General features: G+C 62.4%; 39 protein-coding genes, 5 tRNA genes and 3 pseudogenes (2 of these 47 running past the window's edge). 16 read left to right on the plus strand and 31 right to left on the minus strand.

Annotation, left to right across the window (positions count from 1 at the left end):
* On the plus strand, positions 1 to 11 hold the end of the coding sequence (locus K3F44_RS12560) for a nucleoside triphosphate pyrophosphatase (RefSeq protein ID WP_220632352.1). Its footprint begins 568 nt before the window's first position; the window shows 11 of its 579 coding nt (coding positions 569-579); the start codon falls outside the window, past its left edge; it ends in the stop codon at positions 9 to 11.
* Between the two features lie 38 nt (positions 12 to 49).
* Here the strand turns inward: K3F44_RS12560 and sppA are convergent, their stop codons facing one another.
* The 3 genes from sppA to rluC are packed head-to-tail and all read right to left on the minus strand — an operon-like array spanning position 50 to position 2,685.
* On the minus strand, positions 50 to 1,039 hold the full coding sequence (sppA, locus tag K3F44_RS12565; protein WP_101321493.1) for a signal peptide peptidase SppA: 990 nt from the start codon (positions 1,037 to 1,039) through the stop codon (positions 50 to 52).
* A 6-nt stretch (positions 1,040 to 1,045) separates the two neighbouring features.
* Positions 1,046 to 1,723, minus strand: a complete 678-nt coding sequence (locus tag K3F44_RS12570) for an HAD family hydrolase (protein WP_150570145.1) — start codon at positions 1,721 to 1,723, stop codon at positions 1,046 to 1,048.
* Positions 1,720 to 2,685, minus strand: a complete 966-nt coding sequence (gene rluC, locus K3F44_RS12575) for a 23S rRNA pseudouridine(955/2504/2580) synthase RluC (RefSeq protein WP_220632353.1) — start codon at positions 2,683 to 2,685, stop codon at positions 1,720 to 1,722. Before rluC ends, K3F44_RS12570 begins: the two co-directional genes overlap by 4 nt.
* Before the next feature lie 783 nt (positions 2,686 to 3,468).
* On the opposite strand from rluC, the gene rne reads away from it, so the two are divergent.
* A complete protein-coding gene (gene rne, locus K3F44_RS12580) occupies positions 3,469 to 6,756 on the plus strand; it encodes a ribonuclease E (protein ID WP_220632354.1) in 3,288 nt (1,095 codons plus the stop codon).
* Between the two features lie 99 nt (positions 6,757 to 6,855).
* On the opposite strand, the gene murB is transcribed toward rne, so the two are convergent.
* The 8 genes from murB to K3F44_RS12620 form a co-directional block, all read right to left on the minus strand.
* Positions 6,856 to 7,875 (minus strand): UDP-N-acetylmuramate dehydrogenase, encoded by a 1,020-nt coding sequence (murB, locus tag K3F44_RS12585; RefSeq protein ID WP_150572939.1) that lies wholly within the window; start codon positions 7,873 to 7,875, stop codon positions 6,856 to 6,858.
* Positions 7,872 to 8,336, minus strand: a complete 465-nt coding sequence (locus K3F44_RS12590; RefSeq protein ID WP_101321504.1) for a low molecular weight protein-tyrosine-phosphatase — start codon at positions 8,334 to 8,336, stop codon at positions 7,872 to 7,874. The genes murB and K3F44_RS12590 overlap by 4 nt, the downstream gene beginning before the upstream one ends.
* On the minus strand, positions 8,336 to 9,100 hold the full coding sequence (kdsB, locus tag K3F44_RS12595) for a 3-deoxy-manno-octulosonate cytidylyltransferase (protein ID WP_101321506.1): 765 nt from the start codon (positions 9,098 to 9,100) through the stop codon (positions 8,336 to 8,338). The genes K3F44_RS12590 and kdsB overlap by 1 nt, the downstream gene beginning before the upstream one ends.
* On the minus strand, positions 9,097 to 9,282 hold the full coding sequence (locus K3F44_RS12600) for a Trm112 family protein (RefSeq protein ID WP_028633616.1): 186 nt from the start codon (positions 9,280 to 9,282) through the stop codon (positions 9,097 to 9,099). The genes kdsB and K3F44_RS12600 overlap by 4 nt, the downstream gene beginning before the upstream one ends.
* Positions 9,283 to 9,325: 43 nt before the next feature.
* Positions 9,326 to 10,333 carry a tetraacyldisaccharide 4'-kinase gene (lpxK, locus tag K3F44_RS12605; protein ID WP_220632355.1) on the minus strand — a complete coding sequence of 336 codons (1,008 nt, stop codon included), beginning with the start codon at positions 10,331 to 10,333 and terminating at the stop codon, positions 9,326 to 9,328.
* Positions 10,333 to 10,767, minus strand: a complete 435-nt coding sequence (locus K3F44_RS12610; protein WP_060481531.1) for a biopolymer transporter ExbD — start codon at positions 10,765 to 10,767, stop codon at positions 10,333 to 10,335. Before K3F44_RS12610 ends, lpxK begins: the two co-directional genes overlap by 1 nt.
* On the minus strand, positions 10,764 to 11,399 hold the full coding sequence (locus tag K3F44_RS12615) for a MotA/TolQ/ExbB proton channel family protein (protein ID WP_060481604.1): 636 nt from the start codon (positions 11,397 to 11,399) through the stop codon (positions 10,764 to 10,766). Before K3F44_RS12615 ends, K3F44_RS12610 begins: the two co-directional genes overlap by 4 nt.
* A gap of 90 nt (positions 11,400 to 11,489) precedes the next feature.
* Complete coding sequence (locus tag K3F44_RS12620) at positions 11,490 to 13,700, minus strand: DNA internalization-related competence protein ComEC/Rec2 (RefSeq protein WP_220632356.1); 2,211 nt, start codon at positions 13,698 to 13,700, stop codon at positions 11,490 to 11,492.
* Positions 13,701 to 13,842: 142 nt separating this feature from the next.
* Here K3F44_RS12620 and K3F44_RS12625 point away from each other — a divergent pair, with 142 nt between their 5' ends.
* A complete protein-coding gene (locus K3F44_RS12625; protein ID WP_150570139.1) occupies positions 13,843 to 14,469 on the plus strand; it encodes a DUF2062 domain-containing protein in 627 nt (208 codons plus the stop codon).
* Here K3F44_RS12625 and K3F44_RS12630 read toward each other — a convergent pair.
* The 3 genes from K3F44_RS12630 to K3F44_RS12640 form a co-directional block, all read right to left on the minus strand.
* Positions 14,353 to 15,132: an ABC transporter permease gene (locus tag K3F44_RS12630; RefSeq protein WP_103438136.1), complete on the minus strand. Its 780-nt coding sequence runs from the start codon at positions 15,130 to 15,132 to the stop codon at positions 14,353 to 14,355. The two genes, K3F44_RS12625 and K3F44_RS12630, sit on opposite strands and share 117 nt — an antisense overlap.
* Positions 15,129 to 16,061 carry an ABC transporter ATP-binding protein gene (locus tag K3F44_RS12635; RefSeq protein WP_150570138.1) on the minus strand — a complete coding sequence of 311 codons (933 nt, stop codon included), beginning with the start codon at positions 16,059 to 16,061 and terminating at the stop codon, positions 15,129 to 15,131. The genes K3F44_RS12630 and K3F44_RS12635 overlap by 4 nt, the downstream gene beginning before the upstream one ends.
* 145 nt (positions 16,062 to 16,206) lie before the next feature.
* Entirely contained in the window at positions 16,207 to 16,830 is a 624-nt protein-coding gene (locus K3F44_RS12640; protein ID WP_220632357.1) for a glutathione S-transferase, read from the minus strand.
* A 168-nt stretch (positions 16,831 to 16,998) separates the two neighbouring features.
* Between K3F44_RS12640 and K3F44_RS12645 the strand changes: the two genes are divergently transcribed.
* Complete coding sequence (locus tag K3F44_RS12645; protein ID WP_220632358.1) at positions 16,999 to 19,446, plus strand: acyl-CoA dehydrogenase; 2,448 nt, start codon at positions 16,999 to 17,001, stop codon at positions 19,444 to 19,446.
* A gap of 53 nt (positions 19,447 to 19,499) precedes the next feature.
* Here the strand turns inward: K3F44_RS12645 and K3F44_RS12650 are convergent, their stop codons facing one another.
* Positions 19,500 to 21,029 (minus strand): hypothetical protein, encoded by a 1,530-nt coding sequence (locus K3F44_RS12650; RefSeq protein WP_220632359.1) that lies wholly within the window; start codon positions 21,027 to 21,029, stop codon positions 19,500 to 19,502.
* Positions 21,030 to 21,245: 216 nt separating this feature from the next.
* On the opposite strand from K3F44_RS12650, the gene K3F44_RS12655 reads away from it, so the two are divergent.
* The 3 genes from K3F44_RS12655 to K3F44_RS12665 all read left to right on the plus strand — a co-directional run bounded on the left by K3F44_RS12655 (position 21,246) and on the right by K3F44_RS12665 (position 23,215).
* Complete coding sequence (locus K3F44_RS12655; protein ID WP_150573109.1) at positions 21,246 to 21,656, plus strand: PA2817 family protein; 411 nt, start codon at positions 21,246 to 21,248, stop codon at positions 21,654 to 21,656.
* Positions 21,657 to 21,884: 228 nt separating this feature from the next.
* Positions 21,885 to 22,424, plus strand: coding sequence for a fimbrial protein (locus K3F44_RS12660; RefSeq protein WP_150573108.1), 540 nt, complete (start codon positions 21,885 to 21,887; stop codon positions 22,422 to 22,424).
* 56 nt (positions 22,425 to 22,480) lie between these two features.
* Complete coding sequence (locus K3F44_RS12665) at positions 22,481 to 23,215, plus strand: molecular chaperone (RefSeq protein ID WP_220632360.1); 735 nt, start codon at positions 22,481 to 22,483, stop codon at positions 23,213 to 23,215.
* Between the two features lie 145 nt (positions 23,216 to 23,360).
* Here K3F44_RS12665 and K3F44_RS12670 read toward each other — a convergent pair whose 3' ends face one another.
* From K3F44_RS12670 to K3F44_RS12685, 4 genes are all read right to left on the minus strand, one after another.
* Positions 23,361 to 27,077 carry an RHS repeat domain-containing protein gene (locus tag K3F44_RS12670; RefSeq protein WP_220632361.1) on the minus strand — a complete coding sequence of 1,239 codons (3,717 nt, stop codon included), beginning with the start codon at positions 27,075 to 27,077 and terminating at the stop codon, positions 23,361 to 23,363.
* A 58-nt stretch (positions 27,078 to 27,135) separates the two neighbouring features.
* Positions 27,136 to 29,958: a hypothetical protein gene (locus tag K3F44_RS12675; RefSeq protein WP_220632362.1), complete on the minus strand. Its 2,823-nt coding sequence runs from the start codon at positions 29,956 to 29,958 to the stop codon at positions 27,136 to 27,138.
* Positions 29,959 to 29,960: 2 nt separating this feature from the next.
* Positions 29,961 to 32,372, minus strand: a complete 2,412-nt coding sequence (locus tag K3F44_RS12680; RefSeq protein WP_259406992.1) for a hypothetical protein — start codon at positions 32,370 to 32,372, stop codon at positions 29,961 to 29,963.
* 211 nt (positions 32,373 to 32,583) lie between these two features.
* Complete coding sequence (locus tag K3F44_RS12685) at positions 32,584 to 34,380, minus strand: hypothetical protein (RefSeq protein ID WP_220632364.1); 1,797 nt, start codon at positions 34,378 to 34,380, stop codon at positions 32,584 to 32,586.
* A 322-nt stretch (positions 34,381 to 34,702) separates the two neighbouring features.
* Here K3F44_RS12685 and K3F44_RS12690 point away from each other — a divergent pair, with 322 nt between their 5' ends.
* The 4 genes from K3F44_RS12690 (at position 34,703) to K3F44_RS12705 (ending at position 44,183) form a co-directional block, all read left to right on the plus strand.
* Positions 34,703 to 35,140: a hypothetical protein gene (locus K3F44_RS12690; RefSeq protein WP_220632365.1), complete on the plus strand. Its 438-nt coding sequence runs from the start codon at positions 34,703 to 34,705 to the stop codon at positions 35,138 to 35,140.
* A 27-nt stretch (positions 35,141 to 35,167) separates the two neighbouring features.
* On the plus strand, positions 35,168 to 40,279 hold the full coding sequence (locus tag K3F44_RS12695) for an RHS repeat domain-containing protein (protein ID WP_220632366.1): 5,112 nt from the start codon (positions 35,168 to 35,170) through the stop codon (positions 40,277 to 40,279).
* Positions 40,280 to 40,527: 248 nt separating this feature from the next.
* Positions 40,528 to 43,107: a fimbria/pilus outer membrane usher protein gene (locus K3F44_RS12700; protein WP_220632367.1), complete on the plus strand. Its 2,580-nt coding sequence runs from the start codon at positions 40,528 to 40,530 to the stop codon at positions 43,105 to 43,107.
* Positions 43,104 to 44,183, plus strand: a complete 1,080-nt coding sequence (locus K3F44_RS12705; protein ID WP_220632368.1) for a fimbrial protein — start codon at positions 43,104 to 43,106, stop codon at positions 44,181 to 44,183. The genes K3F44_RS12700 and K3F44_RS12705 overlap by 4 nt, the downstream gene beginning before the upstream one ends.
* Before the next feature lie 106 nt (positions 44,184 to 44,289).
* Here the strand turns inward: K3F44_RS12705 and K3F44_RS12710 are convergent.
* The 5 genes from K3F44_RS12710 to K3F44_RS12730 all read right to left on the minus strand — a co-directional run bounded on the left by K3F44_RS12710 (position 44,290) and on the right by K3F44_RS12730 (position 44,841).
* Positions 44,290 to 44,365 (minus strand) — tRNA-Gly (locus K3F44_RS12710).
* 86 nt (positions 44,366 to 44,451) lie between these two features.
* Positions 44,452 to 44,527: transfer RNA gene (locus K3F44_RS12715), tRNA-Gly, on the minus strand.
* Between the two features lie 3 nt (positions 44,528 to 44,530).
* Positions 44,531 to 44,606 (minus strand) — tRNA-Glu (locus K3F44_RS12720).
* 81 nt (positions 44,607 to 44,687) lie between these two features.
* Positions 44,688 to 44,763, minus strand: a tRNA-Gly gene (locus K3F44_RS12725).
* A gap of 2 nt (positions 44,764 to 44,765) precedes the next feature.
* A tRNA-Glu gene (locus K3F44_RS12730) sits at positions 44,766 to 44,841 on the minus strand.
* A gap of 369 nt (positions 44,842 to 45,210) precedes the next feature.
* Here K3F44_RS12730 and K3F44_RS12735 point away from each other — a divergent pair.
* Positions 45,211 to 45,978, plus strand: a complete 768-nt coding sequence (locus K3F44_RS12735; protein ID WP_150570126.1) for a hypothetical protein — start codon at positions 45,211 to 45,213, stop codon at positions 45,976 to 45,978.
* Positions 45,979 to 46,038: 60 nt separating this feature from the next.
* Here the strand turns inward: K3F44_RS12735 and K3F44_RS12740 are convergent, their stop codons facing one another.
* Positions 46,039 to 46,521 carry a GAF domain-containing protein gene (locus K3F44_RS12740; protein WP_150570125.1) on the minus strand — a complete coding sequence of 161 codons (483 nt, stop codon included), beginning with the start codon at positions 46,519 to 46,521 and terminating at the stop codon, positions 46,039 to 46,041.
* A gap of 1 nt (position 46,522) precedes the next feature.
* Positions 46,523 to 47,410, minus strand: coding sequence for an ATP-binding protein (locus K3F44_RS12745; protein ID WP_101321545.1), 888 nt, complete (start codon positions 47,408 to 47,410; stop codon positions 46,523 to 46,525).
* 77 nt (positions 47,411 to 47,487) lie between these two features.
* On the opposite strand from K3F44_RS12745, the pseudogene K3F44_RS12750 reads away from it, so the two are divergent.
* Positions 47,488 to 49,844: pseudogene (locus tag K3F44_RS12750) on the plus strand (response regulator).
* Here K3F44_RS12750 and K3F44_RS12755 read toward each other — a convergent pair.
* Positions 49,834 to 50,322: a glutathione peroxidase gene (locus K3F44_RS12755; protein WP_101321549.1), complete on the minus strand. Its 489-nt coding sequence runs from the start codon at positions 50,320 to 50,322 to the stop codon at positions 49,834 to 49,836. The pseudogene K3F44_RS12750 and the gene K3F44_RS12755 sit on opposite strands and share 11 nt — an antisense overlap.
* A 13-nt stretch (positions 50,323 to 50,335) precedes the next feature.
* Positions 50,336 to 50,731 carry a peptide-methionine (R)-S-oxide reductase MsrB gene (msrB, locus tag K3F44_RS12760; protein ID WP_101321551.1) on the minus strand — a complete coding sequence of 132 codons (396 nt, stop codon included), beginning with the start codon at positions 50,729 to 50,731 and terminating at the stop codon, positions 50,336 to 50,338.
* A gap of 169 nt (positions 50,732 to 50,900) precedes the next feature.
* Here msrB and K3F44_RS12765 point away from each other — a divergent pair, with 169 nt between their 5' ends.
* Complete coding sequence (locus K3F44_RS12765) at positions 50,901 to 52,112, plus strand: pyridoxal phosphate-dependent aminotransferase (protein ID WP_101321553.1); 1,212 nt, start codon at positions 50,901 to 50,903, stop codon at positions 52,110 to 52,112.
* Positions 52,113 to 52,330: 218 nt separating this feature from the next.
* Positions 52,331 to 53,218 carry a protease HtpX gene (htpX, locus tag K3F44_RS12770; protein WP_101321555.1) on the plus strand — a complete coding sequence of 296 codons (888 nt, stop codon included), beginning with the start codon at positions 52,331 to 52,333 and terminating at the stop codon, positions 53,216 to 53,218.
* A 57-nt stretch (positions 53,219 to 53,275) separates the two neighbouring features.
* On the opposite strand, the pseudogene K3F44_RS12775 reads toward htpX, so the two are convergent.
* Positions 53,276 to 53,949, minus strand: a pseudogene (locus tag K3F44_RS12775) (thiopurine S-methyltransferase).
* A gap of 102 nt (positions 53,950 to 54,051) precedes the next feature.
* On the opposite strand from K3F44_RS12775, the gene K3F44_RS12780 reads away from it, so the two are divergent.
* Complete coding sequence (locus K3F44_RS12780; RefSeq protein ID WP_220632369.1) at positions 54,052 to 54,819, plus strand: class III extradiol ring-cleavage dioxygenase; 768 nt, start codon at positions 54,052 to 54,054, stop codon at positions 54,817 to 54,819.
* A gap of 65 nt (positions 54,820 to 54,884) precedes the next feature.
* Here the strand turns inward: K3F44_RS12780 and K3F44_RS12785 are convergent.
* Positions 54,885 to 56,613 (minus strand): annotated as a pseudogene (locus tag K3F44_RS12785) (DEAD/DEAH box helicase).
* A gap of 343 nt (positions 56,614 to 56,956) precedes the next feature.
* On the minus strand, positions 56,957 to 57,671 hold the 3' portion of the coding sequence (locus K3F44_RS12790) for a spermidine synthase (protein ID WP_188036499.1). 41 nt of this gene lie beyond the right edge of the window; 715 of the gene's 756 nt are visible here — the last part of the coding sequence; its start codon lies beyond the right edge, outside the window; it ends in the stop codon at positions 56,957 to 56,959.

Genomic DNA, 57,671 nt, shown 5'->3' on the forward strand with positions numbered 1-57,671 from the left:
AGCTACCCTGAAGGGAAACTGCTGGCCTGCACGCGCAAGCCAGCAGCGCTTAGCGCAGGGTCGGTCCCTGGAAGCCCATCCACATTGCCAGGTGCTCAGCTACGCTGGCGCCGATGCGTTTGGAGAAACGGTCGAACGGCGACTCCTGCACAGTGAAATCGACCAGATCCTTCTCGCCAACGATATCTCTGGCGACATAGCTGGCACTGCCCAGACCATCTACCAGGCCTAGCGCCTTGGCCTGCTCACCGGACCAGATCAGGCCACTGAACAGCTCGGGGTGCTCTTTGTCCTTGAGCCGATCACCACGCCCCTGTTTGACCATGGCAATGAACTGCTGGTGAGTGGTGTTGAGCACGCCCTGCCAGAACTCGGTTTCTTCAGGTTTTTGCGGCGAGAACGGATCGAGGAATGCCTTGTGCTCACCGGCCGTATAGGTGCGCCGCTCGATGCCCAGCTTGTCCATGGCACCGACAAAGCCATAGCCCGCAGCGGTAACGCCGATCGAGCCGACCAGGCTGGCCTTGTCGGCATAGATCTCATCGGCAGCACTGGCGATGTAATAGGCACCCGAGGCACCGAGGTCGGTGATCACTGCGTAGAGCTTGATCTGCGGGTACTCGGCGCGCAGGCGGCGAATCTCGTCATAGACGTAACCGGACTGCACCGGGCTGCCGCCTGGGCTGTTGATACGCATCACCACTGCCTTGGTATTGGCATCCTTGAATGCCTCGCGCAGGCTCTTGATCAGGTTGTCGGCACTGGCCGCCTCCTGATCAGCAATAACCCCACGCACCTCGACCAGTGCGGTATGGCTGCCACTGCGCGAAGCAGCGCCGTCCATACTCATCAGCGGCGAGAACAGGAACAGGATGCCGAACAGGTAAAGGAACGTCAGCAGCTTGAAGAAGATCCCCCAGCGTCGCGCTCGACGCTGCTCCTGCACACCAGCAAGGAGGGTTTTCTCCAGCAGCTTCCAGCTCTTGCGATCCTCACTCTCGACCACTTCGGTCTCGGGCGCTTTCCACTCGTCAGCCATGCTCACCTACCTTGGAATTGATAATTGCGCCGAACCTGCCAACCACTCGCGCAACTGGGAAAAGTGATCGATGCACACCTGCGGCCCGAACTCTGCCAGCGCCTGCAGCGACATGGCCCCGTAACCGACAGCCACCGAGTGCATGCCGGCGTTGTTGGCCATTTGCAGGTCGAACGCAGAATCTCCGACCATCAGCGCCTGGCCGGGTTCGGCGCGGCAGTGGGCAAGAATTTCTTCAAGCATCAATGGGTGCGGCTTGCCGCGGGTTTCGTCAGCCGCCCGAGTGATATCGAAAAAGTCTTCCCAGCCATTGGCCTTGAGCACCCGATCGAGCCCGCGACGGGCCTTGCCAGTAGCTACTGCCAGGCGATAGCCCTGGGCGCGAAACGCATCCAGCGACTCGACCACACCGTCAAACAACGGTGACGGCTGCTGGTCGAGCGCCATGTACACATCAGCATAGTGCTGACGGAAGCGTTCGACCTGCAGCGGCTCAAGGTGCGGATACAGGGTCCAGATCGCCTCGCCCAGGGCCAGGCCGATAATGCCCTTGATTGCATCCTCGGCACTGGGCGCCTCACCGGCGCGCTCAGCGGCCTCATTCATCGCCAGAACGATGCGCCCGACAGAGTCAGCCAGGGTGCCATCCCAGTCAAAAATCAGCAGCTCGTAGGGTTTGCTCATGTGAAGTCAGGCCGCGCCAGGCGCTCTACAGTCTTGGCCCACATTTCGTCGACCGGCGCTTCTACCTTGAGCTCGCCGCCATCGGGCAGCGGCACGGTCAGGGCATAGGCATGCAGGAACAGGCGCTTGCCGCCGAGATCACGAATCTCGCGGGAGAATTCTTCATCGCCGTATTTGTTGTCGCCGGCAATCATGTGCCCGGCATGCAGGGCGTGCACGCGGATCTGATGGGTGCGACCGGTGATCGGACGCGCTTCGATCATGGTGGCGAAGTCGCCGAAACGGCGCAGCACCTTGAACAGGGTCAGCGCCTCCTTGCCCTCATCGTTGACCTCGACCATACGCTCGCCAGAACGCAGGTTGCTCTTCTGCAATGGCGCATTGACCTGTTTCTTCGCGGTTGGCCAGTTGCCACGCACCAGCGCCATGTAGCGCTTGTCGACGCCATCACCGCGCAGGGCAGCGTGCAGATGGCGCAACATGCTGCGCTTCTTGGCGATCATCAGCAGGCCGGAAGTGTCGCGGTCGAGCCGGTGCACCAGCTCCAGTTCCTTGGCATCCGGACGCAACTGGCGAAACGCTTCGATCACGCCAAAGCTCAGGCCGCTGCCGCCATGTACGGCAATGCCGGCCGGTTTGTTGAGCACGATGAGCGCCTTGTCTTCATAGACAATGGCCGCCTCCAGGCGCTGCAACAGCGATTGCGCCACCGGCACCGGCTCGTCACGCTCGGGCAGACGCACCGGTGGCACGCGCACGATGTCGCCGGCCTGGATCTTGTATTCAGGCTTGACCCGACCCTTGTTGACCCGCACTTCACCCTTGCGCAGGATGCGATAGACCAAGGTGCGAGGCACGCCCTTGAGCGCCGTGATCAGGAAATTGTCGATTCGTTGGCCGGCAAGCTCCGGCGCGACTTCGATCAGCTGGACGCCGGAAGTCGGAGGGGTATTGGTAGTCATGGCGCCGATAATAACAATTTTTTAGGGAATTGAAGCACTTAATCATTGCTGCTATAGTCGCGAACGCCGCCAAAAGCGGTGGGCCAGCGGTATACGGCGCTTTGCCAGCCCCTGACCAACGCAATTCTCGAGGACGCGAGGCCGTCCTACGGGGCTTTCGCCAGTTTATCGAAATACCTGGAAGCGCCACTCGCGCCGGGTAGAGAAGACCGAAAAAAATCATAAGTGCGGTAGTTCACCTGCTTAACTGGCTTTTTTCGCCGTGTCTCTGCACCGCCATCGTCACTTCCTCCTGCACCCGGCGAATGCTTCGGAAATACCTGCCTTGGACATGAATGGCGCCAGCTTCCCTTATGAAGATGGCGAAAAATGCAACCCGTTGCGGATTCAGCGCGCGGCAGCACCCGAATTATCAGGGATACGTGCAGGGTGGAGATGCACAGCCCTCGGACCGTGTAGCACCGCGTCCGGCCACCGCCCCACTGTAATGGGCGGCGAGCGGATAAGGTCCTTACAGATGCCACGTAGGCGTCCACGGCTGACGGTTGATTCCTCCTCCTGACTGAGTGCACCAGGCCTGCCAGGTTGATCCCGATACCACAGGCCCACAGCACCGCAGCAACAGGACGCGTCGTCGCGACAACGGCAGGCTGGGCAACCGGCTGGTGCCGAACGTCGCCGACACGGGGGTGGTTCGCCACCCTTTGCGCACCTTGACACCGACCATGAGAAGTCGTGTGTGCCGAACGCCGTTTCCGGCAGCCCGGAAACCGACGGTACAACATGAAAAGAATGCTGATTAACGCAACTCAACCCGAAGAGTTGCGTGTAGCCCTGGTGGATGGCCAACGCCTCTACGACCTGGATATCGAATCCGGCGCCCGTGAGCAGAAAAAGGCCAACATCTACAAAGGCAAGATCACCCGGATCGAGCCCAGCCTCGAAGCCGCCTTCGTCGACTTCGGCTCCGACCGTCACGGCTTCCTGCCGCTGAAGGAAATCTCCCGCGAGTACTTCAAGAAGGCCCCAGAAGGCCGCGTCAACATCAAGGAAGTACTCACCGAAGGCCAGGAAGTCATCGTCCAGGTCGAGAAGGAAGAGCGCGGCAACAAAGGCGCCGCCCTGACCACCTTCATCAGCCTGGCTGGCCGTTACCTGGTGCTGATGCCAAACAACCCACGTGCTGGCGGCATCTCCCGCCGTATCGAAGGCGAAGAGCGCAACGAGCTGCGTGAAGCCCTCAACGGGCTGACCGTACCGGGCGACATGGGCCTGATCGTGCGCACTGCCGGCCTTGGCCGCAGCAGCGAAGAAATGCAGTGGGACCTCGACTACCTGCTGCAGCTGTGGACCGCCATCAAGGAAGCCTCGCTGGACCGCACCGCGCCGTTCCTGATCTACCAGGAAAGCAACGTCATCATCCGTGCCATCCGCGACTACCTGCGCCAGGACATCGGCGAAGTCCTGATCGACAGCATCGAGGCCCAGGAAGAAGCTCTGACCTTCATCCGCCAGGTGATGCCGCAGTACGCCAGCAAGGTCAAGCTGTACGAAGACAGCGTGCCACTGTTCAACCGCTTCCAGATCGAAAGCCAGATCGAGACCGCCTTCCAGCGCGTCGTCGAGCTGCCGTCTGGCGGTTCGATCGTGATCGACCCAACCGAGGCGCTGGTGTCGATCGACATCAACTCGGCGCGTGCCACCAAAGGCAGCGACATCGAAGAAACCGCCCTGCAGACCAACCTGGAAGCGGCTGAAGAAATTGCCCGCCAACTGCGTCTGCGTGATATCGGCGGCCTGATCGTCATCGACTTCATCGACATGACCCCGGCGAAAAACCAGCGCGCGGTCGAAGAGCGTGTGCGTGAATGCCTCGAGGCCGACCGTGCTCGCGTCCAGGTTGGCCGCATCTCGCGCTTCGGCCTGCTGGAAATGTCGCGCCAACGCCTGCGTCCATCGCTGGGTGAAAGCAGCGGCATCGTCTGCCCACGCTGCTCGGGCACCGGCATCATCCGTGACGTCGAGTCGCTGTCGCTGGCGATCCTGCGCCTGATCGAAGAAGAAGCCCTGAAAGACCGCACTGCCGAAGTGCGCGCTCAGGTGCCAATCCCGGTTGCCGCGTTCCTGCTCAACGAGAAACGCAACTCGATCACCAAGATCGAGATGCGCACCCGTGCTCGCATCATCATTCTGCCGAATGACCACCTGGAAACCCCGCACTTCGAAGTCCAGCGCCTGCGCGACGACAACCCGGAAGTGCTGACCAACCAGTCCAGCTACGAAATCGCCACCACCGAAACCGAGGAAGCGCCGCAGCAGGCCGCGACCCGCACCCTGGTTCGCCAGGAAGCTGCGGTCAAGACTGCTCCACCGCGTACCAGCGCTCCGGTACCGGCTGCTGTAGAAGAGGCTGCTCCGGTTGCCGCTGCGCCAGCACCAAGCATGCCTGAGCCAAGCCTGTTCAAAGGCCTGGTCAAATCGCTGGTGAGCCTGTTTGCCGCCAAGGAAGAACCTGTCGCTGCACCGGCTGCCACCGAGAAGCCTGTTACCGAGCGCCCACAGCGCAACGAAGAGCGCCGCAACGGTCGTCAGCAGAGTCGCAACCGTAACGGTCGTCGCGACGAAGAGCGCAAGCCGCGCGAAGAGCGTGCACCGCGTGAAGAACGCGCTCCACGTGAAGAGCGTGCACCGCGTGAAGAACGCGCACCGCGTGAAGAGCGTGCGCCGCGTGAAGAACGCGCTCCACGTGAGGAGCGTGCTCCACGTGAAGATCGCCCACGTCGCGGCAACCGTGACGAGCGCCCTGTGCGTGAGCTGCGTGAGCCACTTGACGCTACCCCTGCATCGACTGAAGAACGCGCACCACGCGAAGAACGTGCACCACGTGAAGAACGCGCCCCTCGCGAAGAACGTGCTCCACGTGAAGAACGCGCCCCTCGCGAAGAACGCGCTCCACGTGAAGAGCGCGCCCCTCGCGAAGAACGTGCTCCACGTGAAGAACGCGCCCCTCGCGAAGAACGTGCTCCACGTGAAGAACGCGCCCCTCGCGAAGAGCGTGCTCCACGTGAAGAACGCGCCCCTCGTGAAGAACGTGTGCCGCAGGAAGAGCGTCAACTGCGCCCAGCCGCCCAGGCTGACGAGCAGGCCGCAGAGATCGCCGATGAGCAACTGCCGAACGACGAACTGCAGCAGGAAGAACAAGAAGGCACTGATGGCGAACGCCCACGTCGTCGCTCGCGCGGCCAGCGTCGTCGCAGCAACCGTCGTGAACGTCAGCGCAATGCCAATGGCGATCTGATCGATGGCGACGAAGAAAGCAGCGAAGGCAACGAAAACGGTGAAGAGCAGCAACCACGTCAGGCGACTGATCTGGGTGCCGACCTCGCCGCTGGCCTGGCCGTAACTGCCGCTGTTGCCACTAGCAACATCAGCGCTGCAGCCGAAGCACAAGCCAATCAGCAGGCTGAAATCGCTTCTACCCAAACGCCTGAAGCGGCTACCGGTGAAGTTATCGCCCTGCCAGCCGAGCCTGCACAGCAAGCTGATGACGTTGCGATCGCCCCTGTGGTCGAGCAGCCTGTCAGCGAGCCGGTTGCAGTGGTAGAGCCGAGCATCGAGCCGGTTGTCGAGGTTGCGCCGCAGCCCGTAGTCGAAGCACCTGCCGTTGAAGCAACCCCGGTTGCTGCAGCAGAAGTGGAAACTGCAGCGCCAGTTGCTGAAGCGCCACTGGTCGAGGCACCAGCCGCCGAAGCCCCTGTGGTTGAAGCTCCAGTGGTTGAAGCCGCCGTGGTCGAGTCGGGTGAAGCCGAGAAGCCAGTGCACGTTGCCGAGGCCCCAGCGGCCGCGCCAGTCGAAGCACCGGTGGTCGAGCAGGCTGCACCAGTTGAAGCCAAGCCCGAGGTTGTCGAGGCAGCGCCTGTAGCGGCTGAACCGGCGCCTGTAATGCTGGCCAACGGTCGCGCACCGAACGACCCACGTGAAGTGCGTCGCCGCAAGCGTGAAGCCGAGGCCGCTGCTGCCGCAGCTCAGGCCCAGGCATCGACCGATGAGCACAAGCCTCATCACGGTTGATAGCCACGGCTGAATGAAAAAGCCCCGCCAGTGCGAACTGGCGGGGCTTTTTTTTGCGTTGCATTCAGCGCTGCACTGGCATATCCATGTGCCACCTACTCAGTACAGATTCGGCTCCATCTCCAGCTCCACGCCAAACCTGGCGAAGATATCAGCCTGAATTTTCTGCGCCAGCGCATGCAACTGCGCCCCCGAGGCCTGGCCATAATTGACCAGTACCAACGACTGCAACCGATGCACGCCGGCATCGCCATCGCGATAGCCCTTCCACCCTGCCTGCTCGATCAACCAGCCCGCCGCCAGCTTCAGCTGGCCATCGGCCTGGGGATAAGCCACCACACCCGGATAGCGAGCGCGAAGCTGCTCGCCGAGCACGGCGCTGACCAGCGGATTCTTGAAGAAGCTGCCAGCATTACCCAGTTCGAGCGGGTCAGGCAGTTTCTCGCGACGAATGCTGCAGATCGCATCGCTGATTGCCTGCGCGGTCGGCTCGACGACGCCCTGCTCGTGCAGACGCTGACGCACTGGGCCGTAGTCCAGGTGCGCATGCAAGCTGCGACTCAGGGCAAAGCGCACGCGCAGGATCAACCAGCGGCCGGGATTGCGCTTGAACAGGCTGTCGCGGTAACCAAACCCGCACTCCTCAAGGGAAAAATCCTTGAGCTCGCCTGTTTCACGGTCGAGTGCGGTCAAGCCGGCAAACACGTCTTTGATCTCGACGCCATACGCGCCGACGTTCTGCATCGGCGCGGCACCGACGGTGCCGGGAATCAGGCTGAGGTTTTCCAACCCGCTGCAACCCTGCGCCAGGCTCCACTGCACAAACTCATGCCAGGGTTCACCGGCTTCGGCCTCGACCACCACACGATCGCCCTCCTCACTCAGCAGCCGCCGGCCACGGCTGGCCATATGCAGCACCAGCGCGTCGATGTCACCGGTCAACAGCAGGTTGCTGCCACCGCCTATGACCAGCACCGGGAGCTCAAGACGGGCCGCTTCGAGCAATGCCGCCCGCACCTCGGCGTCGCTGTGCGCCTGGGCGAAATAGCGGGCCTTGACGTCAATACCAAAGGTGTTGAAAGGCTTGAGCGATACCTGCTGTTGCCAGGTGGCAGTCATAGCCGCCCCCTGATTTCATTGACCAACTGCTCGCACGCCAGCTCGATCAGGTCCAACACCTGCTCGAAACCGGCCGCGCCGCCGTAATACGGGTCGGGGACTTCATCCAACGCGCCGTCATAGCGACGCAGGAACAGATCCAGCTCGCCCTTGGACGCCGGCGGGCGTATGGCCTTGAGGTCGGCGAGGTTGCTGGCATCCATGGCCAGTACCAGATCGTACTCGGCAAAATGGCCGGCCTTGACCTGCTGGGCACGTTGCGCCGACAGGTCATAGCCGCGCGCCAGCGCTGCCTTGCAGGTGCGCGCGTCCGGCGCCTTGCCCACGTGCCAGTCGCCCGTACCGGCCGATGCCACTTCTACCTGGTCGGCCAGCCCGGCGCGTTGCAACTGATGGCGCAACACCCCTTCTGCGGTGGGCGAGCGGCAAATATTGCCCAGGCACACAAACAGGACGCGCATCAGGCCTCCAACAAGCGCCGAACGCGCTCCAGGTCTTCTGGGGTATCAACGCCCACGGCGGGAGCCTCGAGCGCATCTTCAACGTGAATACGCACGCCATGCCACAGCGCTCGCAGCTGTTCCAGTGCTTCGGTCTGCTCGAGCCAGCACGGGCCCCAGCTGACGAAGTCCTGAAGAAAACCAACTCGGTAGGCATACATGCCGATATGGCGGCGATAAGGCACTGCCGGCGGCAACTGCTCGCGGTTCACGGCAAACGCATCGCGGGCCCACGGCAACGGTGCACGGCTGAAGCTCAGGGCCAGGCCATTCTTGTCGCTGACTACCTTGACCGCGTTGGGATTGAACACCGTCTGCGGCTCATGGATCGGCTCAGCCAGGGTGGCGATGCCGGCTTCTGGGTGCGCAGCAAGGTTGGCCGCGACCTGGTCGATGATTACCGGCGGGATCAATGGCTCGTCGCCCTGCACGTTGACGACGATGGCATCACTGGCCAAACCCAGCTGGGCGGCAACTTCTGCCAGGCGATCAGTGCCCGACTCATGGTCAGCGCGGGTCAGCAATACCTCGGCACCAAATGCCTGACAGGCGGCAACGATGCTGGCGTCATCGGTGGCGATCACCACCCGGCTGGCGCTGCTTTTGCGCGCCTGTTCCCAGACGTGCTGGACCATCGGCTTGCCAGCGATCAACAGCAGCGGCTTGCCCGGCAGGCGCGTGGAGCGCAGCCGGGCGGGGATGACCACAGTGAAGTCCAGGCTCATTTGTCCAGACGCTCGTCGTCGGTCAAGGTGCGTGCTTCGCTTTCCAGCATGACCGGGATGCCATCGCGCACCGGGTAGGCCAGGCCTGCGCCTTTGCTGATCAGCTCGGTCTTGTCGGCGCTGAGCTTGAGCGGGCCTTTGGTGATCGGGCAAGCCAGGATATCAAGCAGTTTGGTGTCCATGAGTGCGTCCTTGGGGCCAAGCGGCCGGAAAAATTGAACAGGGTCAGGGCTGCTGCGCAGGCAGCAGACGCTCAAGCTGGGCGTCGAACCAGGTACTGAAGGCCGGCGACGGTTGCGCCTCGACTGTCAGGTACCACCAGTCGTCAGCGGCAAAGGCACGGCATTTCACCGCATCTTTTTCGGTCATCACCAGCGGCAGCGTCGGGCTGAACGTCAGCGCTTCGGCGCTGAACTGCGCATGGTCGGCAAACGGGTGCGGCACCGGCTGCCAGTTTAGCTGCAGCAGGGTGTTGAAGAAACGTTGTGGATTACCGATGCCAGCCACCGCATGCACGGCCTGGCCAGGGCTGAAATGGTCAAGCCCACGGTGTGCGTCACTGCGCAGGTTGACCAGCGCCGAAGGCTTGAGTTGAAAGGCGAAGCCGTCTTCGCGGTCGCTGCTGGCACCGTTGTAGAGCAGCGCGTCGACCTCGTCGAGGCGCTCGACCGGCTCGCGCAGTGGCCCTGCGGGCAGGCATCGGCGATTGCCCAAGCCCCGTGCGGCATCGATCAGCACCAGCTCAAGGTCACGCGCCAGGCGGTAATGCTGCATGCCGTCGTCGCAGAGGATCAGGTCGAGGGGTTCGCTGGCAAGCAGCCCGCGTACGGCCGCCGAACGGTCGGGATCGATCATCAGCGGCACACCGGTGCGCTGAACGATCAACAACGGCTCGTCGCCGGCCTGCTCGGCGCTGTGCTCCGCCGCCACCCGCCAGGGCAGCGAAGGCGGCTTGGCACCGTAACCGCGGCTGACCACACCGACGCGCAAGCCCCGCTTGCGGCAGTGTTCGATCAGCCAGAGGATCATCGGCGTCTTGCCGGTGCCGCCAACGGTAATGTTGCCGACCACAATGACCGGCACCGGCGCGCGGTAAGCGGCGCTTGCACCACTGATGAAGCGCGCACGCTTGCGCAGCACGACGCGACGGTACAACAGCTCCAGCGGCCGCAAAAAGGCCAGCGCTGGGTGGCCGTTGTACCAGGCAGCGAGCAAGCGCTCGGTGAAAGCCATCAGGGCGTCCCCGCTGCGGCCTCGACCGTGGTCATGCGCAGCTGGCTGAAACCAAGCTTGCCCGCCGCGTCCATGGCCGTCACCACCGACTGATGCGGGGTCTTGCCATCTGCGCTGATCGACAACGGCAGCTTGGTATCACCGCCAGATTCCTGCTGCAGCGCTTCGACCAGAGTGGCCAGGTCGCTTTTCGGCAGCAGGTGGTTGTTCACCGAGTACACCCCGTCGGCACTGATGGTGATATCCACCCGCTTGCCCTCGTCGGCCTCGGCCGGCGCGCCTGTAGAGGCCTCCGGCAGTTCGACCCGCAGCTGGTTTTCGCGGGTGAAGGTGGTGGTGACGACGAAGAACAGCAGCAGCACGAACACCACGTCGATCAACGACGCCAGGTTGATGTCGACGTTCTCCCGCGCACGGTTGCGCCGAAACTTCACGCCTTGACTCCCGCCACTTCCACTTCGCGATCACCTTGCACGACTTCGACCAGCTTGATCGCCTCTTGCTCCATACCGACCACCAACTCGTCGATGCGGCGCAGCAGGAAGCGGTGGAAGAACACCGCCGGGATACCGACCATCAGGCCTGCAGCCGTGGTCACCAGGGCTTTGGAGATGCCACCGGCGAGCACCGAAGCGTTGGCGGTCATCTGCGACCCCATGAACGCGCTGAAGATGTCGATCATGCCCAGCACGGTACCGAGCAGACCCAGCAGCGGTGCCATCGCAGCGATGGTGCCGAGCGTGCTGATATAGCGTTCGAGCTCGTGAATAACCCGCGAGGCGGCTTCTTCAATGCACTCTTTCATGATTTCGCGGCCATGGCGCGAATTGGCCAGGCCGGCAGCGAGGATCTCGCCCAGCGGCGAGTCAGCGCGCAGGCTCTTGAGCTTGTCACTGGTGAGCTGCTTGTCCTTGATCCACATCCACACCTGACCCAGCAGGTGCGGCGGGGTTACGCGACTGGCACGCAGGGTCCACAGGCGTTCGACGACGATAGCCATGGCGACGATGGAGCTCAGAATGATCGGCAGCATCATCCAACCACCGGACTTTACCAATTCCCACACAGTAATCATCCCCTCGAAAAAGGCCGCCACTCTACCATAGGATCGCCCTCGGCTGAGTTGCCGGAGGTCGCAACAATGCGCGTGCCGGGGTCATTCTTTGTCACGCCAGAACCTGCGCTGGGCACGCTGCCCGGCAACCTGGGATTGAGCGCCCAGGCGCAAGCTCAAGGCGCCCTCTATGGCGGTGTCGTGAATCGCCAGCCCATGGCGCTGGTAGCGTTCCAGCACCTGCGCATGCGGATGGCCGAAACCGTTGTGCGCACCGCGGGAAATCAATACGCCGCGCGGCCTGGTGGCAGCAATGAACGCCTCGGTGGAGGAGCTGCGACTGCCGTGGTGCGGCGACTGCAGCCAGTCGATGCGTTTGCCTTCATGCGCCGCCAGCCAGGCGCGTTCGGCGCTGGCTTCAATGTCGCCGGCCAACAACAGACGCTCGCCCTGCGCCTCGACCAGCAATACGCAGGAGCGGTCATTGCTTGAGCGCGCCTGCGGCCAATGCCAGAGTGAAAAGTCGACCCCGTCCCACTGCCAGCCCTGCCCCGTCTCGCAGCTTTGTGCCTGGAAGGCCTGCTCCGACTCACCGGCCACAACGCGCCCGACCGACAGGCCGCGCTGCACGGCCGCTGCGCCGCCGGCATGGTCGGCATGGGCATGGCTGATCAGCAGCACATCCAGTCGATCGACGCCCAGTTTACGCAAAGTAGGCAGCACTACACTTTCGCCCAGATCGCTCTCGCCGCGCGCTGGGCCAGCATCGTAGAGCAGGCTGTGGTTGCGCGTGCGCAAAAGGATCGCCAGGCCTTGGCCGACGTCCAGCTGCAGCACCTCGACCTGCCCCTGCGGCAACGAGTTGCCAGGCACCCACAGCGCCAGCAGCATCAGCGCGCCCAGGCCACGCATGGGTACGCCACGGGGCAGCAACACGATCAACGCGCCACTGAGCACCAACAACCAGGCCAGTAGCGGCAACTGCCGGGCAATCCATGCCGGCTGCCACTGAGCCACCACCGTCAGCACGTCGAACAACCCAGCCAGCGCTGCGCCAGCCAGCCATAGCAGCAGTTCGCCAAACCCCGCCAGCGGCAGCAACAAGGTGCCCAGCAACGCCAACGGCAGCACCACGAAGCTGATCCAGGGCACCGCGAGCAGATTAGCCAACGGCGCGCTCAGACTGATCGGTAGGCCCAGCGCCAGCATCGCCGGCAACAAGCCGATGGCGATCACCCACTGCGCACGCGTCCACGCTTGCCAAGGCCGCCAACCGCCTAGGCGCTGGGCAAAGCAGCAGATCAGCACTGTCACCGCGCCGAACGACAACCAGAATCCGGGCAGCAAACTGGCCAACGGCTCAACCAGCAGCACACCACACAGCGCCATCAACAGTGGTACAAAGGCGCTCACTTGGCGAAAGCGCAGGCGCCAGAGCAGCACCACCGCCAGCATCAGACAGGCCCGCTGCACAGGCACGCCAAACCCGGCCAGCCAGCCGTAGCCCAGCGCGGCCGTCATGGCCAGCCCGCACGCCCACGGCAGCCATGGCCAGCGCCGCGGCCAGCCTCCGTAACGTAACAGCCCCGCCACCAAGCCGTAGACCAACCCTGCGACCAACCCAATGTGTTGGCCCGAGATGACCAACAAGTGCACCGTGCCGGTCGCCTGCAGCGTTTGCCAGTCTTGCCTGGCCAGCCCCGAGCCATCGCCCAGTACCAGCGCCGCCAACGTCGCTTCGCGGCCCCAGGCATCCACTGCCAGCAGGCGCTGGCGCAAATTGTCGCGCCAGCCGCCGGCCACCGGCTCTAGCAACGCTCCCGCCTTGACCGTGCCAGTGGCGCCGATGCGCCGGGCCAACAGCGTCGCCTCGCGGTCCGGCCCATGTGGATTGAGCAGGCCGCGCGGGCGTTTCAGGGTCACGGCCAGGCGCCAGCGCTCTCCGGCACGAATCTCTGGGCCGTCGAACCAGCTCAGTTGCAGGCGCCCGGGCAATTCGGCGCGGCGCGAAGCGGGTTCATCCAGCTCGAAGCGCACACCGTGGGCCGATACCGCTGGCAGGCCGACCACGCGCCCCTCAAGCCATAGCGTGCGGCCATCAAGTGAATGCGCCAGACGATCATCCAGCGCCTGCTGCGCCGACCAGCACGCCCAGCAAAAGCCCAGCAGCAAGCAGCCCAGCGGCCAGACTCGCGTAGCCAGGCAGCCAAGCGCAGCCAGCAGCATCACCACCAGCCAGCCGACCGTCGGCAGAACGGGTAGAAAGCCCAGGCACAACAGCCCGAGCGCAAGCGCCAACATCCCTGTGCGCATAAGGTAGAGCTCCGCAAGCAAGACAGCCTGCAGAGGAATAGCGTATTTAAGGGTCAGTCTTGCTCAACAATTGTCACAAACTCTGAACAAGCCATTCCGGGAATCAAGGCATACTTGCCCGATCACTGCCCCGGGAGCCCCCATGCCGCGCCGCCTGTTCAAACGGTACATGCCGGATCCGACCAGCATTCGGGAACACAAGTCCTTACGCTTTTTCGGCAAGCTGCTGCACGACCCCAACCTCTGGCACCTGAACCGCCATTCAGTGGCACGGGCCATGGGCGTGGGCCTGTTTGCCGCATTGATCCCGATGCCGATGCAGATGCTGCTGGCCGCCAGCCTGGCGATCCCGCTGCGGGGCAACCTGCCGATCGCGGTCAGCCTGGTCTGGCTGACGAACCCGCTGACCATGCCGCCGGTGTTCTTCGTCACCTACATGACCGGCGCCTGGCTGTTGCAGACGCCACCACGCAGCCTGCCCGACGACCTCACCTTCGAGTGGATCACCGACCAGCTGGCTACCGTGTGGCAGCCATTTTTGCTCGGCTCAGTGGTGTGCGGCGTGGTGCTGGGCATCGCCGCCTACTTCATCACCATGAGCTACTGGCGCTGGTGGGTCGGCCGCCAGTGGCGCCGCCGCAAGCAACGTACGTCATGCACGCATGCCGCGGCCGCTGACCAGCAGGCGAATGCACAGGGCATACAGCACAGCCGTGGCCACCAGCATGAAGGTGATCGCAGTACCGATACTGATATCCGAAACCCCTAGGATGCCGTAGCGGAACGAGTTGACCATGTGCAGCACCGGGTTCGCCAGCGACACCACCTGCCAGAACGGCGGCAGCAGGCTGATCGAGTAGAACACCCCGCCCAGGTAGGTCAGCGGGGTCAGCACGAAGGTCGGGATGATCGAAATATCATCGAAGTTGCGCGCAAACACTGCGTTGACGAAGCCCAGCAGCGAGAAGATGGTTGCGGTCAACAGCACTACCACCACGGTCACGCCCAGGTGATGCACCTGCAGGTGGGTGAAGAACATCGACAGGATGGTCACGATCACCCCTACCGCCAACCCACGCAGCACGCCGCCGAGCACATAGCCGACGAGAATGGTGTGCGGCGACACCGGCGACACCATCAGCTCCTCGATCGAGCGTTGGAACTTGCTGCCGAAGAAGCTCGAGACCACGTTGCCATAGGAGTTGGTGATCACCGACATCATGATCAGCCCAGGCACGATGTACTCCATGTAGGTGAAGCCACCCATGTCGCCAATCTGCCGACCGATCAGGTTACCGAAGATGACGAAGTACAACACCATGGTGATGGCCGGCGGCAGCAGCGTCTGCGGCCAGATGCGCAGGAAGCGACGCACTTCGCGGTAGACGATGGTATTCAGGGCGACCCAGTTGGTGCGCAGTTCCACACTCATACGGCCACCTTCGACAGGTTTTTCTCTACCAGTGACACGAACAACTCCTCAAGCCGGTTGGTCTTGTTGCGCAGGCTCTGCACCTCGATGTTCTGCAAGGCCAGCTGGCCGAACAGCGCGGTGATGCCGATATCCTTGTCGACCTGCACTTCCAGCGTATGCGGGGTGATCAGCCGGCACGGGTAGCCGTGCAGGGCTGGCACCGTGGTCAGGTCCTGCTTCAAGTCCAGAACAAAAGTCTCGACATGCAGCGTGCCGAGCAGTTTGCGCATGCTGGTGTTTTCGACAATGGTGCCGTGGTCGATGATGCCGATGTTGCGGCACAGCTGTTCGGCCTCTTCCAGATAATGCGTGGTCAGAATGATGGTGATGCCTTTCTCGTTGAGCTCGGTGAGAAAGCTCCACATCGACCGACGCAGCTCGATATCGACGCCCGCGGTTGGCTCGTCGAGGATCAACAGGCGCGGCTCGTGAATCAGTGCACGGGCGATCATCAGCCGACGCTTCATGCCGCCAGACAATGAGCGTGATGGCACGTCGCGCTTGTCCCACAGGCCCAACTGGGTCAGGTACTGCTCGGCGCGTTCCTTGGCCAGCTTGGGCGGGATGCCGTAGTAGCCAGCCTGGGTGACGACGATATCGAACGTCTTTTCAAACTGGTTGAAGTTGAATTCCTGCGGCACCACGCCCAGGCAACGCTTCAGCGCGGCAGGCTCGCGGTCGAGGTCATGGCCAAAGACATTGACGCTGCCGCTGGTCTTGTTGACCAGGGTCGAGAGAATGCCGATGGTGGTGGATTTGCCGGCGCCGTTGGGGCCGAGCAAGGCGAAGAAGTCACCTTCGGCGACATCCAGATCAATACCCTTGAGGGCCTGGAAGCCGTTGCCGTAGGTTTTGGTCAGCTGTCGGATGGACAGAGCAGAACTCATAGCGGGTCACGTACCATTCTAGGAGGTTCAGGACACGCCAGATAAGGTCACTGGCGCAGTGAGTGAGGCCCATGGTGCAAGCCAGGGCCACACAAGTACAGTCATGTGCATTGATAGTGACTATCGAAAGCGCACAGGTGTTCGATCAGGTCAGTGCGGTCATTACCGCCGCTTGATAGGCCGGCCGCGCCTTGAGGCGCTCATACCAGGCCTGCAGATGGGGCAAATCAGGGCGCTCGATGGGCATCTCGAACCAGGCGTAGGCGAAACAGCCCAGGGGAATGTCACCCATGCCGATCTGCTCGCCGGACAAGTACGGTTGCCTGGCCAAGGTCTCATCGGCGATCGTCAGCAGGTTGCCACAGGTCTTTAGCGCGGCGTTGATCGCCACCCAGTCGCGTTGCTCCTCGGGCGTGCGCAGGATGCCCCAGAACAGCGGCCGGAACGGCGTGGCCAGGGCTGACGTGGTCCAGTCCATCCATTTGTCCGCCAGGGCGCGCTGGCGTGGATCATCCAGATACCAGCCCTGCTCGCGGCCGTACTGCGCGCAGAGGTAGCGCACGATGGTGTTGGATTCCCACAGGGTCAGGTCGTCGTCCTCGACCATCGGCACCAGGCCATTGGGGTTGCGCGCACGGTAGTGCGGCTCATTGACCAGACCAAAAGCGCCGCCGGCATCGATCGCTTCGAAATCCAGGCCGAGTTCGTGGGCAGCCCACAATACCTTGCGCACGTTGCTCGAGTTCTTGCGACCCCAGATCTTCAGCATGACGACGTCCTTATGAATGCAGAACCTGGAGTCTACTCCAGCGGACACCCAGGAAACATGCCCTGACAACACCCGGCGAACTCTTGGCGCCACGACCGGTCACTGAACAGACGAGGCCGTCTATGCTGCTGGGGTCGGCTCAAGCCCAACTTCCAAGGAGGAAGGATTATGTTGCTGTTGTGGTTGCTGGTCCTGGTGATCGGCACGGCGTACCTCACCCACCGGCGTCTGCCACCGTTGCAGATTCTCGCCATCGTTGCCGCCTATACCCTGCTTATGGGCATTTTCAGCAAGGCACCCGGCTGGCTGCTGGCGCTGATCTGGCTGGTGCTGGCGGCGAAGACCGCACTGCTGGTGCTGCCCGAATGGCGCCGCAAGGTGTTCACCGCGCCAGTGTTCAAATGGTTCCAGCGCACCCTGCCGCCGATGTCGCAGACCGAACGCGAGGCGATCGAGGCCGGCACCGTCTGGTGGGATGGCCAGTTGTTCAGCGGCCGCCCTGACTGGCACACCCTGCTCGACTACCCCGCACCGAAACTCACGGAAGAAGAGCAAGCGTTCATCGACGGCCCCACTGACGAGCTCTGTGCGATGGTCAGTGATTGGCAGATCGGCCAGGACCTGGACCTGCCCCCCGAAGCCTGGGCGTACATCAAACAGCACGGCTTCTTCGCCCTGATCATCCCCAAGGAATACGGCGGCAAGGGCTTCAGCGCCTACGCCCACTCCCAGGTGGCGATGAAGCTGGCGACCCGCAGCGGTGACCTCGCCTCGACCGTGATGGTGCCCAACTCGCTCGGCCCGGCCGAACTGCTGCTGCACTACGGCACCGACGAACAACGCAATCACTACCTGCCGCGCCTGGCCCGCGGCGACGATATCCCGTGCTTCGCCCTCACCGGCCCGCTGGCCGGCTCCGATGCCGGCGCCATGCCTGACACCGGCATCATCTGCAAAGGCCAGTGGCAAGGCGAGGAAGTCCTGGGCCTGCGCCTGAACTGGGAAAAGCGCTACATCACCCTCGGCCCGGTCGCCACCCTGCTCGGCCTGGCCTTCAAGGCCTATGACCCCGAGCACCTGCTGGGCGAGGAAGAGGAACTGGGTATCAGCCTGGCGCTGATCCCCACCGACACCCCCGGCGTGGAGATCGGCCAGCGCCACCTGCCGCTGGGGGCAGCGTTCATGAACGGGCCAAACAGCGGCAAGGACGTGTTCATCCCGCTGGACTTCCTCATCGGCGGCCAATCCATGCTCGGCAAAGGCTGGATGATGCTGATGAACTGCCTGTCGGTCGGCCGCTCGATCTCCCTGCCAGCGGTCGGCACCGGCGCCGCCAAGTACACCAGTCTGGTCACCGGCCAGTACGCCAACATCCGCGAGCAGTTCAACGTACCCCTGGCCGCCTTTGAAGGCATCCAGGAATCGCTGGCGCGCATCGGCGGCAATGCCTGGCTGATGGACAGCGCGCGCCTGCTCACCGCCAAGGCGGTCGACCTCGGCGAGAAGCCCTCGGTGCTCTCGGCGATTCTCAAGTACCACCTGACCGAGCGCGGCCGCGAGTGCATTCAGCACGCCATGGACGTGCACGGCGGCAAGGGCATCATCATGGGCCCGAACAACTACCTGGGCCGTAACTGGCAAGGCGCGCCGATCTTCATCACCGTCGAAGGCGCCAACATTCTTTCGCGTAACTTGATGATCTTCGGCCAAGGCGCCATCCGCTGCCATCCGTTTGTGCTCAAGGAAATGGCTGCGGCCGGGCACGAAGACCGTGAGCAGGGGCTGAGGACGTTCGATGATCTGCTGCTCAAGCACATCTCGTTCGCCGTCAGCAACGCGGCCAGCACCTTTGTCCTGGGCATTGGCCTGGGGCGCTTCGAGCGGGCACCGGGTGACGCCTTGAGCCAGGGCTACTTCCGCGCCTTGAACCGCCAGGCCGCAGCCTTTGCGCTGCTCGCCGATCTGTCGATGATGCTGCTCGGCGGCGCGCTCAAGCGCCGCGAGCGGCTCAGTGCCCGCTTGGGCGACGTGCTGAGCTACCTCTACCTGTCCTCGGCGGCGCTCAAGCGCTACCACGACCTGGGTTCGCCCGAGCACATGCAACCGCTGCTGCGCTGGGCCATGGAAGAAAGCCTCGGCCAGGCGGAAAAAGCCCTGGATCGCCTGCTGGACAACTTCCCCAACCGCTTCATCGGCTGCGCCCTGCGGGTGCTGGTATTCCCCACCGGCCGCTGCCATACCGGACCGAGTGACGAACTGGACGCGCAGGTCGCCGAACTGATCGGTCGCGGCAAAGGCGACCCGGCGCTCGAGGAATTGCTGGCGGGCTGCTACCGGCCCAATGCCGCCGACGACCCGGTGGGTGCACTGCAGCGCGCCAGCGACCTGCTCGATGAGGTCGCCCCGCTGCAACGAACGCTGCACCAGGCCCTCAAGGACGGCACCGTGCGACCCGCGCCCGGCGAGTCGGCCATCGATGCGGCGGTGAACGCAGGCGTACTGCAGCCGCAGGACGGGCAACGCCTGCTCGATGCGCAACAGGCCCGTCGACAGGTGATCGATGTGGACGCGTTCGAACCCGAGCATCTGGCGCTGACCGAGGGCCAGATTCGCTGACGGCGTGCCAGCCCGGGACAGGCGTTCGGTCCCGGGCTGGCGCTACAGGCGCCTCAACCGTTGGTCAGTTCAACGAAGCGAGCGGCGTCCAGCGTCGGTACAGGCAGGACAATCGACGCCCAATAGTGGAACTGCGCCTGATCCTGAGTATCTTCTGCCAATAGCACAGTGAAGGGGGACGGGTCGCTCGGATGTGGCGTAAACACCCCCGCTGTAGACATGCTGCCATTACCACTGATGACGGTCCATCGGACCTGGGCATCAGGCACCTCGACCACACCCCCCCAAGTCTCATAAAACACCTTCAGCTTGACCTTGTTGTAGGCCAACTGCGCCTTGATGTAATGGGACTCTGTGGTGTGCAACGCAACGAAGGTGGACGTTGCACTTTGACCGCCCGCTGTTGCCTTGATGACGTCCGCGCTGATCAGCGTACCGGCGTCGGATCGGCGCGCTACAGGATGCCTGGTTTTATTATTGGCCTCGAGCACGAAGGCTGGCGAGGGTGAATTGGGCGGGTAATAGAACATCTGCCCCTGTTCGTTTACCAAGCGGCCGAGAGCTCGACCCTCAAAGCTCCACTGCACGCTCGGCGCGCCAGGGGGCAAGCTCAGGGCCTGTTTTTCATCACCTGCGCCAACCAACCGAAGCCGAGGCGTAATGGACAGCGGTGGTGCAGCGAGTGCCTGACTGTGGTCTGGACTCGCCACGCTGCTGACGTCATACATGGCCCAATACATCAGCAGTTCAGGTATCAATTGCCCGGCGGTAAATCGCAGGGCAGCCGGCGGCGTGCAGAAGTTGGCAAGCCAGGCCCTATCAACAGGTGGCAGCCCGGTTAATACCTCGGGGAAAAGAATGCTGAGGAACGATAAAACGCCCGCATCCCCTGCACGTGCAGGCGCAGACGCTGGCGTTTCATCAACTGCGGCATGTTCTCCCGATAACGAAGACAACACCAGGTCCATACTGTCGTCGCGTATCGTGTAACTGCCTTTGATGTCGTGCAGCAGCGGACTGACTGGCGGAAGTACCTCATACAAGTTGACCCGAGCCGCTGTTTTATAAAACTCGCTCAGCGCTGCCCAATTGTAATCACCGCCCGAGTTTTCGAACGTCGCCTGACCCGACCACTGCAGCCGAACGACCCGCCCCTCGATCGTCTTGTAACGCAAGTAGCCATTGGCCAGCGGTACCTTGACGGTGAATGTCGTGTCCGCACCCGGCAAGACTTCCAGGATTTCATGAACCCGTCGCTCGGCACGCCCCAATTCCGCGCGAAAGGTAAACTGCGAGTCCTTTACAACGGGCAGGGTCAGGCTGATGTAATGATCGCCGTAGTGCACGCGTGGAACACCCACAGCGAGGGTGCCCACCCGCCACACATTACCCTCGACAATCCGGTCGTACGGTATCTGCTCACTGATGCGCTGCGCATCACGCTGAGCATAAGCCGACCAGGACGCGTTGACGACCTGCTGGTCAAAGACACCGATAAGCAGCGTTGGCGGGTCGACACACAGCGTTTTCAAGGAACTGTCGGGCGTCGTGGGTTGCGCGCGGCGTGGCGTAGTATCAGGCATGGCAAAACTCCTTGTTCTTCAGGTCGCCCATACCAACATTGCGTCACCACACCGCCAACTGACAGTCCTTGCAGTAGACAACCCACTCATTGGCAGAACACCCTGTCTGTCGCCCGCCCACATTGAGACGGGGCGATAGCCGTTGGCGCCCATTCGGGACAGGAGGTCGGCCCTGAGCGTATAATTGCGCATTTTCTACGTACTCGAGTTGTTAACATGGCCCACTCCTATCTGGCACACCACCTGCAGCTTCTGCAGCACCTGCGTACCATCCTGGTGGCGCTCGGCGAAGCCGAACAGGTTCCCGAAGAAAGCCACGCGTTGTTCCTCGAGCGTTTCGACGAACTGCTGGAGCGTCTGCCGACCGATCCACTGGAAAGCCAATACCTCGGCCAGGACCTGATCTGTCAGGTCATCCAGCGCTATCCGCAGATCGCCCACCTGGTGCCCCGTGACCTGCTGTGGTTCTTCGGTGGCGACTGCCTGCACTTCATGCCGGACGACGAGCTCGAGCTGTACCAGCAACTGGAAGAAATCCGCTACGACGCCGAACAGCAAGGCGAAGCGTTCGATTGGCATCAACACAAAGAAATGCTGATGCTGTCCAATCGAGGATCTGCGCACTGAACACTGCGGTCTGCCATATCAGGGGCGGCGCGTCAGGCTGACGTGTGCCCCGCCTCTGCGCCCCTTGCGGCGCCCCCATCTGATAATCCACAGGCGCGGGTTAATTAGCCCTACATCCTGCCTGTCGCGTCCCCTTTAATCTGCTCGTCGCTCACATCCACCTAGCGCCGCTCCATCAGCGAGCCTGCTGGGCCTGCCACACACACGAACAGATTCAAGGAACTACCCATGAAAAAGACGTTACTCATGCTTGCCCTGGGAATGGCGAGCAGCACCGTGTTCGCAGCACCCGAAACCGGCCAGATCAACTTTTACGGTACCGTTTACGGCGGTGGCACCTGCCCCATCGAGGTGGTCAACCCGGGCGGCAGCGTCATCCCCCGTGTATCGATGGGTAACTTCACCACCGGCTACTTTGGCGCGAGCGGCACTGCCACCCCAGACGTGGCATTTGCCTTGCGCGTGACGCCGACCACCACGTGCGTCATCGCTCCCGGTACCAAAACCAAGGTGACCTTCACGCCATTGCACGGCGTGGTCGGCACCAACCTCTACGCCATTCGCGATGGCGGCGCCACGGGACTGGGCATCACGATCAAGGACCGGACCCGCACCAAACTCAACCCCAATGCGGCATCTCCCGATTACGACCTGTACCAGTCGCAGCCTACCGACTTGATGTTCTATGCGGCGTATGAGTCCCACGCCGCCAGGGTTGGCGAAGGCCTGGCCGAAGCGGAAGTTTCGTTCCTGGTGAGCCTGCCCTAACACGCACTCCAGGTGCTGGCACCTGGAGTCGATTTCTTTACGCTCGGTCAAACACCATGCAGCCTTTGCCCCGCTCACTGATTACCCTGAGCAGTTGCCTGCTGCTGCTCAGCGCCAGCATGCCCAGCGCGTATGCCGCACTCACCATAAGCCACACGCGAATCGTCCATGAGAGCGCCAAGCGCAGCTCTTCGGTGATTGTCGCAAACCCTTCGAAAACGTCGTACGCCGCACAGGCCTGGGTCAATACCGAGGCCGACGATGCGACCACTGCCGTCCCCCTGATTGCCTCGCCCAGCCTGTTCCGCATCGACCCTGACAATGAACAGACGGTGCAGATCAACGCCCTGCCCAACGACCTGCCGCAAGACCGTGAATCGCTGTTCTATTTCAACCTGCAGGAAATTTCGCAAGCGACGGACACTGGGCAAAACGTCCTCAACATCGCCCTGCGCACACGCATCAAGCTGTTCTACCGGCCCAGCCACCTCAAAGGCCGCCCGGAAGATCGACTCAAGGACCTGGTCTGGTCGGTACAACGGATCGACGGTAAACCGCACCTGGTGGTCGACAATCCCTCGCCCTACCACTTCACCTTCAACCAGCTGGTCATCAGCGGCGCCGGCGTCCGTGAAACCATCACCGCCCACGACATGGCCTTGCCATTGGCCCGCCAGACCTATGCGTTGAAGCAGGTATCGGTCACCAACGGCCTGCAGGTCAGCTTCACCACGATCAATGACTACAGCGGCATCACTGCCGAACGTTCCAGCCCGGTGGGCGTGCAGTGATTCAGCGTCGTTAGCGGCTGGCCGGTAACCACCCGGCCGCAGCCCACAGCAAAAAAAAGGCCTGTGCATGCACAGGCCTTTGTTCATTCGAGGCAATCCAAGGGCCGCTGTGCCTGCACATGCCAGGTCACACCGCGCCCGTCACTCAAAGCGTTTGTTGCATCGCCAGCCGATCCAACGGGTCGTAGCCGTAAAGGGCGATGGTTGAACGGTCCTCGTCCTTGACGCTGTGCAAGCGCCCCAAGGCATCGTACTGCAGCTCGCGCCCTTCTTCGTCCAGCACGAGGTTGCCATCCAGGTCATAGTCGAGCACGATCCGGCGCGGCGTTTCCTCAAGCCCGCGGACCTCGATACCGGTCAACTGCGCAGGATCGAGCGCATTGTCGAACTGATAGCGGGCGTCAATGGTGCCCCCCTCGAAGCGCGTGCGCAAGCGGGTGATGTTGTCCAGGGCGTCCAGATCGAACCGCTGGATCTGGATTTTCTTGCCGTAGGGGTCCACCGGCACGTACGCGTCTTCACCCTCACACTCGTAATGGGTCAATCGGCCTCGCTCGTCGTAGGTGTACGCCTCCTCGCGAAGCCGTTGCCCGCCCTCGCTGAGCGTCTTGGTGACGATCGCATCGACCGCATCGTAGGTCTGCGCCAATACCTGCTGCGCATCGCCAAAATCAAAGTGGCGAGCGGTCTCACGCTCGAAGTCGTCATAGTCCAGGGTGATTTGCACGCTGCGAACAGCCTCATCGGCGTCACGCGTCTGGGTGGTGATCGACGTGTTGCGGCCCAGTGCGTCATAGCTGAAGGTGCTGGTCAGCGTGCCCAGGCTGGTCTGCTCGAGTTGGCCCAGCGGGTTGTAGCTATAGGACTGGACCTGCCCGAGCACATCGGTGTAACTCAACAGGCGACCGGCCAGGCTGTGAACATAAGCCATCTCGTAGCGGGTGCCCTCCTGCACGCGCGCCTCCGACCGCACCTGGCCGGTGCTGAAATAGGTACGCGAGAGCTCCTCGCCCTGCTCCTTGCAATACAGCAGCCGCGCATTGTGCTTGTCGTAGTCGTATCGCGCCTCGACCCCGGAGCCAATCACCGCCCGCTGCAAGGGTTCCTCACCCAACTGCGGCAGGTACTCATAGCGGATGACCTGGCCACTGGGGGTGACCACCGACTCCGGCTGGCGCATGCCATCGGCGTACTGCAGCACCCGCCGACGGCCACCGGTGATGGTCTCGACCATGCGATCGAGGCCGTCGAACACCTGTTCACCCAGCACACTCTGGGTGGCACCGTCGGCATGCCGCACCTTGATCAGCACCGGCAGGTCTTCATCGCTGTGCTCGGCATACTCGCGCAGCACCTGCGCGCCATCGGCCAGGGTATGCGTGTGCAGGCGGTCGAACTCGTCGTAGGCGAAGGCGGTCTGCGCACCACGGCCGTCGATTTCTCGCGCCGTCCGGCCCAGGCCGTCATAGAAGTACTGGTGCAGGCTCTCGCGCGCATCGTCACAGCGCAGACGTTCGACGCGTACCGGCTTGTCGAACAGATTGTTCCAGATGACGGTCTTGCCAGTGCGCACACGGCCATCCGCCGACTCACGCCACTGGGTGAGGATCGGCCCGTTCGATTCTGGCGTGCCGATCGGATCGACCTGCTCGTGGTTGCGCACGCCGTCGGGGCCGATCACACAGCTGCGCTGGCCCCAACCGTCGTATTCGAAGCGGGTGCGCAGCGGCAGGTCGTCCAACGCCAGCCACTCGTGCTCGATCTCTTCACACAGATTGCCGAGGGCATCGTAGCGGGCACTGTAGCTCAGCCGCGGCGCTTCCTGGGCCAGCCGGGTCGTCGCGTAGTCAGGGTCCTGGCGCATCTGCCGGACCACCCGGTTGAGACCGTCGACGTAGCTCCAGGTAGTGACGCCCTTGACGTCCGTCATGACCTGCACCGCCTGGTTGCCCGTGGCCGACAGGTAGTAGCTGTAGGCGCGCGCGGCCTTGAATGCTTCCTCGTTCGGCGAGACGGTTTCGCGCACTACACGCCTGAGCGGGTCGTACTCGTAGGCAATCTGCACCTGATTGTCGTCATAGTTGAGCAGCGGCTCACCGATCAGCACCGAGTGGTGCAGGGTGGTGACTTTTTGCGTTTTATCGAACCCCGTCCGGGTAGCCACCGTCTCCACCACCGGGTGCCGGTCGACCACGCGCTGGGCGTAGCGGTAGTCGGTACGGGTGCGCTTGCCGCCCAGGGTGCGCATCTCGCTCAGGCGCCGGCCATGCAGCAGCGGATCGGCCAGCGCGGCCGCGTACTCGACTTGGGTGCGGCTGAGGACCGTGCCGTCACTCACTCGCACCAGCACTTCGCTGTCCTGCAACAGCTCGCCCTTGGCCTGAGCATCGAGGGCGGCCAGCGCGATGTAGGTGTAATCGCGGCGCAGGGCCTCGGCCTGGCCCTCACCGTCGGCGGCCGGCAGCTGGACCTGCGACTTGAGCGTGCGCACAAAGCCTTCCGGATCGCGCGGGCAGCCCTGGCTTTGCGTGGCCGGGTAATAGCTGTAGTGGGTTTGCATCCCATTGGCCTGGACCTCGCGGATGAGGTTGCCGTGGGTGTCGTAGTCGGTGGCGGTCACTTCACTGCGGCGAGCCTGGGGGTTGCCTTGCAAGCGCCACTCGGTGGTCACCGTCTGGGGCAACTGGAAATGTTCAGGCTGGTCGGCGAACGGCAGATCGCTGAGCTCGTGATAGGTGGTTGTCGCCGTTTCGATGCAGCCTTGCTGGGTGGTGACCTGGGCGGTGAGCAAGTGGAAACGGTTGAACTCGCGGGTGATCGTGCGCAGCGCGGCGCCGTCCTGGTAGTGACTGGCCGTCGAGCTGTAGACGAAGCGTGAGCCGGTAAACTTGTACAGGTTGTCCAGACCATCGTTATCCCAGCTCACCCCGGTGCCATTGCCGAGGAAGTTGTTGCTGCTGAACGCGTAGTGCGTCTCGACGTCCGGCTGCCCGGCGCCCGGGCTGATGACATGGCGCCGCACGTACGGCACTGTGCGCCCCTGGTCGCCGGGCAAGGCATGGCCGTCATCCTTGTACTCGATCACTTCGCGGGCACCGACCGGGGTCTGCATGGCGGTCAGGCAGCGCAGCTCACCCACCCGACGATAGGTGAAGGCCCAGCATGCCTGGTCAGCGGTCGGCAACACGACCTTGCCCAGCTCATCACCCGAACGTTCGAGGGTGTAGCGCGCAAAGGCTTCAGTGCCGGGATTGAGGTCGATCTTCACCTGCGCATTGCCGCTGTAATCGATCGCCAGCAGGGTGCGCGGGCGTCCGTCGAGCAGCGTGTCATCGGTGATCGTTTCGAGGCAAGGCGCGCCGTTTACCACGCGGTAGCTCAGGCTGATGCCGTGGCCGCTGGCGGCCAGTACGCGCACTGGCAGCGCCACCGAGTAATCCGGTGCCTGCGGTTCAAGCACCTCGATCAGGCCGGACTTGTGGGCGATGCGCAAACGCTCCTGCGCACCCTCGCTGACATTCTCGAAGTGAAAGCTGTCGATCTTGCGTTCAGGGATCACTGCCGTCTGGCCAGGCCCATTGTCGGCCACCTTGAAGCTTTCGCCGGTGTGCAGGCCGAGCATGCCGGTGGTGACGTCGAACTGGGTCAGGTTGAGGCTCCAGCCGACGCCGAAGCCGCTGTCCTGAATGTTCAATGGGTTGTAGCGCAGGCTCAGTGGCAGGTTGGGCCCACTTAGGTGGTTGGCCGGCAGCTCGGGCAGTGCGATGGCCAGGGAATAGAACCCGGTGCGCGGGTCGACACTGCCCTGCACGAAGCTGAGGAAGTTGAAGGCGTTGGAATGAATCAGGGTTTGCGTCGTCATAGGATCGTTTTCGTTCTGATAGCGATGGAAAGTCGCCCCGCGAAGGGGCGACCCACACTTACTGAAGGTCCAGCGTCAGGGTGTTGCGACTGTCTGCTCCGGCACCGAAGGTGACCTTGAGCCGATGCGCAATGCCGAAGTTGTCGATCAGGGTGAACGACAGCGGCGTGTCCAGGACTTTGCGGTAATTGGTGCCTGCGGTGTCATACCAGTAGGCGAGGTTCGGTACCCGATCCAGAGTCAATAGCAGGCTGCCTTCAGCGACGTCTTCCTGGCCCTTGAAGCCATAGTCGAGTTCCTTGAAAGCCACTTGCCGTTCTTGCGCCAACAGCTGCAACTCGGCCTGGTATTCGATACCTGTCGATGTCGGCACTGCGCCCCGGTAGCGGCGCGGTTTGAAGGCGTAGCCGGTGTACGTGCAATACGACTCCTTGAGCAGCTCGCTTTCCCAGCGGATCATCGACGCTTTATCGAAACTAACACTGGTGAATTGCGTGTCCCTTGCGCTGATCACCCAGTAATCGGTGGTGTAGTGCCAGTAGTTGAAGGTATCCAGTGGCTGGCCGTGATCGAAGCCCATGCGACGGGCCACGCGCTTGGGCGCGATCGCGTAGTTGCCAAGGTTCGGTGGCGGTACCACCACCCCTTCGAGCTGCACGACGCCCTTGGTTTCGTCCTTGAGCTCGGAGTAATGCCAGGCATTGGCATGATCCTGGAACTTGGCCTTGAACTTGCGAACCTCTGCCTCCAGGCAATGCACGTACACCGTGACGATGCGTCGGGCATCAGCCGGCGCCAGCTGCGGTGCCGGCGTGGCCTGGGCGCTGCGGTTGGCGGTTGGCAGGTAGTCGAAGCGATTGCGCACCTTGCTCACCGCCCAGTGCTTGCCGTCGCCGGGTTTATCCGGGTCAAGCCCTTCGCGCCCGGGCAGCAGGTAATCGACTTCAGTGCCGTCCTCATGCAGGATCACCAACGTCGACAGCTCCAGGTCGCTGACCGGGTCCCAGGCCGTACCGTCATCGTCCTCGAACGAGTTGGTTTCAAGCAGGATATCGATGCCCACCTGCTGCAACCCATTGGCCAGCACCCGGTTACGGTTGGCGTTGTTGAGCGAAACCTCGAACCTGTTCAGGGTTTTCCAGCGCGCGCGCAGGCTGGCCATTTGTTGCGGGCTGTTACGCTGGTGTTCGATCACCGCAAAGCCGGCGTGCATACCGGCGATGCCGGCGACCACGCTGACCTCGCCCGCGCCGCTCTCAGGCGCCGTGTACTCACCGGTCGCTCGGTCGATTTCGCCGGCACCGAACAGTACCCAGTCATCAGCGGGGAAATCGGCCAGGGCGAACGTCTGAACACCGCTGGCGGGCATCGTGCTCACATGGAAGGGTTCTACGTTCAACACTGGCGTGTAGTTGAGAATCGCCACGGTCGCATAACCGCTGTCCGCGCCACGGGTGACCTTGATCCGCTGCAGCACGACCTGCGCCGCACCGGTCTGATCCTTGGGCACGAACTGCGCCGTACCCAGGTTTGCCGGGTCGGGCTGCAGACTGCCGTGCGCTGCGCCCTCCAGCTCCCAGCGCAGGCCGTCACTCTGCGACGCGCTCAGGCTGACCGGGCCATCGCCCTTGCCCCACAGCACCACCCTCGGCGAGATCGCCAGGGACTCGCTGGACTCGACCAGCAACGCCGTACGCGGCTTGCTGTCTGCGGCATCGGCCACGTGTGCGGTGACCACCACCACTTGCTGATCGCTGACGAAATCTTCGCGCGCAGATGCGGTATAGCGGCCTTGACTGATCGCACCGCACGCACGTGGATGGACGAGGTTGCGCGCCGACCATGCGCTGGCGGGTGTTCCGTTCAGCTTGTAACTGACCTGCCGGGAGGCCGCGACACTGCTCAGGGCGGGTTGCAGATCACTGCTTTGCGCAGTGGCCTCGAGGTCACCGAACAGAATCATGTCGTGCGGCAGGTGCTCTTCGCTCATGCGCACCTGATAAGCCTGGGGTAGCAGCATGCGCGTCAGGGTATTGCTGGCCTTCTGGCCCAACAGCGGCGCACGAAGTCTGTCGACCAGCAGGGCGGCATTGTAGTTGCCGCCACCGGCATCCTTCGCCGGCAGCAGGTACGGCAGCGCCGAAGGGACGTCACCTGCGGCGGCACTACCGCGCAACTGCAGGAGCAGCAGCACGGCACCATCGTCTGCCGGTGACGCGCCGCTGCCAGCGCCTTGCGGTGCTTTCTGCGCGACTACATTGAAATCGGCCACCGAGGTTGCGTCATAGCCGAGCATGTCGAGGGTCATCACCGGCAGTATCCACTCGGGGCGTTGCTCACCGAGTTGCTGCTGGATGAAGTTACCCATTGCGCGCCTGGCGATATCGCTCATCCCCAGGTTGCAGGTGGGCTCAGTGGCAGCCCCCAGGTCCAGGATCAACTGGCTCTGGCCGGACGCTTCCAGCGGGACCACCTGCAGCACCGCCTGCATTTCCAAGTGATAGCCCATGCCCTGCAGCAAGCGATGGCTGCGGCGCAGCCAGTCGGGGGCACCTGGATGCTGGCCGATCGCGTAGCAGGTACCGGCGATCAGCTCCATGCTGACCGTGACCTGCGCCGTTTTCCCGCTGGCATGCTTGAACGACAGCTGAGGCGGGCCGAGCATGAGGTTGTCGAAGACGACCTTCTCGGTGCGGTTTTCCATGAAGTACTCGCCGCTGATCGGCAAGGTGAAATCCTGGGTCGCGAACGCATCGACGAATTGCGATTCAAGCAACTGATTGAAGCGATCACGTCCCAGCGCGAGGATCGCGCCCCAACCATGCAGGGCATCGCCCTTTTTCAGCTCATCGAGCAGGGTTTGTTTAGCGTTGCCAGTCATGATCAGCCCTTCCTTTGAGTGCTGTGCGCGTGCACATGCTCGACCAATTCGGTGTAGGCCTGGTCATATGGCATCGGCAAGATGGTGTAGCTCCAGACAAGGGCCGGAGAAGTCTTGTCAACCGCGGCAACGATGATGTAGTCACCCTCGGCACCTGGCGTGTAGATCCCTGTTTCAGCCAAGGTGCCCTCACCCTTGACCAGGAACCACTGGGTATTTTCAGCTGGCACCTCCACCGAGCCGCCGCCCCAGCTTTGCCCCCACAAGCCCAGTTTGAGCGTATTGCCCGGTTGCGCAGTAACCTTGAGTTCGGCGGTGGTGGAAATCCAGGGCAGGACGACATCCATGGTCTCTGTTTGTGCACCCGCACTCACCTTGACCGTATCCAGCTGCATCAGGGAGTCGATCGTGCCGCTAGCGCCTGGTTGTTTGGTCGGCGCGACATAGATCCGCACCTCCTGGTCCACTGGGATGTCCAGGTCCGAGTCTTCAGCGCCCGGCGTGCGCAAGGTGCCTTTGGCCCCGGGTGCCATCGACCAGGTCAACGGGGCGCCCAGGCTACCGCCGGTCACGACATAGCGGGACGGTTTCGCAGGCGGCTCGCTGGAGAATTGGCCACTGAGCAGGAAGGGGAAGACCGACACGCTGCGGGGAACGACGGTCACCAACGCGCGGCTGAGCTGGTCGCCGACCTTGGCGGTAACGATGACCCGCTTCGACGTACCGGTGATGGTTTCGCTGGCCGGCGCGTTATACACACCGTTGACGATCGTGCCTTTGTCGCCGGTCTCCCCTGGCAGGTGGTCGACAGTCCAGGTCACCGTACCCGAAGGGCGTGGCGTCAGCTGGAAGGTTTGGCTGGTACCCGCAGAGAGCGAGGCATTCAGCGGTTCGACGGCGAATGCGGTGAGCTTGGGTGCCAAGGTGCCCAGCAGTGACAGGTCACCAGGGGCCTGGAGGCTCTCCGGCTCGGCAGCCTGCTCGCTGCGAAACAACAGGCTGTTCAAGCGCAGGACGTCCAGCGAGACCCCGGCGGCATCTACGGCAGCGGTAAAGGTATCGAACTTCTCGACGACCTGAGCCAGGAGTTTGGGGGCAGTATCACGGCGAATGTAATCCTGGAAGGGGCCGATATTCCAGTTGGTATCGTCCACCTGCTTGACGTCCACAGTGGACGTGACCGCGTCACCCTTGAAAATGACACTGCCTTTGCGCGCACCACTGGTCTGCAGTTCCGATACGAACTTTTTGGTGCAGGTAAAGGTAAACTCAGCCTTTCGGCCCTCTGCCACGACCCACGACTCGGCATATTTGAATCGGGATGAGAAGGTGCCGACCGCCACGGCGCGCCACGAGAAAACAATGTTGTTGTCTTCCACACGGAAATTCAGCGCGCTACGGCTCGGCTGCAGATCGAAGGCATCATAGGCCTGCCATGTCACCCAGTTATCGCCATCGAAGTCATCGCGGCCGGCCGGGAACGCGACATTGGCTGAGCCGAACTCAACCCCTACATTGAAACCATTCTCCACCACATAGGTCGGCACGGTTTCGGTAAAGCCAGGCACACTTCTGAGCAACTTCACCAGTACCTGCTGGGTCCAGCTGGCATTGCTCAAGAGCACGTTCATGGTGTACGGCGCATGACCACTGTTCGGCGCAGGCTCGGGCAGCAAGTACGGCATGTCCTGGTCACGGGTTGGAAAATCGCCCCCCTTCGCGCCGTTGAAGGCGACACCGATCACCACTGCGCCCTCTTCTTGCTCAGCCCGATCGGTGCTGGCTACAGATTGCCCGGCGTTGGCCAAGGAATGGGTGCGTACCGCAAACGAGGTGGGGTTGAGCTCACCCTCGACCGGCTTCAGCGTGTTCAGCTCCCACACCCGCTCCTCGATCGGTAGCGCGGCAAAGCTCCGCTGAATAGCGGCGCCGACCTTTTCGTTCAAGTCTTTCCAGCTCGACACTTCGAAGGTGTAGCCCGAACCCTCGGAGAGGTCCAGGGTCACCCGTCCCTGATCGGTGATAGTGCCGTTGTTACTTTGGTTGAGGTTGATATTCATGCGCACGGCCGGTGCACTCAGCGGGTCGAGCCGCGACAGCCCCACCAATTCGATCTGCTCACTGCCGGTCTTTCTGCGCAACTGTTTGAGTTTGCCACCTTGCATAGACATGCTCAAACGGGCCGCCGAACTGCTGATGTTCGAATTGACGAAGGACAGGCTCGGCTTATCCATTGTCAGTTCGGAAACATCGGTCCAGCTGCCGCCTTCGGTTTCCACTCGCACGCTGATCGGTTTCAACCAACGGCTGTTGTCAAAGCGTTCGATATGTTCCTGCGCCAACAGCATGTTGGTTTTGAAACGGTCATACACCAACAGCGCACCCCAGCCTTTGGTGCGGGGTTCACGTTTCAAGTAAGTTAAATAATTTGCGAATGTAAGCTTAGCCATCAGGGTCTTTCTCCTAACCTATCGAGTCGTCATGAACAATTCTGCGAATTGCATGGAATTGCAGGCGATATGAATCGCCAGATAAACCTGGAGTCGATTTGGATTGTTTGCTATCAGTCAGTGTCCTGGAAGGCAGCTTGACAACGTGCCAACCGGGGTTATTGAATGGTATGAACTAGCGGTTCAACGTTAATGTGATACTACGAAACGGCGTGTAATAGTCCCCGCCGTCAAAACTGAGTCGTGGCGAAAGTGTGAAACGTTCGCCCATTACCAGCCCTTGCAGGAATGCCCTGGGCAACTTTGCCTGTACCCCTTTCTCGGCTTGCTCGGCCGTGACCGGAACGCTGTCGAGAATCACCTCCTCGACCTCGCCCGTTGCCGTCAGGCCGCTGGCTACCAGCGTCAGCAGTTGGCCTTCTTTGCCGAACAGCCAGGTCCCCAACGTCAGGTCGGCACCCGCAGCAGGAACCCTCGACAGTGACAGCCCCCCCGCATCAGCCTGGGTACAGTTGATCTGCGGGTAGTTGGCGCTGGGCACCGGCGTGATCCGAAGGTTGTACGGCAGCGAGTCGACATGGCCGTTAGCTCCGATCAACCGGTAGAACACCGGAAAACGCCTGGACTCGTCCCGGTCACCGCGGCCAAAGTTCGCCGGTACATAGTCTTGCGGAATGAGGAAGCGCAGCGGGTTGGCCTCGCTGACCGGCGACTTGGCGACATACTGGCCCAGCGCTGACTGGCCCATCCAGTGAACCTCGGCTCGCTCGCCCGGGGCCAGGGTGTCTGGGGGCACCACCACATAGACTCCGCCTCGGGCCTCGAGAGCGGGTATCCGGCCTGAGCCAGGCGCGTTTTCCGGGATGGCACTTCGGACATCAGCGGCAAGCAAGGTGCGTATCAATGCCACATTGATCAGCAGCTCCCTGGAGCCCAGACTGGCGCCCTCGCGCCCATACTGGTAGGTCAAGCGCACGCTCGCGCCCGCGTTGTGCACCAGGTTTTCGGCAGGCACTCGGAAATACATCGAATCCGCCGTCACGCTGCTGAGGTCTACCCGCGCCGCCTGGATCAGGTCACCCGCCGGGCTACGCCAATGCAGCACTACATGGTCCGCCACGGCCATCCCCGGATAACCTGGCACGCGAAGGGTCAAACCGTTGCGAAAGCGTGCCGGGTCCAACGGCTCGCCCTCGGTGTGGCCCTCGATGGCGGGTGCATCGAGCAGGCCGGGGAGGGTTGCGCTCGAGTCGATCTTCCAGCGCTGCGCAGGCGAGTCCAGGCTGCTACCGTCAGCCAGGGCAATGCGGTAATGGCCTTCTACACATCCGTCTTCGAGGAAACTGAACCAGTTCTTGGGAACGTTGGCGGACAGCGGCTTCTTGTCGAAATGGTCTTTGTCCACCGTCAGCACAGTCGACCAGTCATCGTCCTCGACCCCATCTTCGTCGTAGCCCACCAGCTTCACGGTGATCTTGTCACCGACCTGCATGGCCTGGTAAGGCGCGACCACCAGCGTGATGACCCCATTGGAGGGCAACGCCCGTGGCTGCAGGGTCAGGTCATGCGAGGGCAAGGCATGCAGCACCGACAGGGTTTCCGCCGCGGGCTTTGGACGCAGGCCCAGGTAGCAGATCTTGCGCAGTGATTCCGGCCCTTCGTTGACGCTATAGGAATACACCGCCAGCCCCCCTGCGGCGGCGCGAATATCTTCATTCTTGATAATGACTGGATGACCGCTCACCAGATCATCCGGGCCCACCTGACGTACGGCCCCGACATCGTCGAACGGCTCGCCGCTGATACTGGCGCCTATCCAACGCGGCCGGAGCAAGTCACCATCTTGCATACCGGTATATTTGATATAGGTCAGCAGGTCCTGGTTACCCAACGCATCCAGGTCCAATTCATTCGATTCATTCAAATCAGGAACTGACGGTTCTTCGAGCCCTGCCGTCTGTTGCACACTCATGTTTAGCGACCTCAAATCAGAGACGGAACTTATTTAACCGCCGCATCGCCAGCGGTTGCCGGGCCTCAGTTATAAGCCGGGTTGAATGAGTCGAACAGCTGGCACAACTACTAGGCTGCTCACGGTGAACTCACCAGCCCTCTGGATTCGCCAGCTTGCGGCCAGCCTGCGCGCACCTGTGAATGTTACGAGGTGCGCACCCAGTCAAACTCTCCTAGCCTGCCAATCTTCAAACAGCGCTGCACGGCACCCGCCAATTGTGCTCACACAGGCCCTGCACGCACGTGTGAACCAAACTATTAATTCACGAGGTTAGTGTTTCATGACCCCTAACAACGCACGCTTGCAATCTGCGGTGATCATCGTCAGCGATCCCGATCAAGATTCAAAGATTCTCAATATCCCGGCAGATGCCAACGGTCGAACCTTCACACTAGACCTCACCCGAGGCAATACCCAACTGGGCAGACCGCGCAAGATTCAAATGGACGACTTACCGTCTGCCACACGCATCACACTCGCGTCCAGACAACTGAACAGTGACGGTACACCACAGTGGTGGATGCGTTTGAAAACCACTCACCAGACTTCAAAGTTGGACAGCCACGACGTCGATTACTTCGTTAATGGTTATCTGGCGAACGACTTTATCAAGGAAGGCCTGGGCATCGTCGTCGATGCAAAGACTGAAAATAATATAACCCGCGACACCCTCGGCAAAGTCACCGTCGACACGTCCCCTGTCCCCCCCACCCACTGAGCTGAGTGGTTTCACCTGGAGCACTGTATGTCTCTGCATTCCAATGCCTTCAACTTCATGAGTTTCGTTCAGGGCAGTGTCGACCCACGCACCGGCCAATATGCACTGGGCATCGACCTGCCGGCACTCAACCCCAACGCACTGTGCGGCCCCGATCTGCCCCTGCAGTTGAGCTTCAACCCGATGAACGAACGCAACAGCGGCTTCGGCATCGGCTGGAGCCTTAAACTGACCCGCTTCAGCCTCGCCGATGGCATGCTCGAGCTGCACACCGGCGAAAGCTTCAAGGTCGCCGATAACGGCCCTGGGCAAACCGCGGTCATCGCGGAGCGCAAACTGGAAAGCTTCCAGTTCAGCAACATCAGCGAAGGCGAACACAAGCGCTTGCGCATTGCCCATAAATCGGGCCTTGTCGAAATCCTCGAACCCCAGGGCCCAGGCTTCGACGTGGCCCTGCCGGTGCGGGTACTGGCGCCCTCCGGGCATGGCGTCGACCTGACGTATCAAGTCCTCAACGGCCAACCGCGCCTGGCGTCGATCAGCGACGACAGCCAACGCACCCTGCTGAGCATCGACTACAGCGGCAACGCCCGGGTACTGCTCGACCTGCACCCCGCGACCGACGCCCATGCCCGCTTCACCCTGGGCCTGGAAGGCGACCAGCTGACCCGGATCACCCTGCCCGGCACCGACCAGGCGGGCTGGGACTTCACCTATCGAACCATTGGCGGCTTGTACTACCTGACTCGCTTGGCCAACCCCATCGGTGGCGTCGAGACGGTGGCCTACAAGGAAGACGGTCACGCGCTTCCGGGGGTCGCACGCACGCTGCCCTATGCCGCCGAACACATTCTCCAGCCTGATCCGCTGGATGAATCCACCCACATGAAGAACACCTACACCTTCAGCAGCAATAACTTTCTCGGCTATGGCGCCGGCGTCACCTGGTCCGACCAGGGCGAGGACAACCTCTACAAGTCGACCCAGGCCAACTTCAGCTACGACTCCACCGCCAGCCATTACCTCGATGGCCAGGTACTGCGCACCGTCAAACGCAGCTTCAACCGTTTCCACCTGATGACCGAACAGGTCACTACCCAACAAGGCTGCATTGAAACCGTCACCACCACCTACCATGAACTGCCCAACCTGCAGTTCGCCGACCAGCCGAACTTCTTCCAGTTGCCGCACACGGTGACCAAGACCTGGACCCTGCAGGGCAACTCGCAGGACCGGCGCGCGGAAACCCTGCAAACCCGCTATGACGCGTTTGGCAACCTGATCGAAGAGACCAACGCCAATGGCATACGCACCGTGCGCGAGTACTATCCCAGAACGCAAAGCGACGGCTGCCCGGCGGACCCGGAAGGCTTCGTGCGCAACCTCAAATGCGAGACGGTCTACCCCGCCCCGGTCGACGACGAGACGCTGCCCGCCGCGGCGATCAAACGTAATCGCTATCGCTATACGCTGCTCCCTGGCCTGAGCCGGAACACCCTTCAGACGCGGGCTGAAGGCTGGCTCGCACTTGCGCAGGAGGATACCTTCGAGGTCACCCTCGATCAGGCCAAGGAACACGAAGCGCTGTTGCACAGCAACCGTCGCAGCTACCTGAACCTGCCCGACAAGCCGCATCTGCACGGTCGCCTCGACCAGCATCAGTTCAGCATGAATGGCGTTTCCGCCAGCCGCCGCTGGCGCTACGAGCTGGTCGATGACCCTGCCGGGCAATCGACCTGGCTGCAGACACGCGAGACCTACAGCGCGCCATGTGGCACCCTGGAGACCACTACCCGTTCGGCGCAGTCGATCATCAGCGGCCATCTGGTCGAAGACCAGGACACCCTCGGTGTGGTCACCCGCTACCAGTACGATGTGCTCGATCGCCTGGTCGAGCAGACCACCGCGCCCGATGACCCGACCTACCGGGCCACCCGCCGCTTCGCTTACCCGATCCTGCAAGAAGACCGCCGCACGCGCAGCTGCGAGGAAGTCACCGACGCCAAGGGGGTGCTCACGCGCATCGTCTACGACGGCCAGAACCGCCCGATCAGGGAAGAGCGCGAAGTCGCCATGCCAGGCGACCCGCAACAGCGTCTGAAGTACACCGTGTCGACCATGCGCTACGACTCGGTCGGCCGTCTGGTCGGTGAAGCCTTCCATGACTATCCGACGCAGCCGGCGGATGCCCGGGCGCTGACCCCGGACGTCACCCTGAGCTATAGCTACGGTTACGACGGCTGGGGCCGACGCAGTGAAGTGACCCGTCCAGACGGCGTCAGGGAGCTGACCCACTTCACCCCGTTTGGCGACGGTGGCGACCGTCTCAGCCACTGGTCCGAGAGCCCGGATGCACCCGGGGTCAAGCAACAGCTGCGGGTCAGCCAACTCAATGCGTTCAACAAGCCGGTGTTCGAGTACCGCCAGCTCGAGCAGGGAGACCAGCCAGCGCTCCAGGTGGGGCGTAAGGACTTCGTCTATGACGGGCTCGGCCGCTGCGTTCAGGACACCTTCAGCTTCACTGACAACAGCACCCAGGCAGTACGCCGCGTGACGCAATACACCTATGACGTCTGGGGCCGAATGGTCGAGACCGTGCGTCCGGATGGCAGCGCCCTGATCCGTCACTTCGCCGCGCAGAGCGCCAGTGAACTGACCACCGCCTTGCAGGTGCGCAAAAGTGCCGGCAGCGACGCCGAGACAGTCTGCGAGCGTGCCTTTGACGGCCTGGATCGGCTGGTCAAGGTCAAGGTTGGCCCGCGCCTCGAAGAATACGATTACCGCAGCACCACCCCGCTGGTGGAGAAGCGCACGAGCTACAGCCTCGAGCGCACTGGCAAGGGCCTGCGCAAGCGGGTGATCGGCTACCAGTACCTGCCGCAGTTGACCGTGCAGCCGACCCACGTCAGCGCCCGGATCGAAGTGGAGGGTCAAAGCGCGCCCAGCAGCGAATTGCAGGCCAATTATGCCTACGACGCGGTGAGCGCAGAGATTGCCAGTGCCGCCAATGCCAGCGGTAGCCGCGAATACCACTACTCCGCTCAGGGTCACCTGCGCGCAGAAACCTGGAAAGTCGCCGACCAGCAACAGCATCACAACGCCTACCGGCACTCGCTGCAAGGGCGAATCCAGGCCCGCGAGCACTCCGATGGTCACGACTGCCACTATGCCTATGACAGCCTCGGGCGCGTCACCCGCGTGGACCAGGGCAGCCTGCACTGTACCTTCGGCTACAACAGCGAAGGCTTGCTCGCCTCCACCACCACCCGCGACAGCGACAATGCCGATCGCCAGGTGCAGTGCACGCTGGCCTACGACGCGCTGGGACGCGAGGTTACCCGCACACTGAGCGTCAATGGCAGCGAACAGCAGGTAGTCAACCTGACCTGGCTGGACAACGACCTTCTTGCGAGCCGTACCTTGCACCGCGCTGGCAAACAGGTGCGCAAAGAGACTTTCGAGTACGATGAGCTCGATCGCCTCTTCGAACATTGCTGTGACGGCGAGGCACTGCCGCGCAATGCCAAAGGGCGGCCGATCAGTCTGCAGCAGTTCCGATTCGACGAACGAGACAACCTCACCCGCTGCGTAACCCAATTCGCCGATGGCACCAGCGACCGAGCCGACTTTACCTACGCGACGGATGGCAGCTTCAAGCTGACCAAAGTGACCCATCGCCTGCTTGAGGATTACCCCGCAGAGCAAGCGTTCGACTACGACGAATTCGGCAACATGCTCAATGACGAGCAGGGGCGCAAGCTTGAATACGACACCCTCGGCCGCCTGCAACGGGTGCTGGAGGTCGACGGTGTGACTCCGTTGGTCGAGTACCAGTACGATGGCCATGATGAGCTGGTGGGCTCGCTGCACGGCGGCACTCGCCAGGTCGACCGGCGCTTCCTAGGTCAGCAATTGCACTGCACCTCGCAAGACGATGTGCTGACCCACTACCTGTATGCCGGCATCCAACCGCTGGGGGTGCAGCACTACCCCGCCGATGCCGACGCCACGCAACTGCTGCTCAGCGACCTGTCGGGCAGCGTCATCGGCGAATGCGATGCGCAGGGCACCCGCCACGCAGACTATAGTGCCTACGGCGAACGGCCCGATGACAATGGCATGCGCAGCCTGCTGGCGTTCAACGGCGAAGCCCGTGAAGAGGCGCTTGGCTGGTACCTGCTGGGCAACGGTTATCGTGCCTACAACCCAGGCTTGATGCGCTTCCACAGCCCGGATTCGCTGAGCCCCGAAGAGGCCGGCATCAACCCCTACCTGTATGCACTGGGCAACCCGGTCAACTGGCGTGACCCCACCGGGCACCGGGCCGAAGGCGTCTCGCCGGATCGCGATCCACCGTCGTATGTCGATCCGCCGGAGAAGCCGAAGACACCGTGGGGCGCATGGATCGGCGTAGGCATCGCCGCCTTGATGCTCGGCGTGGCGGCCTTCACCATGCCGTGGACCGCACCGGCGACCATTGGCCTCACGCTGAGCTATGTTGCCGGTCTGGGCGGGGTGGCAGCCAACGCAGCGGCGCTCGGCATCCAGACCTACACCGCAATTACCGGAGATGACAACGCCAACCTGACCTACATCGCCTACGGGCTCAGTTTCATGGGCGGCTTCATCGGGGCTGCGGGGATCAATGGCACTCGCGCTGCACTTGGCGCAGTCAAGGCGGCGCAGTCTGCGAAAGCCGCGGCCAGTTACCAAGCGGGGAAAAAAGCCTTGTTCGACAATGTCTCCAAGGTCGCCACGGCCACGAGCAAGGTCAAAGGTAATGCGCCAGCGGGGCTGTCGAGGTCGCCGAGTTTGAGTGGACCCACCAGAAGCTCGATCGCCAACTTGCCCGAGCCCGACGCAGCCATGGGAAGCAGAACCGGTTCACAAAGTTGGTCAGGGCTGGACCTAGAGATGTTCGAAAACGCTTCCAGTCCGTCACCAGTCGCTTCCCCGGCACTCTCGCGCGCGAGCTCAGCGTCGAGCGTCAATCCGGTAGCAAACAGTGGCCATACAACTGCCACACCAGGGGCGGCATCCCCATGGAGACCAGTGCCCGCTGACTTTACCCAAGTGGGTAAGGGGCAATACATCGCCTGGAGAGATAATCACCAGCAATGGAGAATCATAAATGGCTAAACCTGAGGGTTGTCGAGCCTGAGCACGCTCTGCGCCATGCAGCGGTAGTCCATATCGCTACGTAGACTACTCCACTGCGAACCAGAGAAATTGCCTACATCCCCCCTTCCGGCGCCAGCCTAACCTAGCGCCCTCGAACCCGATGTACCTGCCGCTGAGGCGGTCGGTACATCGCGGTTCCCCCCACGCTCCAGCCACCACTCACCGATCCACTGCGATCGGTAGTGCATGCAGTTCAGGATCCTCCCATGTCCCGACTTGACCGGCGCAGGCCTCTGCCGTCGCGCCTGCGCATCGCCCTGCTTCCACCCTTTACGGGCAGTTGCCTGACCCTGGTGCTGAGCGCACCCGCCCTTGCCGAAAGCCCCTCTTCGCAGTTCCAGGCAGGTTTCATGCGCCAACCACCCGGCCAGGCGGCCGAAGCGGGTGCGCTTGCCCTGCAAAGCCTGGCGGCGGATACCCCGCTGACCCCTGGGCGCTATCGGGTGGCACTGCTGGTCAACCTCACGCCCGTCGAAACGCGCGAGATCGAATTCCGTCAGTCTGGCAAAGGCAAAGCGTTACAGGCCTGCCTGACCCGCGACCTGTTGCGCGACCTGAACCTGCGCGAGCAGGCGCTGGAAACGCCCTTGCCCGATGACGATCGCTGTATCGACCTGGCAGCGCTGATCCCCCAGGCGCGGGTTGATTTCGATCCGTCGCAGCTGCGCTTGTCGCTGTCGATCCCGCAGATTGCCCTGCGCCAGGATCGCTCCAGCAGCGTGCCGCAAGAACGCTGGGACACCGGCATCCCGGCCGCTTTCATCAACTACCAGGCGTCTGCCCAGTACAGCAGCCGGCGCGACGGGCGCAACACCCACAGCCAGGACCTCAACCTCAACAGCGGGCTCAATCTGGGGGCCTGGCGCCTGCGCAGCCAACAGTTCCTGCGCGAGGATGAACAGGGCCGGCGCCGCTGGACCCGCACTGACACCTACGCCCAGCGCGACCTGCCGGGCCTGTATGCCAACCTCACCCTGGGTGAAACCTTTACCAGCGGCGACATGTTTCGCTCCTTCGCCTTCTCCGGCGCGCGCCTGGCCTCCGACCAGGGGATGCTGTCCGACACCCTGCAACAGTACGCCCCGGTGATCCGCGGTGTGGCACAAACCCGGGCCAAGGTCGAAGTGCTGCGCAGCGGCTTCCCGATCTACTCGACCTACGTGGCGCCCGGCCCCTACGAAATCGACGAACTGAGTGTCGGCTCCGGCAACGGTGAGCTGGAAATCGTCGTCACCGAGAGCGATGGCCAGGTCAGCCGTTTCATCCAGCCCTATTCATCGATGGGCAGCCTCCTGCGCGAAGGCGTCTGGCGCTACAGCGCCACCGTTGGCAATTACACTGGCGCCAGGCACCTCGACGAGCCGCGCTTCTGGCAGGGCACGCTGGCGCGCGGCGGCGCCTGGGGCACCACCCTTTATGGCGGCCTGCTTGTCAGTGACCACTACCGAGCCGATGCGCTGGGCATGGCCCGCGACTTCGGCGAGCTGGGCGCGTTTTCGCTGGATGTCACCCAGGCCAATACCGACCTGGGTAGCACCCTGGGCCACGTCCAGGGGCAAAGTTACAGCCTGCGTTACGGCAAGACCTTCCAGACCCGCACCAGCCTGCGCTTCGCCGGCTACCGCTACTCTACCGAGGGCTACCGCGACTTTGACGAAGCGGTCCAGCAGCGCTTCGCCGACGCGCGCTTTGCAGGCAGCCGGCGCAGCCGGGTCGAAGCCTCGCTGTACCAGAACCTTGGGCGCAGCAGTTCGCTGAGCCTGACCCTGTCGCAGGAAGACTTCTGGCACAGCAATCAGCAACGCCGTCAGTACCAGTTGCAGTACAACACCCGCGTGGACAAGCTCGGGGTCAACCTGTTCGCCTCGCAATCGCTCAGTTCGCGCAACACCGACAGCCGCCAGTTCGGGGTCAGCTTGAGCCTGCCGCTGGACTTTGGCCGCCGCCCGCATACCGCTTCGTTCAACCTGCAACACGTCGATGGCAAGTCCACCGAGCGGGCGAGCCTGCAGGGCGGCCTGCTGGATGATCGCCTCAGCTACCATGCCTCGCTCAACAACGATCGGAACCAGCACCAGAACGGCGCCGTATCCCTCGCTTATCAGGGCAGCCAGGCCAGCTTCGGGGCAGGTTACAACGAGTCACGCCAGCAACGCAGCCTGTCCCTGAACGCCAGCGGTGCGGTACTGGTGCATGCCGACGGTATCGCCTTAGGCAGCTATCTGGGCGAAACCCCGGCCCTGGTCCATGTACCCGACGTCGCCAACGTCGGCGTGCAGAACGCGTCCTCGGCCCGCACCGACGCCCAGGGCTATCTGCTGGTCTCGCACCTGAACCCGTATCGGATCAATTCGCTGGTGCTGGACACCGACCAGCTGTCGCCCGAGGTCATCATCGACAATGCCAGCCAGCAGGTGGTGCCGCGCCGGGGCGCGGTGATCAAGGCCCGTTTCGATGCCCGCAAGGTGCTGCGGATGGTGCTGACCCTGCATCAGCCCGACGGCCGCCCGCTGCCCTTCGGTGCCCAGGTCAGCAATGCCCAGGGCGAGGTACTGGGGAGCGTCGGCCAGGCCGGGCAAATCCTGCTGGCCATCACCGAACCCGGGCTGCAGCAGCTGCAGGTGCGCTGGGGCGACAGCGCTATTCAACACTGCCAGGTGATGCTGGATGCGCAAACGATGCCATACAGCGACGGCTATCGCCTGCAAACGCTGGCGTGCCTGCCGCACTCCCCTGACGACGCCGCCCCGGCCTCCGCTACCCTCTTACAGGAACACACCTCATGACTTCTGCGCTGCGTAGTACCCTGCGTCCCCTCGTGCTGATCCTGGGCAACCTCGCGCTCGGGCTGGCCTCGACCAACGCCTACGGCAGATGCGCATTTGGCACCGGTGGCGCCTACATGACCTTCGTCAAAGACATGGGCAGCTTCTGGATCCCTCGCGACGCCCCGGTCGGCACCGTCATTGGCAAAGCACGATTATTCGCTCGCAATAACGAGAGCACGACGCTGGAGTGTTTTTATGATGCCGCCACCCCAGTCACCGCCAGGTTGCCCAACACTGCACCGCTGTTCAGCGGCAGCCTGCCACCGGTCGAAGGCAAGAACGTTGATGGTCACGTGCTGCAAACCAATATCCCAGGCGTCGGTGTGTATATCAATCTGGGATATCCCTACGATGGCAGCAGCACCAATAGCTTCAGCCCGGACGCTGTCAACGCAGTCCCCTACTCTGGCGCCATGAGGACCATGACCAGCTTCCCCGCGTCACTGAGCACCATCAATGGCGAGGCGGTGTTCATCAAGACCGACGACATCGCCGCGGGGCCGCAGCGGATCGCTGGAGAGATGTTCCATGGGATTGTCCACGACCTGGGCAAAGTGCTGGACTACCGGCTCACGGCGACGGTCACTCGCGCGCAATGCTCCCTCAGAGCCGATGCGGTGAGTGCCGACCCGGTGTTGCTGGGTGATCACAAGGTTGAAGACTTCAAGGGCGTCGGCACGCACACGCCGTCTGTACCCTTCCATATCACCCTAAACGATTGCCAGGACAGCAGTGTGCCCGGCGCCACCCGTGCGGATGTCCATGTGTATCTCGACGGTGCCAAAGGCTCTCGGGCAATCGACCCTGATCAAGGCGTGTTCAGCCTGACGAGCACGTCGGACGATATCGGCCTGGGTATTCAGATATTGCGCAGCGACGGCTCGCCGATGCCGCTGCAAGCCGATCAGTTGATGAAAGCCCTGGACATCGGCCTCACCCGCCTGGATTTTCAGGCACGCTATGTTCAGATCGACCCGCGGGTGAAACCGGGCGTGGGTGAAGGCGCGTTGAACTTCACCATCACCTACCGCTGAGCCCTACACGCCCCTGATTCAGGGGCGCCGGCGCAGTCACTGGATCAGCGTGAAAAAATCCAGACGCAAAAAAGGGGACCAGAGGTCCCCTTTTTCGTACTACGTTTGGAGCGGGAAACGAGACTCGAACTCGCGACCCCGACCTTGGCAAGGTCGTGCTCTACCAACTGAGCTATTCCCGCAATGTAAAGCGTGCTTCTGTCGGCGTGAAAGGCTGTACTGCCCTGCACCACCGCTGTTACGTCATGAACGCCACAGTTTGAAAAACTGGAGCGGGAAACGAGACTCGAACTCGCGACCCCGACCTTGGCAAGGTCGTGCTCTACCAACTGAGCTATTCCCGCAAATGGCGTCCCCTAGGGGACTCGAACCCCTGTTACCGCCGTGAAAGGGCGGTGTCCTAGGCCACTAGACGAAGGGGACAATGCCGACGCTTTGCAGCGCACCAGGTACAAGCCCTGGATTTCCTTTTCGAGCCCTGCCGTGAGGCAAAACCCTGAAAACTGGAGCGGGAAACGAGACTCGAACTCGCGACCCCGACCTTGGCAAGGTCGTGCTCTACCAACTGAGCTATTCCCGCAATGGCGTCCCCTAGGGGACTCGAACCCCTGTTACCGCCGTGAAAGGGCGGTGTCCTAGGCCACTAGACGAAGGGGACACGCTACATCTTCACTATTTATTACTGACTTGCTGCATCTAGCGGTTAGCTTTCCGCTGCAAGTGGCGCGCATTCTAGGGATGCCTTCGAAAGCCGTCAACCCCTTTGTATAAATTTATTGAAATCAATGACTTCGGCGCTGGCTGCGCAGCTATATAGGTAGCGTCCGGGGATTGGCGTTGATTTTCTGACAGCAGCCCGGCAAGCTCGCAGCAAAGTGCCACTAGCGATCGACTGCACTGCAGTTTTTGCCGTGCGAGCCGACACAGGATACAGGCATCGTGCCTGGCGTCCGCCAAGCTGCACTGTTCGCCCTTCAGCGAACTCACTACACTCATTGCAGCAAAACTTATTCATGAGGCGTTAACGGTGACACCACTTCTGATCACTCTGCTCATCGTTGCCGGCATTGCCCTGCTAATCGTTATCGGCTACCTCAACAATGTGGTCGAGAACAGCAAGCTCGAACGCGCACGGCTGAAAATCGAGCTGGCCGAACGTGCCCGCCGCTGTGGCGAAATCAACGAGACGTTCCCCGGGCAGCTGATGAACCCGGCGCTGAAGCTGTTGATGACGCGCCTGGAACACAACGTCACGCAGCGCCAGCTGGCGGTGGACAAGAACAGCGCCCCCCTGAAAGCGCGCCTGGCCGAGCTGGAAGGTTTGATTGCACTGGGCGACAAGCTGCCGGTGAACAACCCACCGAGCCCGATCCAGACCGAAGTCAAAGCCAAGGATGTGCGTTTCCTGCTGGAAGCACTGCACAACCAGATCGTGCGTGCCACCCAGGAAGGCTTCCTGGCCAGCAACGAGGGCAAGTACTGGGTCAAGGAAATCCGCCATATCCTGGTGCTGCTGCACATCGAGTTCTTCAACAACCTCGGCCAGCAGGCACTCCAGCAAAATCAGCCTGGTCAGGCGCGGTTGGCCTTCGAGCGCGGCGTGCAGTACCTGCGCAAGCAGCAGGAGCCCAAGCAGTATGAAGAGCAGTTGACCTACCTGGAGAAGCTGCTGGCCCGCGCCAACGCTATGGTGCTGGACCAGATGGAGCCTGCCGAGAGCGACAACAATGAGTTGACCGAAGGCCTCAAGACCGACGAGGAAGAGACCTGGAAGAAAAAGGTCATCTACGACTGATTGGCATGCTGCATCGGTTGCAACACAGCACAAGGGGCCTGATCAGGCCCCTTGTCGTTTTCAGCAGTCGGTCAATTCCAGAAAGATCGCCGCCAATCGCTCCAGCCCCATCTGATCGGCCTCAGTGAAACGCGCAAGCCTGGGACTGTCGAGGTCGAGCACGCCAATCAGCCTGCCCTCCTTGACCAGCGGAATCACCAGTTCGCTCTGCGATGCACTGTCACAGGCGATATGCCCGGGAAACGCATGCACGTCTTCCACCCGCTGGGTCTGCCAGCTGGCTGCGGCCGCGCCGCACACGCCCTTGCCGAAAGGAATGCGCACGCAGGCCACTTGCCCCTGGAATGGGCCAAGTACCAGCTCTTCGTCACGGTTGATATAGAAGCCGGCCCAGTTCAGGTCATCCAGCTGGCTGTACAGGAATGCCGAGAACTGCGCGGCATTGGCGATGAAGTCGCGCTCGTCGGCAAACAGCGCCTGCACTTGCGCGGCCAGCAGGTGATAGCCGTCCAGGCCTGCGCCACTGGCATTGAGGTCGATCATTTCAGTTTTGCTCCAGCAATTGCAGGCCGACCCAATAACGGGCGAACTGATAGGCACAGCGGCCGTTACGATTACCGCGCCCGGTGGCCCAGCGCACGGCGAGAATTTCCAGTGCTTCGTCGCGCTGCCATTGCAACCCGGCGGTACTGGCCAGTTGGCCGATCCAGTGCTCGACCACATCGAGGAAGTGCTCCTGGGTGAACGGGTAGAACGACAGCCACAGGCCGAAGCGGTCAGACAAGGCGATCTTGTCCTCCACCGCCTCGTTGGGGTGCAGCTCGCCGTCAACCATCTTCCAGTTTTCGTTGTCGCTCTGCTTCTCTGGCACCAGGTGGCGGCGGTTGGAGGTGGCGTACAGCAGGACGTTGTCCGGCGCCTGCTCCAGCGAGCCATCGAGCACGCTCTTGAGCACGCGGTAGTCGCCCTCGCCTGCTTCAAACGAGAGGTCATCGCAAAACAGCACGAAGCGCTGCTTGAGCTTGCTCAATTGCTCGACCACCCGCGGCAGGTCGGCCAGGTGATCGCGCTCGATCTCGATCAGGCGCAGACCGGCGCCGGCGTGCTCGGCGAGCAAGGCGCGCACCAGCGACGACTTGCCGGTGCCACGCGAGCCCCACAGCAGCGCGTGGTTGGCCGGCAGGCCGTTGATGAATTGATGGGTGTTGCGGCCGAGTTGATCGCGCTGCTTGTCCACCCCGATCAGGTCGGACAGGCGCATGTCCAGGCTGACTTCCAGCGGCATCAGGTAGCCGCTGCGGCCATCGCGCTGCCAACGGGCCGCCAGGGTTATGTCCCAGTCGATCTGCGGGCGCAGCGCGGGCAGCAGCGGTTCGAGCCGGGCGAGCACCGATTCGGCGCGCTCGAGAAAGGCGGTGAGGCGGGGGTCCATGGTGACTCCTGGTTAAAACGGATGCAGGGAAAGGCTGAATGTTTGACAGACCCACCAGTTGCCGAGGTTGATCGGCTATGCTTGCGCAGCGCAGGAGCGCGAAACCGGCTTGGGATCCATGGATATAAAGTTCACCAATCGTCTGTCTTACAAGCAAGCCCGGCTGACTGTCCTGGTCGGCTTCATACTGGGAACATTGCTCAGTCTCATCCAGATCGGTATCGATTATGCCAGCGAAGACGCGTCTATCAACCGCGAAGTGCAGGCATTATTGCAAATCAGCCACAACCCCGCCTCGCGCATCGCCTACAACATCGACACCGAGCTTGCCCAAGAGCTGACCGGCGGCCTGCTGCAATCGCCGGCGGTGATCCGTGCGCGGCTGATCGACAACAATGACACGGTGCTGGCCGATGTGCAGCGCCCGCGCCTGGAAGACCGCTATCGGCTTTTGAGCGACTTTCTGTTCGGCGAGCAACGCCAGTTTCAGGAGCGCCTGCACCTGGCGCAGATGCCCAAGGACTACCTCGGCACGCTGTACCTGGACGTCGACACCTACACCTTCGGCGGGCGCTTCCTCGAGCGCGCCTGGGTCACCCTGCTCAACGGCTTTACCCGCAGCCTGGTGCTGACCGGCATCCTCCTCGGCCTGTTCTACATGATGCTGACCAAGCCGCTGGTGACGGTGATTGCCGCGCTGAGCAACAGCGACCCGCGCCAGCCCCAGCAAACCCGGGTGGATTGCCCGCCCGGGCACGAGTCGGACGAGATCGGCGTGCTGGTCAAGGTGGCCAATCGGCAGTTCGTCAGCATGGCCACCGAGATTCAGCAGCGGCGCGCTGCGGAAAACCGCCTGACCGACTACCTCAACGAACTGGAGGACCGCGTCTCGGCCCGCACCGACGAGCTCAAGGCAAGCAACGATCGCCTCAGCCAGACCAACCAGGACCTTGAAGAAGCACGCCGCCGCGCCCTGGAAATGGCCCAGGCCCGCGCGGCGTTCCTGGCCAACATGAGCCACGAGATCCGCACCCCGCTGAACGGCATGCTGGGCATGATCTCGCTGGCCCTGGACAGCGGCCTGCCGGCCGAGCAGCGCCAACAGCTGTCGATCGCCCATGATTCCGGCAAGGTGCTGGTCGAACTGCTCAACGATATCCTCGACCTGTCCAAATTCGACGCCGGGCAGCTGGAGCTGGAGCGCATCCCGTTCGACCTCGGCGCGATGGTCGAAGACACCGCCAACCTGCTGTCGCAGAACGCCGCCGCCAACGTCGAGCTGACCTGCCTGATCGCCAGCCAGTTTCCCAGTACCGTGCTCGGCGACCCAACGCGGGTGCGCCAGATCGTCAGCAATCTGCTGTCCAATGCGCTCAAGTTCACCCGCTTTGGCCGTGTCGATGTGCGCCTGTCGCCAATTGTCGGCGGCGTACGCCTGGAAGTCTGCGACACCGGCATCGGCATCCCCGAAGAGGCCCAGGCACGAATCTTTCAGCCGTTCACCCAGGCCGGTGCCGGCATCACCCGCCAGTACGGCGGCACCGGCCTGGGCCTGGCCCTGACGCGCAACCTGTGCAAAGCCATGCAAGGCCACCTGCATATCCAGTCAGCCGCAGGCTTTGGCAGCCGTTTCAGCGCCGACCTGCCGCTGCTGACCCACACCGAAGCGATTCCCGCCGCGCCGCTGCGTGGACGCGTGGTGGTCCTGAGCAAGGCCGGCAGTGGCCTGGCCGAGCTGCTGAGCAGCAACCTGCCTGGCTGGGGCCTGGACTATCAACAGCACGAAAGCGCCAGCACGCTGCAGCCAGGCGCATTCGAGCTGTTGATCACCGATGACCTCGAGCAACTGCTCGCGCTGCGCCCGCAATTCGCTGCGCCGATTCTGCTGGTCACAGCCTACGGCAACTTCCTCCCCTCCGAGCGCGCCGGCGAGCTGGCTCCGCTGGTGCAGCTGGCTCGGCCGTTGGCGCGCAACGCGCTCTACCAGACGCTGCGGCGTATGCTCCAGGGCGAACAGGCCCACACCGCTCCCGTGCAGGCTTCGCCCAACGCCCTGCAGCACCGCGCACGAGTGCTGCTGGTCGAAGACAATCCGGTCAATCAACTAGTGGCCAAGGGCATGCTGGGCAAGCTCGGCTGCCAGGTGCTGGTCGCCAGCCAAGGCGCCGAGGCCCTGGAAATGCTCGAACGGGAAACCGTCGACATGGTCCTGATGGACTGCAACATGCCGGTCATGGACGGTTACGAAGCCAGCCGGCGGATTCGCCAGAGCGGACGTTGGCAACAATTACCCATCGTCGCCCTGACCGCCAATGCCATGCCGGAAGAGCGCGAGCGCTGCCGCGCCGCCGGCATGGATGACTACCTGGCCAAGCCGTTTCGCCGCGAAGACCTGCTCGCACTGATCGAACACTGGGTGCCGCTCAAGGGTTGAGCAGTTTCTCCACCGCAGCCTGTAACGCCTGCGGCTTGGTGGTCGGAGCAAAGCGGGTGACCTTGCCGCTGACCGGGTCGAGCAGGAACTTGGTGAAGTTCCACTTGACCTTCTCGGTGCCAAGCAGGCCCGGCGCGCGTTTTTTCAGCTCGACGAACAGCGGATGAGTGCCTGGGCCGTTGACGTCGATCTTGCGCATCAACGGGAAACTGACGCCAAAGCGTGCTTCGCAGAACGAGGCGATTTCGCGGGCATCGCCGGGCTCCTGCTTGCCGAACTGATTGCAGGGAAAGCCCAGCACCACCAGGCCCTGCCCGCGATAGTCGCGCCATAGCTGTTCCAGGCCCTGATACTGCGGGGTGAAGCCGCACTGGCTGGCGGTGTTCACCACCAGCAGTGCCTTGCCGGCGAAGTCGCCGAGCAGCTTGTGCTCGCCGCTCAAGGTCACGCAGGGGATGTTCAGCAAAGAATCGTCCATGGTCGCTCTCCGGTCAGTCACGCGGCTTGAAGTCCAGGCACACCGAGTTGATGCAGTAGCGCAGCCCGGTCGGCGGCGGGCCGTCAGGGAACACATGACCCAGGTGCGCATCGCACTGGGCGCAGGTGACTTCGGTACGGATCATGCCGTGAGTCGTGTCACGGATTTCGATCATCGCGCTGTCGGCAATCGGCGCATAGAAGCTTGGCCAGCCACAGCCGGAATCGAACTTGGTGGTCGAGTCGAACAGGTCAGCGTTGCAACAGATGCAGGTGTACACACCGTCGGCCTTGTGGCTGTTGTACTTGCCGCTGAACGGGCGCTCGGTGCCTTTCAGGCGACACACCTGATACTGCTCGGGGTCGAGCATGGCGCGCCATTCATCCAGGGTTTTGTCGATCTTTTGCATGTTGTCACCTCGGCAGGCTGAATTTCACCTCGCACCGGCTTTTCCACGGCGCGGGTGGCACGTATATTAGTTGGCTTCGTGCGCAAGGCTCCAAGTCTGGCACCCGCGCCGCGCCCTTACAAACCTTTCGACGGCGACGCGTCCGCGACTTCTCAATCGGGATCACATCATGCAGTTCAGCAAATCGAACAAGCTGGCCAATGTCTGCTACGACATTCGCGGCCCTGTGCTCAAGCACGCCAAACGCCTGGAAGAGGAAGGCCACCGCATCCTCAAGCTGAACATCGGCAACCCGGCGCCGTTTGGCTTCGAGGCGCCGGATGAAATCCTCCAGGACGTGATCCGCAATCTGCCGACCGCCCAGGGCTACAGCGACTCAAAAGGCCTGTTCAGCGCGCGCAAGGCAGTCATGCAGTACTGCCAGCAAAAAGAGATCGAAGGCGTCACCATCGAGGACATCTACCTTGGCAACGGCGTCTCCGAGCTGATCGTGATGTCGATGCAGGCGTTGCTCAACAATGGCGACGAAGTGCTCATCCCGGCACCGGACTACCCGCTGTGGACCGCCGCAGTAAGCCTGGCCGGCGGCAACCCGGTGCATTACCTGTGCGACGAGCAGGCCGACTGGTTCCCGGACCTGGCCGACATCAAGGCCAAGATCACCCCCAATACCAAGGCGCTGGTGATCATCAACCCGAACAACCCTACCGGCGCGGTGTACTCCAAAGAGATGCTGCTGGGCATGCTCGAACTGGCTCGCCAGCACAACCTGGTGGTGTTCTCCGACGAGATCTACGACAAGATCCTCTACGACGAAGCCGTGCACATCAGCACCGCCGCGCTCGCCCCGGACCTGCTCTGCCTGACCTTCAACGGCCTGTCCAAGTCGTACCGGGTGGCGGGCTTCCGCTCCGGCTGGCTGATCATCTCCGGGCCCAAGCACAACGCCCAGAGCTACATCGAAGGCATCGACATGCTGGCCAACATGCGCCTGTGCGCCAACGTGCCGGCCCAGCATGCGATCCAGACCGCCCTGGGTGGTTACCAGAGCATCAATGACCTGATCCTGCCGCCAGGCCGCCTGCTCGAGCAGCGCAACCGGACCTATGAGCTGCTCAACGACATCCCGGGTGTCAGCTGCGTCAAGCCGATGGGCGCGCTGTATGCGTTCCCGCGGATCGACCCGAAGGTCTGCCCGATCCTCAACGACGAGAAATTTGCCCTCGACCTGCTGCTCTCCGAGAAGCTGCTGATCGTCCAGGGCACTGCGTTCAACTGGCCGTGGCCGGACCACTTCCGGGTGGTTACGCTGCCGCGCGTGGATGACCTGGAGCAGGCCATCGGCCGCATCGGCAACTTCCTGCGCACCTACCAGCAGTGATCCAGCCTTGAGCATGACGGGGCCGCGCTGCGGTCCCGTCTACGGGTGCGAAATTCCCCTTACATCCTGCAACGCTCTCGCCTACAGCTGGGCGAAATTCCTCTGCCATACTCCGCGCTACACAGTTTGAAATAGTCGCCCGGTTGAATCGGCGCGACAGCCCCCTTATATACCCCGCAGTCAGCAAAATTTTCATCCGTCAGGAGAACGTAACAACCATGATGCGCATTCTGTTGTTTGTAGCCACCAACCTCGCGGTGGTGCTGGTTGCAAGCATTACCCTGAGCCTGTTCGGCTTCAATGGGTTCATGGCCGCCAATGGGGTTGACCTCGACCTCGGCCAGTTGCTGGTCTTCTGCGCCGTGTTCGGCTTCGCCGGCTCGCTGATCTCGCTGTTCATCTCCAAGTGGATGGCGAAGATGAGCACCGGCACGCAGATCATCACCCAGCCCCGCACCCGCCATGAGCAATGGCTGTTGCAGACGGTCGAAGAGCTATCCCGCGAAGCCGGCATCAAGATGCCCGAGGTGGGTATCTTCCCGGCTTACGAGGCCAATGCCTTTGCCACCGGCTGGAACCGCAACGACGCCTTGGTCGCCGTGTCGCAAGGCTTGCTCGAGCGCTTCTCGCCCGATGAAGTCCGCGCGGTGCTGGCCCACGAAATCGGCCACGTCGCCAACGGTGACATGGTCACCCTGGCGCTGGTGCAGGGCGTGGTAAACACCTTCGTCATGTTCTTTGCGCGGATCATCGGCAACTTTGTCGACAAGGTGATCTTCAAGAACGAAGAAGGCCGCGGTATCGCCTACTACGTCGCGACCATCGTTGCCGAGCTGATCCTGGGCATTCTGGCGAGCATGATCGTCATGTGGTTCTCGCGGCGCCGCGAGTACCGCGCCGACGAAGCCGGCGCTCGCCTGGCCGGCACCGGCGCCATGATCGCTGCCCTGCAGCGCCTGCGCGTCGAGCAAGGCATGCCGGTGCATATGCCCGACACGCTGAAGGCCTTCGGCATCAATGGCGGCCTCAAGCAGGGCCTGGCTGGTCTGCTGATGAGCCACCCGCCGCTGGAAGAGCGTATCGAAGCGCTGCGCCAACGCGGTTGATAACCCGCCGGGCCGCTGCCAAATGCAGCGGCCTGGCACGTTACATCTCGGACCGCTTCAGCGCTGCAATTGATACACCCGCTCCAACAAGCTGCTCACGCCGGCCTGACTGTACTTAGGGCTTTCGGCAATGATCTGCTGAGTCCCCAGCGCATCAACCTGCCAACCTGCATAGCCTTCCCGCACTTCACGCTCTAGCCTTCCCGCACTTCACGCTCAGCCACCGAAAACGGCGGACCGTCGATACGTGCCTGATCGTACTCAAGGGTCACCAGCAAGCCTTGGGCGCCAGCTGGCAAGCCGTTGCCAAGCAACTGCAGATAGCTGCTACGCATTTCCTGCGGCAAGGCAATCAGCGCCGCACGGTCATACAGCCCGGCGCACTCGGCCAGGTCAGCCGCCTGCAAGTCGAAGATATCGCCACACCAAAGCTCGATTTCCCCGCTGCGCCAGACCTCGAACTGGCCCTGACGGGACACCTCTGGCTGCAGCCCGTTGCCGGCAAAAAACGCCTCGATTGCCTGAGCGGACAGCTCTACTCCACGCACCTGATGGCCCTGCCCGGCGAGCCAGAGCAGATCCAGGCTCTTGCCACACAGCGGCACCAGCACCCGGCTACCAGGCGCCAGTTGCAGGGCCGGCCAATGCGCCTGCAAATAGGGATTTACCTGGCTCTGGTGAAAACCGATCTGGTTGTCTGCCCACTTCTTGTGCCAAAACGCAGCCTGCATGCTTCCTCCTGGTTTTTCGATCAGTCACTGCAAAAACTTATATTGGAAGTCGATCTGGATCTGCTCGAAGATGGCCTCATCTTAGCCTTCAGGACCACCGCCATGTTGCCCAGCCTGTTTATTTCCCACGGCTCTCCAATGCTGGCCCTGCAACCTGGGGCCAGCGGGCCGGCCCTGGCCAGGCTGGCCCGCGAGCTGCCTCGACCTAAAGCCATCGTACTGGTCTCGGCCCATTGGGAGAGCCGCGAGCTGCTGGTCATGAACAACCCGCAGCCAGCGACCTGGCACGACTTCGGTGGCTTCCCGCCAGCGCTGTATGCCGTTGAATACCCGGCACCGGGTGCGCCCGAGCTGGCCAGTCAGATCAGCCAGCAACTGAGCGCTGCCGGCCTGCCAGCGCGGCTTGATGACCAGCGTCCGTTCGACCATGGCGCCTGGGTACCGCTGTCGCTGATGTACCGCGAGGCCGATATTCCCGTAGTACAGGTGTCGCTGCCCAGCCACGCCGGGCCGGAGCTGCAACAGCGCGTCGGTCAGGCACTGGCCGCGTTGCGCGCAGACGGCATCCTGCTGATCGGCTCAGGCAGCATCACCCATAACCTCGGCGAGCTGGACTGGCACGCTGGGCCAGATGCTGTAGAGCCCTGGGCGCTGGCGTTTCGCGACTGGATCGTGGCCAGGCTGAAGGCGGATGACCGCCCTGCCCTGCTTGACTACCGGCGCCAGGCACCGCACGCGGTACGCAACCACCCGAGCGATGAGCACCTGCTGCCGTTGTTTTTCGCGATGGGTGCAGGGGCGCGCCTTGGCGTGGTCCATCAAGGCTTCACCCTCGGCGCGCTGGGCATGGACATCTATCGCTTCGATTGAGCCTGGGCGTTTTTCAGGCAAAAAAAATCCCCGAATCAATCGGGGATTTTTTTAGTGCGCCAGGATCAATCCTCGCGATAGCGGCGCAGCTTGAGCTGCTTACCGGCTACGCGGGTGTCCTTGAGCTTGGTCAGCAGACGCTCCAGACCATCTTCCGGCAGCTCGACCAGGCTGAAGCTGTCGCGTACCTGGATACGGCCGATAGCATCGCGGGCCAGGCCGCCTTCGTTGAGGATCGCGCCGAGCAGGTTCTTGGCGGCGATGCCGTCACGAGCACCCAGAGCGGTACGGCAACGCACACGGCCTTCGGCCAGTGGCATTGGCGCACGGCGCTCACGGTCGCCACGGTCGCTGCTGCTGCGCTCGCCACGATCAGGGCGGTCGCTACGCTCGGTACGCTCGCCACGCGGGGTACCGGTTGGTACCAGCGGCTGCTCGCGCTCAACCGAAGCCAGATCCAGCGGCTGACCGTTGGTGGCTTTGCTCAGCAGGGCGGAAGCCAGGGCACGCGGGGTGCATTCCAGCGAAGCGGTCAGGCGGTCGAACAGGTCGCCGTGGGTGGTTTCTGCTTCGGCTACCAGTGGCGCCAGGCTTGCGGTCAGCTTCTTGATGCGCGCATCGAGCACAGCTTGTGGGCCAGGCAGACGGGCTTCAGCAACTTTCTGACCGGTCACACGCTCGATAACCTGCAGCATGCGGCGCTCACGTGGAGTCACCAGCAGCAGTGCACGGCCTTCGCGACCGGCACGGCCAGTACGGCCGATACGGTGGACGTAGGACTCTGGGTCGTACGGCATGTCCACGTTGAACACGTGGGTGATGCGCGGTACGTCCAGACCACGGGCAGCGACGTCGGTAGCGACGACGATGTCCAGGCGGCCATCCTTGAGCGACTCGATGACGCGCTCACGCTGGTTCTGGGCGATGTCGCCGTTCAGCGCGGCAGCCTTATAGCCTTTAGCTTCAAGGGCGGCAGCGAGATCCAGGGTGGCTTGCTTGGTACGCACGAAGGCGATCAGGGCATCGAACTCTTCGACTTCCAGCAGGCGCAGTACGGCAGCGATCTTCTGGTCAGCGTGAACCATCAGGTGAGCCTGATCAATCGCGGTGACGGTCTGAGTCTTGCTCTGGATCTTGACGTGTTTCGGCTCGCGCAGATGACGCTCGGCGATGCTGCGGATCGACGACGGCAGGGTCGCAGAGAACAGCACGGTCTGGCGAGTCGGCGGCAGGGCCTCGAAGATGACTTCGAGGTCGTCCATGAAGCCCAGCTTGAGCATCTCGTCGGCTTCGTCCAGCACCAGGTGCTGAACAGTCGACAGGACTTTCTCGTCGCGACGCAGGTGGTCGCACAGACGGCCTGGGGTCGCTACGACGATCTGAGCACCATTGCGAATGGCACGCAGCTGTGGGCCCATCGGGGCGCCACCGTACACAGCGACTACATTGATACCCGGCGTTTGTTTGGCGTAGGTTTCGAATGCGGTAGCAACTTGCAGCGCCAACTCACGGGTTGGCGCCAGGATCAGGGCTTGCGGTTCGCGCTTGCTCACATCGATGCGATTCAGGATCGGCAGAGCGAAGGCAGCGGTTTTACCGGTGCCGGTCTGCGCCTGGCCGATCATGTCATGACCGTCGAGGATGATCGGGATCGACTGATGCTGAATGGCGGACGGCTCTTCGTAGCCGGTGGCCATTACAGCAGCAACAATGTTCGGGTTAAGTCCGAGAGCGGCGAATCCGCCGGTTTCCTGGGTCATGGGTCTGCCTCTATGTGCATCCGCAAAGACCCATGCTCCAAAACTGCACATGCCTTGAAAGACCCAAAGGTCACCCAGGCAGTTTTGGCGGCGGGGATTTGCGAAAACGATTGAAAAAGAAATACTTGAGAAGGTCCGACTAGCGGACGTGCAGCCGAAGCTGGACTCGGAGGATTTGCACCACCTGATTTTGCGGCCCGCTAAAAGACCGGCGCGTACTATACCCGAAATCCTTGATTACGGTGAAATTTTTTTCTCGACCGTGGTGGGGTGGGTAGCTGGCCAGGGATTATGGCTGAATCGGTTCGGCTTTTGCGGGTGGCAGGATGAAGAATTGTAGTGTGCAGGCAATTCGGGGGGCATGCGCCCCGAAGGCCTCAGGTCGCCGGGCGAATCGTCTTGATCAGGTACTCAAGGCTATACCCCAACTGCGGCGCCAGCGCCTCGGCCCGCGCGCGCAACTCGTCGATCTGCAATTCCTGATCGAATTCGGCTGGCACCAGCACCACGACATTGCCCTCCTTCACCGGCAACTCCCAATAATGCCGGTGGTAGAGCCCACGCAGCAGCGCCGCACCCAGCGGCTTGCCGTCATCGCCGGCCCACTGGTTGATCACCAGCCAACCGCCTGGGTTTAGCTGCTGCTGACACTGCTCGAGGAAATTCCAGGCCAGATGCGCCACTCCCGGCCCATGGTCGGTATACAGGTCGACAAAGATCAGGTCAGCCTTCTCGGCCGTCGGCAGCAACTCGACCGCATCACCAATGCGCACATACAGCCGCGGGTCATCGTCCAGACCGAGGTATTCCATGGCCAGCCGCGGTACATCCGGGCGCAGCTCGATGGCTTCGACGTCATCCAACGGCAGGAACTTCAGGCACGCCTGGGTCAGCGTACCCGCACCTAGGCCGAGAAACAGCGCGCTCTCGGGCAGCTCATGGCACAGCGCGCCGATCAGCATCGCCCGGGTGTAGTCGTATTCAAGCCAGCTAGGGTCAGCGGTAAACACGCAGCTTTGCTCGATGGCCTCACCGAATTCGAGAAAACGATAATCCTCGACCTCGTAAACGCTGACGATGCCATAGGCATCC

This window comes from Pseudomonas sp. S07E 245, assembly GCF_019599025.1.
GTDB classification, from domain to species: Bacteria; Pseudomonadota; Gammaproteobacteria; order Pseudomonadales; family Pseudomonadaceae; genus Aquipseudomonas; species Aquipseudomonas shirazensis.

What these genes read in the sequence shown, in the direction of transcription:
- murB (WP_150572939.1), bottom strand. Translation starts at nt 7,875, where the DNA reads ATGACTGCCACCTGGCAACAGCAGGTATCGCTCAAGCCTTTCAACACC.
- K3F44_RS12695 (WP_220632366.1), top strand. Translation starts at nt 35,168, where the DNA reads ATGTCTCTGCATTCCAATGCCTTCAACTTCATGAGTTTCGTTCAGGGC.
- K3F44_RS12745 (WP_101321545.1), bottom strand. Translation starts at nt 47,410, where the DNA reads ATGGACCCCCGCCTCACCGCCTTTCTCGAGCGCGCCGAATCGGTGCTC.
- K3F44_RS12650 (WP_220632359.1), bottom strand. Translation starts at nt 21,029, where the DNA reads ATGCCTGATACTACGCCACGCCGCGCGCAACCCACGACGCCCGACAGT.
- K3F44_RS12625 (WP_150570139.1), top strand. Translation starts at nt 13,843, where the DNA reads ATGCCGCGCCGCCTGTTCAAACGGTACATGCCGGATCCGACCAGCATT.
- rluC (WP_220632353.1), bottom strand. Translation starts at nt 2,685, where the DNA reads ATGACTACCAATACCCCTCCGACTTCCGGCGTCCAGCTGATCGAAGTC.
- K3F44_RS12705 (WP_220632368.1), top strand. Translation starts at nt 43,104, where the DNA reads ATGACTTCTGCGCTGCGTAGTACCCTGCGTCCCCTCGTGCTGATCCTG.
- K3F44_RS12660 (WP_150573108.1), top strand. Translation starts at nt 21,885, where the DNA reads ATGAAAAAGACGTTACTCATGCTTGCCCTGGGAATGGCGAGCAGCACC.
- K3F44_RS12635 (WP_150570138.1), bottom strand. Translation starts at nt 16,061, where the DNA reads ATGAGTTCTGCTCTGTCCATCCGACAGCTGACCAAAACCTACGGCAAC.
- K3F44_RS12630 (WP_103438136.1), bottom strand. Translation starts at nt 15,132, where the DNA reads ATGAGTGTGGAACTGCGCACCAACTGGGTCGCCCTGAATACCATCGTC.
- K3F44_RS12740 (WP_150570125.1), bottom strand. Translation starts at nt 46,521, where the DNA reads ATGATCGACCTCAATGCCAGTGGCGCAGGCCTGGACGGCTATCACCTG.
- K3F44_RS12655 (WP_150573109.1), top strand. Translation starts at nt 21,246, where the DNA reads ATGGCCCACTCCTATCTGGCACACCACCTGCAGCTTCTGCAGCACCTG.
- K3F44_RS12755 (WP_101321549.1), bottom strand. Translation starts at nt 50,322, where the DNA reads ATGGACGATTCTTTGCTGAACATCCCCTGCGTGACCTTGAGCGGCGAG.
- sppA (WP_101321493.1), bottom strand. Translation starts at nt 1,039, where the DNA reads ATGGCTGACGAGTGGAAAGCGCCCGAGACCGAAGTGGTCGAGAGTGAG.
- K3F44_RS12700 (WP_220632367.1), top strand. Translation starts at nt 40,528, where the DNA reads ATGTCCCGACTTGACCGGCGCAGGCCTCTGCCGTCGCGCCTGCGCATC.
- K3F44_RS12570 (WP_150570145.1), bottom strand. Translation starts at nt 1,723, where the DNA reads ATGAGCAAACCCTACGAGCTGCTGATTTTTGACTGGGATGGCACCCTG.
- K3F44_RS12685 (WP_220632364.1), bottom strand. Translation starts at nt 34,380, where the DNA reads ATGAGTGTGCAACAGACGGCAGGGCTCGAAGAACCGTCAGTTCCTGAT.
- kdsB (WP_101321506.1), bottom strand. Translation starts at nt 9,100, where the DNA reads ATGAGCCTGGACTTCACTGTGGTCATCCCCGCCCGGCTGCGCTCCACG.
- lpxK (WP_220632355.1), bottom strand. Translation starts at nt 10,333, where the DNA reads ATGGCTTTCACCGAGCGCTTGCTCGCTGCCTGGTACAACGGCCACCCA.
- K3F44_RS12765 (WP_101321553.1), top strand. Translation starts at nt 50,901, where the DNA reads ATGCAGTTCAGCAAATCGAACAAGCTGGCCAATGTCTGCTACGACATT.
- K3F44_RS12640 (WP_220632357.1), bottom strand. Translation starts at nt 16,830, where the DNA reads ATGCTGAAGATCTGGGGTCGCAAGAACTCGAGCAACGTGCGCAAGGTA.
- K3F44_RS12675 (WP_220632362.1), bottom strand. Translation starts at nt 29,958, where the DNA reads ATGACTGGCAACGCTAAACAAACCCTGCTCGATGAGCTGAAAAAGGGC.
- rne (WP_220632354.1), top strand. Translation starts at nt 3,469, where the DNA reads ATGAAAAGAATGCTGATTAACGCAACTCAACCCGAAGAGTTGCGTGTA.
- K3F44_RS12590 (WP_101321504.1), bottom strand. Translation starts at nt 8,336, where the DNA reads ATGCGCGTCCTGTTTGTGTGCCTGGGCAATATTTGCCGCTCGCCCACC.
- K3F44_RS12665 (WP_220632360.1), top strand. Translation starts at nt 22,481, where the DNA reads ATGCAGCCTTTGCCCCGCTCACTGATTACCCTGAGCAGTTGCCTGCTG.
- msrB (WP_101321551.1), bottom strand. Translation starts at nt 50,731, where the DNA reads ATGCAAAAGATCGACAAAACCCTGGATGAATGGCGCGCCATGCTCGAC.
- K3F44_RS12670 (WP_220632361.1), bottom strand. Translation starts at nt 27,077, where the DNA reads ATGACGACGCAAACCCTGATTCATTCCAACGCCTTCAACTTCCTCAGC.
- K3F44_RS12645 (WP_220632358.1), top strand. Translation starts at nt 16,999, where the DNA reads ATGTTGCTGTTGTGGTTGCTGGTCCTGGTGATCGGCACGGCGTACCTC.
- K3F44_RS12620 (WP_220632356.1), bottom strand. Translation starts at nt 13,700, where the DNA reads ATGCGCACAGGGATGTTGGCGCTTGCGCTCGGGCTGTTGTGCCTGGGC.
- K3F44_RS12600 (WP_028633616.1), bottom strand. Translation starts at nt 9,282, where the DNA reads ATGGACACCAAACTGCTTGATATCCTGGCTTGCCCGATCACCAAAGGC.
- K3F44_RS12690 (WP_220632365.1), top strand. Translation starts at nt 34,703, where the DNA reads ATGACCCCTAACAACGCACGCTTGCAATCTGCGGTGATCATCGTCAGC.
- K3F44_RS12780 (WP_220632369.1), top strand. Translation starts at nt 54,052, where the DNA reads ATGTTGCCCAGCCTGTTTATTTCCCACGGCTCTCCAATGCTGGCCCTG.
- htpX (WP_101321555.1), top strand. Translation starts at nt 52,331, where the DNA reads ATGATGCGCATTCTGTTGTTTGTAGCCACCAACCTCGCGGTGGTGCTG.